Consider the following 56,544-nt stretch of genomic DNA (forward strand, 5'->3'; position numbering starts at 1 on the left):
ACAAAGACGCTTTGACCTGGGTTGGTCTTCTTTATCCACTCCATCGTTTGTTCGATGTACTCGCTCATTTTTGCTCCTTTTTCCTTTTTTTGTAGTCAAATATTAACTCGGCTAGAAAAAATTTTTATTTAAAGATATTTTAATATTTTTATTTTAGGCAATGAGTGTTACATATCGAAACTAAATTTATAAAAAGTGGTTTTTGCATCATTTGTTGGGATAAATTTATAAAAAGAGGATTTGGCTAGAGTTAGCCTAAATTTACTAAATTTGCGCCATCTCTTGCCAAAAATCAAGTGCCGCGTCGTCTGCTTGAACAAAATTTAGGATTTGCTCGGATGATGGCATGGTTTCGCCATTTAGTTTTGTTATATAGATACTAGCAAGCGCTATGAAAAATTTTTCAAAGTCACTCGCAACGCGCCTACTACAAAGCTCCTCATCTCCAAGTAGCCACGCATAGACCGCACCACTCGCGCAATCAAGCAAAAATATCCAAGGATCACCCACGGCAAAAACTATCAAATTTGCTGGCCTCTCCTTGCCACTCCACCATTTTCCACCAAACTCATCTACGCTGTTTAGGCGCACTAACTCGCTCGCGTAGTCGCCTCTAGAGCCAAAGCTGATATTGCAAATTTCAAACTCTCCAAGGTCAAATTTGTTTAAAAGCTCTGTAAATTTAGCTGGGAAATTTACGCCCAGGCTCTTTTGTGCTTGCATAAACACCGAAGCGTCCTTTTGTGGCAAAAGTCGCATGCCAGTCATACCCTCTTGCTCTAGCGGCAAGAAAATTTGATCTAGTTTTCTAGCAATCTCGTCTAGTTTTAAAAACATATCGCTCCTTAAATTTGCTAAATTTGGCAAATTTTATCAAATTTAACCCAGCGCGCTTTGAAATTTGGGTTATAATCGCCATAAATTTAAGGAGCTAGCGTGGTTAGATCATATCCTCTTGATATGCCTGGCGTGGAGTTTCGCGGGCACGGTGTAACTGGCATTTATGAGATGGGTGAGCGCATTGCATTTGTGCATTTTGCTTTTGGGGTGCCTAGCGAGTTAGAGATAGCTCAAAAGCTAACGCCAAACTACGTGCTACTAGATACATTTTCGCGCGACTTTATCGAGCATAAAAGATCAACGCTTACCTATAAACAAAGCGAAATTTTCATAGCTAGCAATGCGCGTTGCTACCCAGAAAATGGCTACTTCGTGCTAAATACTAGATACTACAAAGGCTACATAAACTCCCCAGCAAAGCTCATAAAGATAGATAACGGGCTGATGAGCGAGCTTGGCGTTGCTAAGGAGCCCATAAAAGAGATATATAACGACGCTAAAACGTATGAATTTGATGGCTTTTGCGTGCGAATGAGCTCGCCATTTATGATGGAGTGCAAAGAAATTTTGGACAGCGCAGGGTTCAAAAGCGAAGCAAAAGATGAAAATTTAAACGTGAGTGTGCCACGTAAAGAGCAGGGCGCAAGGATAGGCAAAACCATCTGGCGGCTAAAGCTTGGCGCATATCTCTACACGCCAGTTTGCCTGAATGATGGGGTGCTTTACTTTGGCACCGCTGGCAAGGGCGGAGATCTATACGCCGTGGATGCAAAAAGTGGCGAGGTGGTGTTTAAGTTTAAAACCAGCGGCACGGAGCATTTTGTTTGAATCAAAGGTCAAATTTTACTCGCAAACCGCAAAAATAAGCCAGTTTTGATAAGCGCCAAAGATGGCTTGCTATTAAAAGAGATAGAATTTGAGAAATTTAGCCTTAGCGCAGATCAGATCATGCTAGTAAGCGGTGGCAGGCTCTACGCTGTGGCAAATGACGGAGCTAAAATTTACGCAGTTTGCGCGGAAATTTAGCCTTGGCGAATTGATCGCCAAAGCCGCAATGAGATAAATTTATCTCTTCTTCTTATATCTTTTTATCGCCTCTACGATGACCTCTTCTAGGTCGTCATTTGGCTCTTTGTTCATATCATCATAGGTGTTTTCAAGGATAGTTTTTAAGTTTTTCTCAACGTAGCTAGTATCAAAAAATCCACGTCTAAACTCCTTACTTTTGCTGATCGTTAGCAAAAATGGGATGATCGTTCGCACGCCCTCGATGGTAAATTCTTCAAGTGCTCTTTCAAGCTTATTTACCGCGAGGTCGTAGTCGGTCGCTTTGACGATCAGCTTTGCGATTAATGAGTCGTAAAATGGCGGTATGGTGTAGTCTTTATAGACGTGGCTATCGACGCGCACAGATGGGCCAAGAGCTGGATAGTAGCCCTCTATAGTGCCTGGTGCTGGGATGAAATTTTCCCAGACGTTCTCAGCCGTGATCCTCGCCTCTATCGCATAGCCACGTGGTTTGATGTCGCTTTGCTCGATCTCTAAAATCTCACCCGAAGCGATCCTGATCTGTCTAACGACTAGGTCGTGGCCGGTGATCTCTTCGGTGATGCCGTGCTCTACCTGGATACGGGTGTTCATCTCCATAAAGTAAAAGTTGTTGTAGTCATCTAGCAAAAACTCGATCGTGCCGACGTTTGAGTAGTCCACAGCCTTTGCAGCTGCCACTGCGGTCACGCCCATGATCTTTCTTAAATTTTCACTGATTGAAGGGCAAGGTGCGATCTCGATGATCTTTTGGTGGCGCCTTTGGATAGAGCAGTCACGCTCGCAAAGATGGATGATGTTGCCGTAGTTATCGCCTAAAATTTGAAACTCGATGTGGCGAGGATTGACGACAAGCTTCTCCATAAAAACTTCGTCGTTGTTAAAGTATGCCTTGGCCTCTCTGGTGCATGACTCAAAGGCATCTTGCATATCTTCTTCTTGCCAAACCTCTCTAATGCCACGGCCACCACCACCACCGCTTGCTTTTAAGATGACTGGGTAGCCGATGCGTCTAGCGTGCTCTTTTATGGCGTCCATACTCTCATCATTTAGCTTTTCAGTGCCTGGCACTATTGGTATGCCGTTTTTCTTCATCAGATATCTAGCGATGTTTTTATCGCCCATTTTTTTGATGACTTCGGCCTTTGGACCGATGAAAATGAGCCCAGCATCCTCAACTGCCTTTGCAAATTCGTAGTTTTCGCTTAAAAAGCCGTATCCTGGGTGTATCGCATCAGCCCCACACTCCTTAGCGAGCTTAACGATCGCTTTGGCGTCAAGATAGCCTTTGATCGGATCTTCGCCCACTTGATAGGCCTCATCAGCGATCCTTACATGCAAGCACTCGCTGTCTGGCGCTGTGTAAATTCCTACGCTTTGGATGTGTAAATCCCTACAAGCTCTGACTATCCTAACTGCGATCTCACCACGATTTGCGATAAGAATTTTATGTATCATAGGCTATCCTTTTTGAGTTTTTCTTATCATATAACTATTCGTTTTATTTTTAGATAAATTTGTTAAGTCTGGTTTTAAAATTTGAGTGCAAAGGCTAAATTTACACTCAAATTTCTTTATTTGCTAACGATCTGTGGGAAAGGTGTGGCTAGGGCTTTTTTGCTAAAGTCTTGCGACTCGATCGTGAAATTTGTAGCAAATCTTTGAATGCCCTCTTTTTTATAAGCACGCCTTTGGATAGTAAAAAGGACTAAATTTCCGCCTTGTTTGGTGTAGCGATATATCGAGTGCTCGGCCGTTGGAGTGCCATTTAAATTTGAAAATATCGTGATATCAAGATAAATTTCATTTGCGAGCGAGCCCTTTTTATAAGCCACTTTTAGCCCTTTTGCCTTTAGCTCTTTTAGATCATTTATCTTTTGCTCGACTGCTTGCTCTGGCGTAGCGTCAAATTTAAGGGTATTTAGCGAGAGCATGTAGCTAAAACTATCTAGCTTCTCGCCAGGCAGCAAGTACTCCTGTGTGAATAAATTTGGCACAGGCTTGGCTGAGCTTGCTAGCGAGTAGAGTCTGTTGTCAAATTTTATCTGCATCGGCTCAAAATACTGAGTAGCCGCGAGCAAGAGCGCTGGCAAAGCGATAAATGCTAAAAATTTCTTCATCAAATTCCTTTAAAATGGATTTACTATCATGACCCAGATGATGATGAGCATCGCGATAGTTGGCACTTCGTTGTAAGCTCTAAAGAAGATGCCGCTTTTGGTACAGCGCTTTTCTTTAAGCTGCTTCATGTAGCGCCCAAGGTCTAGGTGATAGATGGCCATTAAGATGACAACTAAAATTTTAACGTGGATGTGACCAGTTTTTATAAGATCAGGCATCGCTATAAGTATCAAAATACCAGTGACAAATGAGCCAATGAGCGCTACCCAGCCGATGTAGTGATACATCTTGTACTCCATCACCTCAACTACTTTTACAAAGTCAGGCTTGTCCATATTTTCTACGTGATAAACGTAGAGCCTTGGCTGATAAAACAGCACTGCCATCCACGAGATGAAAAACAAATAGTGGAGGTATTTTAAGTAAAGATAATATTCTGCCATAACGTCTCCTTATCTAAAAAGTATCTCTTTTCTAGCTTCAAATTCAGCCTTGCTGATCGCACCACTCTCAAAAAGCTCGTAAAGCCTTTTTAAGTCATCCTCTTTATCTTTTAGTTTTACTCTCTCTTTTAGCTCGACCTTTTGTAAATTTTTCTCGACATAAGCGCCAACCAAAAATGCATCTATGAGCCACCAAATGCCCCAGATAGCTAAGAATGGTATGCCTATAATGAAATAAAACGTAGAGTAGCCAACGAAAAATAACCCCATCATCAAAAAGCCAGTGATAAATTTACCAAGGTAAATTCTATGCGCTCCAAGCCAGCCAGTAAGTAGCCAAAGTGCGTATGCGACGTAGATATTATTTCCCACTCTCTCTCCTTTTTCTAAAACTTTGCCAAAGTATCATCACGACGCAAAGATCGATCATCACATCAGCGAAGTTAAAGACCGCAAAGTTAAACCACTTATGCCAAAAGACGTAATCCACGACGCCGCCATGGATAAACCTATCTGTGATATTTGAGCTGCCAGCTCCTAGCAAAGCTCCAAGCCAAATGGCATGCGAGCAAAGCAGCTTTTTTTCGACAACCAGATAGACAAAAACGCCTAAAATGAGGGCGATTTGGATAAATTTCAGCCACTCATCTAAAAAGGCAAACATCGAAAATGCAACGCCCTTATTATATGTAAGAACTAGCGAGAAAAACTCGCCGTCCCACGAAAAGCCGTTTATAAATATCATTTTTATCGCTTGATCAACGACAAAAATGATAAAAAACGCGATGAAAAATTTAACCAAATTTTTACGCATTTAGGGCTTTTACAAAAAATTTCTCAACTTCATCCATGCGTTTTTCAACTAAAGTTTGATTTTTACCTTCAAGCAAAAGTCTGATCAAATTTTCAGTGCCAGAGTATCTAAAGAGCGACCTTATGCCCTCTTTTGCAAGGCTAGCCTCAAGCTCTTTTAGCCCCTCTATCTTTTCAAGCGGCTTTTTCTCTGTGATCTTTAAATTTAACAAAATTTGCGGATACGGTTTTAGCTCGCCAAAAATTTCACTAGCTTTTTTACCTTTTTTAAGCATCATTGCTACAACTTGCATCGAAGTAACAAGGCCGTCGCCAGTCTTAGCATAGTCGTTAAATATGACGTGACCGCTTTGCTCGCCACCAAAATTTATGCCATTTTCTTTCATCATCTCAAGCACGTATTTATCGCCTACGTTTGAGCGAAGTAGCTTGATCTTGTGAGCTTTTAGATAGTCATCAAGCGCGGCATTACTCATCACAGTAGCCACGATGGCACCGCCTTTTAGAGTCTTTTGCTCGTGCAAAAATGCAGCCAGTGAGCCAAGTATCGCATCTCCATGCACTACTTCTCCGTTTTCATCGACCACGACAAGTCTATCAGCATCGCCGTCAAATGCGAAGCCGATGTCAGCACGAAGCCTTTTTACTTCGCTTGCTAGATCTTCTGGGTGAAGTGCGCCACAGTTTTGGTTGATGTTGCTACCATTTGGCTCGTTGTTTATGACGATGACATCGGCTCCAAGCTCGCTAAATACAGTTGGTGCGACCTTGTAAGCAGCTCCGTTTGCCACATCTAAAACTACTCGTAAATTCTTTAAATTTAGCTCTTTTGGGAATGAATTTTTGATCTGCACGATATATCTGCCGATAACATCGTCGATCCTCTTGTTTGCACCGATCTCTGTCATCGTTTTTTGGGCGTTTGCGATGAGCTCATCGTCGTAGAAGATTTTTTCTATCTCGGCCTCTATCGTCTCATCAAGCTTGTTGCCAAAGCTGTCAAAAAATTTGATGCCGTTATCGTAGTATGGGTTGTGCGACGCGCTTATCATTATGCCAGCGTCACAGCGCATATTTTCTGTTAAAAATGCGATCGCAGGTGTTGGCATAGGGCCTATTTGAAGAACGTTGTAGCCAACTGCAGTTAGTCCTGCAACGATGGCGGTTTCTATCATATAGCCGCTTTTTCTAGTATCTTTTCCGACCAAAATAACATTTGTCGCTGAGGTCTTTCTAAAGTAAATTCCAGCAGCCATTGCAAGGCGCATAGATGTCTGAGCTGAAAGCTTTTCGCCAGCCTTACCACGAACTCCGTCTGTTCCAAAAAGTTTCATCAATTTATCCTTTTTATTATAAAATGGTGCTATTTTATCAGAAATTATCAAATTTAAAATCTAAAATTTTATTTGTTTTAAAGCAGACTTAAATTCAGTTACAATTAAATATATTTTTCATATAATCACGGACTAAAATTATCAAAAAAGGTATATTATGGCAAACCATAAATCTGCTGAAAAAAGAGCTAGACAAACTATAAAAAGAACTGAGAGAAACAGATTTTACCGCACTAGACTTAAAAACATCACAAAAGCAGTGCGCGTAGCTGTAGAAGCTAAAGATCTAAATGCTGCAAATGAAGCTTTAAAAGTTGCTAACAAAAGCATCCACAGCTTCGTAAGTAGAGGCTTTTTGAAGAAACAAACTGCTGCTCGCCGCGTTAGTCGCCTTGCTCAATTAGTAAATACTCTAAAAGCTGCTTAATCTATTAAATTTTAATGTTTGCTGATAAACTTCATCCATTTTTGGATCGCTATGATGAAATTTCTACGCTTCTAAGCGATCCAAATATAGCAAACGATATCGAAAAGATGACAAAGCTCTCAAAAGAGCAATCATCTATCGAGCCAGTCGCAACTGCTGCAAAAAAATATCTACAAATTCTAAACGACATCGAAGAGAATAAAGCCTTACTTGAGGACTCTGAGCTTGGCGAGCTTGCAAAAGATGAGCTTAAAAATTTAGAAATTTCAAGAGAGAAGCTTGAAGAAGAGATCAAAATTTTACTTCTTCCAAAAGATCCAAACGATGACAAAAATATATTTTTAGAAATTCGCGCAGGCACTGGTGGCGACGAGGCTGCACTATTCGTTGGAGACCTTTTTAATGCCTATATCAGATACGCAGAGCTTCGTGGATATAAATTTGAGATCGTTAGCCAAAGCGAGGGCAACACTGGCGGTTTTAAAGAGATCATCGTGCTTATAAAGGGCAAAGGCGCTTACTCTAGGTTAAAATTTGAAGGTGGCACACATAGGGTTCAGCGTGTGCCAGAGACTGAGAGTCAGGGCAGGGTGCATACCTCGGCTGTGACTGTGGCTATCATGCCAGAGGTCGAAGATAGCGAGATCGAGATCAATCCAAATGATATAAGAGTTGATGTTATGAGAAGCTCGGGCCACGGCGGTCAGTCAGTAAATACAACTGATAGTGCCGTTAGGATCACTCACATACCAACTGGACTTGTTGTGACAAACCAAGATGGCAAGAGCCAGCACAAAAACAAAGAAGCTGCGATGAAGGTGCTAAAAGCTAGACTTTACGAGATGCAAGAGCAAGAGAGACTTGCTAAAGAGACTAGCGAGCGCAAGAGTCAAGTTGGCACTGGAGACCGCTCTGGCAGGATAAGAACTTATAATTACCCGCAAAACCGCATAAGCGATCACCGCATAAATTTAACACTTTACCGCCTTGATGCGATCATGGCAGCGGGATTATTTGACGAGATCATCGAGCCGCTTATCACTCACTATCAAGCAGAAGCTATGCTTGAAGCTGGCATTTAAAACACTACATAATTTTGTTTATCTTCTACAATCAAATTTTAACATTTCATCTGGTCTAAATTTGCGCCGAAATTTTATAAAAAATAAGACTAAAATAATATCTAGTAATATTTATTTGATAAATTATCAAAATTAAATTTATAAATTTTAGCTCACAAATAGCGATATTTTGGCGCTTGTAAAGTTAAAAAATTTTATTTTTGATATTACGAAATTTCATATATCAAATTTAAGCTTTTATTAATAATATTACTTTAAAATACCGGTTCAATTTAAATCATAAAAAGGAAAAAACATGTGCATAAGTGCAAGAAATCAATTAAACGTTGAAATTTCAGAAGTAAGAACAGGTGCGGTAAATTCGCTAATCGCTGGTAAACTACCAGGCGGTGAGGTGCTAAAAGCAACTATAACAGTTGATAGCGAGAAGGGTCTTGATCTTAAAGTTGGCAAACAAGCTATATTTTTATTCAAAGCTTCAAGCGTTATCGTTTCAAAAAATAACCACATCAAACTAAGCGCTACAAACCAAATCAACGGCGTTGTAAGCGAGATCAAAGACGGCGCTGTAAATGCTGAGGTTATCATCGATGCAAACGGCAGCAAAATTTCAGCTGTTATCACAAAAGAGTCAGTAAATGGCATGGATCTAAAAGTTGGCGACAACGTAACTGCGATCATCAAAGCAACTCAAATCATAGTTGGTGTTAAATAATTAAATGACAAAATAGTGGTAGGCATTTGCTTGCCACTATAAATTTTTAAATCTATAAACTCCATTTTTTACTCGCTCGAAAATTTTTCTCTCTTCAAGCAGCTTAAATGTGCTTATTACGGTTGGTTTGCTCACATTTAGCTTTTCGCAAATTTCTGAAATTTTAAGCACGATAAAGCCATTTTCGTCGCTTAGCTCGCAAAGTAAATTTATGATCTCTACCTTTTTCTCACCAAGAAGCGCCTTGTAAATTTGCTCTTTCACGCTAATCTCAAAATTTATAGTATATAGCCACGCACCAAAGCGCACCGCATAAGAAATTTGCGATCATCACGGCCGCGCTTCCAGCGTCCTTTGCTGCCTTTGCTAGGGCGTGATAGTCTGGGCTCGCAAGGTCTGTTATGCGCTCTAGGCTCGAGTTTAGGCACTCGCAAACTAGCACAAATACCATGCTAAAGATCAAAAATAGGTTAAAAATAAGATCAAATTTCCAAAAAAATAGCGAGATCGTAGCTATCAAAAATATGCAAATTTCTATCCGAAAGCTCTTTTCGTTTTTAAAAATTTCAGCCAAACCCTCACTTGCGTAGCCAAAATTTTTAAAAAATTTATACTCTGGCTGGTTTCTCATAACTTTCCTTTTTGCGATTTTTGGCATAATTATAATTAAAAAAAGGATGAAATTTGAAACTTATTAGCTGGAACGTAAATGGGCTGCGCGCAGTCGTGGCAAAAGATGGTTTTGGCTGGCTTGATGAGGTTAGGCCTGATTTTTTGGGACTGCAAGAGATCAAGGTCAAAGAAGATGACGTGCCAAAAGAAATTTACAACCTTGGCTTTAAAGATATCAGCGTAAATTCAGGTGCGAGGGCTGGATATTCTGGCGTGATGAGCCTTGCTAAATTTGACGTGCAAACGCAAAAGGCGGCCTTTTTTGACGATACGGAGGGACGAGTTTTGGAGCATAGATTTGGCGATATCGTACTTTTTAATATCTACTTTCCAAACGGCCAAAAGGACGACGAGCGCTTGGCATTTAAGATGGACTTTTACGAGAAATTTCTAGCTTACTGCAATGAGCTGATAAAGGGCGGCAAAGAGGTGATATTTTGCGGCGACGTAAATACCGCTCACCGCGAGATCGACCTGAAAAACCCAAAGGCAAATGCCAAGACTTCTGGCTTTTTACCTATCGAGCGAGCGTGGATAGATGAGGTGCTAAAAAGTGGCTTTATAGATACGTTTCGTGCCATAAATGGCGACATTACGGACGCTTACTCGTGGTGGAGCTACCGCTTTAACGCAAGGGCTAAAAATGTCGGCTGGAGGATTGATTATTTCTTCATTTCGCAAGGGCTAAAAGATAGGCTAAAAGACGCCTTTATCCTGCCAGAGATCACTGGCAGCGACCACTGCCCAGTTGGCATAGAGATAGAAATTTAGAGCACTCCCTCTTCTAGCAGGTGGGTGATCAAAATTTTAAAGCCTAGAAATATAAGTATCGCTCCGCCCAAAAATAGCGCCTTTTTCTCTAAAATTTCACCCATAAATTTACCGATGTAAAAGGCAGCTAGGCTTAGCACAAAGCAGACTACGCCGATGATGAGCGCACTCTCAAAGATACTAACCGCTTCAAAGCTAAGCGTGACGCCAACGGCAAGTGCGTCGATACTCGTGGCAAATGCGCCTATAAAAATGGTCTTAATATCCATGCCTAAAGAGTCGCCAGCCTCGCTACTACAAGCATCTTTTAGCATTTTAAAGCCAAGAAAACATAGTATAAAAAATGCGATGAAGTGATCAATGGAACTTATAAATTTAGCAAAGCTAGTGCCTAGAAAATAGCCAAAAAGCGGCATGAGAAACTGAAAAAAGCCAAGCATAAAAGCGATAAATAAAATTTTGCCAAGGGCAAGACTTTTATACCTTGCGCCGTTTGACATATTTAGCGCTGCGCTATCCATACTAAGAGCGAAGCTAAGAAGTAAAAGCTGCATAAATTCCCCTCAGAAAAGGGTGAATTTTAGTGCAAAAATATTAAATTTATTTTAAGTGTTTAGATATTTTTTGTATGATTTTGCTTTAAATTTGTAAAAAGGAGAGAAGATGAAAAGATCTCTTGTTGTTCTTTGTGGCGCGCTTGCTTTAAATTTACAAGCCGCAAGCATGGATGATATGATAAATAAAGGTGTCAAAATCGCCACTCACGCATCAAGCGGCGACTACAAAAGCATGGTTAGTGAGGCGCTAAATGCTGCTGTTAGCGAGCTTTCAAAAGAGGGCTTTATAAACAATACCACAGCTAAAATCCCGCTTCCAAAAAGCCTTGAGATGGCGTCAAATTTAGCCAAAAAAGTGGGCGGCGAGAAGTGGGCGCAAGACCTTAGTAGGTCGATAAACAACGCTGCAACCACGGCCGTGCCAAAGGCTGCTGAAATTTTTAGCGAGAGCATAAAAAATATGAGCGAGGCAGACGTCAAAAAGCTCTTTAACGGCGGCAGCGACAGCGTTACGAAGTATTTGCAGCAAAGCTCCAGCCAAAAGCTAAAGGCAGCATTTACTCCGATAATTGAGAAAATGATGAGCGATAATAGCTTTGCAACTGCCTATAATGGGCTAAATTCTTTCATCGGTAACTCAGCAAAAAACAACGAAACGATAAAATCAGTAAAGAGCTTAGCTAAAAATTTAGGTGCAGGCGAATATGTGCCAGATGATGGCGAAGACCTAAACGCATATATCACGAGAAAGACGCTAGATGGGCTATTTAACGTAATGAGCGAGAAGGAAAAGGGGCTAAGAAGTGGCTTTAACCTAGATAGTGGCAAAAAGGTGTTTGACTCGATCTTTAAATGAGAAATTTAAGCGCTCAAAACAAAGCCGACATCGCTCTTATCGTAGTTTCCATCGTTTGGGGTGCTACGTTTTTACCCATGGCAAACGCACTAAAGACAAATGGCGTCTTTGTCATGCTTTTTTGCCGGTTTTTTCTCTCGGCTATCTTTATGGGCTTTGTCGCGCTTAAATTTAGTAAAAATTTCGACAAAAAGAGCGTTATATATGGCGTTATCCTTGGCGCGGTGCTGTTTTTGTCATTTGCAACGCAGACTTACGCCCTAAAGCTTACATTTAGCTCAAGCGTCGCCTTTATCACGGGGCTTGAGTGTGTGATAGTCCCTTTTATGGCGGCGGTGTTTTTTAAAAATAAGATAAGCATTTTTGCTATTTTTGGCGCACTCATCGCTATTTTTGGGCTTTGGCTCTTAAGTGGCGCCACGCTCGCACTTGGGGCTGGCGAGGCACTAGCGCTTGTTTGCGCCATATTTTACGCACTTTACACGACGCTAAATGGCCACTTTGTAAGAAAGAGCGAGCTTTATTTGCTTGTCTTTGTGGTCTTTCTCACAAATGCCATGCTCTCGCTTGTTTTTGCGCTTTTTCAGGGCAGTATCGTGCCAAATTTTGATAGGGAATTTTTCATAGCGATATTTATCACGACGGTGATTGGCACCATTTTTTGCTACTTTGTCCAAACGATCGCTCAAAGATATACGACCGCTAGCAAGGCGGCCCTATTTTTCTGCCTAGAGCCAGTCTCTGCTGGGCTGATCGGCTACTTCATAGCTGGCGAGATACTTAGTATCTGGCAAATTTTTGGAGCCATGCTTATCATCTTTGGCGTCATTTTTAGCGAATTTGGCAAGCAAATTTGCTCTAAATTTAAGCTTTAAAAGACAAAAAGCTTCATCTGTGAATCTATCTTTTCATCTATAAACTCGCCGTCAAATTTCTCTTTTAACATCGCTAAAACTGTCTTTTCATCGTAATTTTTAGCTCCGTTTATCTCAAGGTGCCAGCAGATATTTTCAGCAGCTTCTTGCACGCTTCGTCTAGCGATCCTAGTTTCGTTTAAAATTTCACTCTTATAGGCAATGCCTTGCTCGTTTAGCCACGCTTCAAGCCTATTTACAACATTTTTTTGCGAGAGCGTGCGGCCAAATTTTTCAAAAAATGGCTCAAGCAGATCGGAGCTTCTAGGCTTGTCCCAGCCAAGATAGAGCTTTTGCTTAGCGCAGTTTTGAAATCTCATAAAGTCCTCGTCACTTGCAATGGCTGGGCTCATCGTGCAAATGGCGATATCAAAGTGTTTTTTAGGCTTAAATTCTCTCCATGAGCAAACCTCGCTGCTTAAATTTGTCACGCCAAATCTCTTTGCGTCCTCATTTAAAATTTCTATCATCTTTTCAGAGCTATCTATGCCTGTTATATGTTTAGCCGTTTTTGATAAAAATATGCTCCAAACTCCTGTGCCACAGCCAATATCTAAAATTTCTTTGCCACTAAAATCAACTCCCCAAGCCAAAGCTTTGGCATAAATTTGTTGCTGGATAGCGCTGATCTTGCCATCAAATCTTTGGTAGTTTGACGCCTTTTTGTCCCATAAATTTTGCATTTTAGCTCCTTATTTTTGGTTATAATTTTAGCAAAAAAGGTCAAAAATGAGAGATTTTGTATATCACGTCACCATCCCGCCACAAGCCATAGATATGCACGGACATATGAACAATGTCTATTATTTCACGCTTATGCAAGAGGCCGCATTTGCTCACTCTGCCGCAGTTGGCGACACGGTTGAGGCGCAGTATAAAAGGGGTGAAATTTGGCTCATTAGAAAAAATGAAGCAAAATATATAAAAAGCGCAAAGCTGATGGATAAGATAGAAATTCACACCTACACACAGGCCGATGGCAAGGCCACTTCGAGCAGATATTTTGAGTTTAAAAAGGATGGCGAGCTAATAGCAACTGGCAAGACGGAGTTTGTCTATATCGATCTAAAGACAAACCGCCCAAAAGCGATCCCAGCTGAGATCATCGCGCTTTACTCATGACCACACTCGTCGCAAACGCCCTTTATCACGGCGCTTTTTATATTTTTGGCAACGTTTAGGCGGGGCATATCGATGTTTGTCACCTTGTGGCAGACGTCGCAGATGAAGTAGGCTTTGGCTTCATTTGCCAGCTCGTAGTAGCTCTTGTGGTTGTTTTCGGTTTTTATCACGAGATTTTCTTTTTCAAAAATTTCCATACTTCTGTAAAAGGTCGTCTTGTTTGCGTCAAGGCTCTCTAAAATTTCATCATAGCTTAGCGGTGCTTTGGCGTTTTGTAAAATTTCAACAAGCTTTATGCGAAGCGTCGTAGCCTTGATATTGTGCTCTTCTAAGAAATTTCTCGCGTTCATCTTTGCCCTTTTTATTTTGCGTATATTAACGCTAAAAGATTTAAACTATATTTAAAAGAAAAGGCTAAATTTAGGCTTTTGAACTTTAAGTTGCAACCAAGTTGCATTTTGCTAAACTTCGCAATTATTTTTTTAAAGGAGAGATAATGAGAAAAATTATCGTTTTATTAGCTGTTTGTGCTTTGTCTCTTTTTGCAAAGCCGGTTGTGACTACTAGCATACTGCCAACGAAATTTTTTGTCGAGCAGATCGCTGGAGATACGCTTAGCGTAAATGTGATGGTTGGCAAAGGGGCTGATCCGCACACCTACGAGCCAAAACCAAAGCAGATGAAGGAGCTTGAAAAGAGCGAACTTTACTTTGCTATCGGCATCGAGTTTGAGGACGCGTGGCTTGATCGCTTCTCAAAAACATTTAAAGATTTACGCATCGTAAAGACGCAGGAAGGCATCGAAAAGATCGCTATGAGCGAGGAGCATGAACACCACGAGCATAAGCACGATGGAGAGCATAAGCATGAGCACCATGATCATGAAGGAGAGCACCATCATCACCACCATGACGGCCTTGATCCGCACATCTGGCTTGACCCTATCTTAGTAAAAACTCAAGCTGATAACATCGCAAAGGCACTAATAGAGAAATTCCCGCAAAATGCAAAGCTTTATGAGGAGAATTTGGCTAAATTTAAAGCTAGCCTTGATGAGCTTGATAGCTTTATCAAAAACGAGCTAAAAGATGTCAAAACTCGCGAATTTATCGTATATCACCCATCTTGGGGCTACTTTGCAAAGCGCTATGACCTAGAACAGATCGCTATCGAGATAGAGGGCAAAGAGCCAAAACCAGCTGAGCTAAAAGAGCTTATAGAAGAGGCTAAAGAGCACGGTATAAAGGTCATTTTCGTAGCTCCACAGTTTCCAACAAAGGCTGCAAATTTGATCGCAAAAGAGACTGGCGCAAAGGTCGTCATGATAGATCAGTTGCCTGAAAACTGGCTAGACGAGATGAAAAAAACGGCTGAAATTTTCGCTAAAAGTCTATAAAAATGTTAGCACGCCTGATCGTCATTTGCCTACTAACCATAAATGCTTTCGGGTGTGCTCTATGCTCGCTTTACAGCCCAACTGCTCACGTTAGCGCGAAATTCGTCGCACATGAAAACAACATCACGCAAATAGCTTTTACTTGGACCTTTTCGCAAAATTTCTCAGATCTTATGAAGCAAAATTTTGACCTCAATCAAGATGAAAAGATAGATGATAAAGAGCTTAGAAAGATCCGCTTAAATTTACTAGACTACCTCGTGCCAAGGCACTATTTGACGGACATTGAGTACTATTACAAGGACGAAAACGCCACTAAAATAGAGCCAAATTTAAATGAATACAAGCTCTACTTTGACGAGGGCAGGCTTAAATTTGACGTGAGTTTTAAGACAAATTTAGTGGTAGCTGACGGACTTGTCGTGTCGGTTGATATGGAGGATAAAGAGGGCTATTTTAACTTCAAATTTACGCAAAATAACGCATTTTTGGTGGGTGAAAGCTTCTGGGCGATACCAAATTCAAACTCAAATTTGATATTTTTTACATTTTCAAGCAAAGAAGCGGCCAAAGCTCACAACGAAAAGCCAGCGCTTAAAGAGCTGCTAAAAGAGCCAGTAGCAGGCGTGAGCGATGAAAATTTAAGCCAGATAGATAAGATCGATGAGGCTAAATTTGACATCGTCTCAAAAACTAGTCTAAGCTTGCTTGATAGGCTAAAGCAAATTTTAAGAAGCGTGGATCACAAAAGTCCGCTTGCGCTGCTATTTTTAGCGTTTATCTCATTTGGCTATGGCTTCTTGCACGCTGCTGGAGCAGGCCATGGCAAGGTGCTAACAAGCTCATATTTTGCCGCAACTGGTGGCAGCTACAAAAGGGCGTTTTTATTTGCGTTAAAGATCGGTTTTATGCACGTTATAGGCGCATTTGTCTTTGTCTTTGCTAGCTTTTTGTTGCTACGAGAGGTGAGTAACGACCTTACAAAGGACACAGCTAGCATAACGACCGCATTTTCAGGGGTCGTGATCTTTTTTGTGGCTATTTTTATGCTCGTTAAAAAGATCAAATTTTATCTTTCAAACAAAAATGAGACTAAATTTTATATTTTTAGATCAAATCTAAGTCAAAATTTGAGTAAAAATACAAAATTCACAAGCGAATGCGGTTGTCAAATTTGCTCCACTAAAAAGCCAAAGAGCAAAGAGGAGTGGCTAGTAGCGGCCGCTGCGGCTCTTGTGCCCTGTCCTGGCACGATACTAGTCTTTGTGCTGGCAAATGAGATAGGTAGCTACTTTGCAGGCGTGATAAGTGGCCTGTTTATGGCGCTTGGCATGAGTGTGGTGATATGTGTAGCGGCAGTTTTTGGCTCAAAGATCAGCACGAGCATTAAGTTAAAAAAGTTTAAAATCTACGCAGAATTTGCAGCCCTTGGCATCATGCTTTGGCTTGGACTTTTCATTTTTGTCACGACATTTACGCAAAAGAGCCTGTTTTGAAAGATATTATAAAAATTAGAAATTTAAACTTTAGCTATGATAAGCAAGTCGTTTTAGAGGGTATTAACTTAGACTATAGTAGCGACGAGTTTTTAGCGATTATCGGTCCAAATGGTGGGGGAAAAAGCACGCTTTTAAAGCTCATTTTAGGGCTACTAAAACCACAAAGCGGCGAGATAAAACTCTTTGGCAAAGAGCCAAGCGAGGTAAGTAAATTTATAGGCTACGTGCCGCAAAATTTCCTCTCAAATCAAAGCTTTCCGATGATGGTTTTAGAAGTTGTTTTAATGGGGCTAATTGATAAAAAAATCTTTGGTTTTTACTCAAAAGATGAAAAAGCTCTAGCGCTAAGTGCCCTTGAAAAGGTCGGTATGAGGGAGTTTGCAAACGCGAGGATCGGCGAGCTAAGTGGCGGTCAAAGGCAGCGCGTCTATATCGCTAGAGCGCTTTGTGCAAATGCAAAAGTGCTCATCCTAGACGAGCCAACAGCCAGCATCGACACAAAAGGGCAGGCTGAAATTTATGAAATTTTAAAGGGCATAAATGCAAATGGCGTTGGTGTGGTTTTAGTTAGTCACGACCTAAATATCGTGCTAAATTACGCTACAAAGATCGCTTACGTGAGTAAAAATTTACACATTCATAAAACGCATGAAAACCTTGCAAAGAGGGAATTTATCGAGCATCTAGCTAGAACGCATAGCCATTTTTGTGATGTCGAGATCGCACTTGGCGAGTGTGGCTGCGAAAAGACAAAGAGCAATGTTTTTAAATTTTAAAGAGAGAAAATGAGTGAAATTTTAGAGTTAAATTTTATGCAAAATGCCTTTATTGCGAGCATTTTAGTAAGCATAATATGCGGCATGATAGGCTCGCTTGTCGTGATAAACAAGATGACTTTCATCGCTGGAGGCATCGCACACGGCGCGTATGGCGGCATAGGGCTTGCGTTTTTCTTCTCACTTGAGCCGCTGCTTGGAGCGAGCATATTTTCGCTGCTTCTAGCGCTCATAATAGCCACGATCACGCTAAAAGATAAGACAAACATCGACTCCGTAATAGGCGCTATTTGGGCGATTGGCATGGCGATTGGCATCATCTTCATCGACCTAACGCCTGGCTATAACGCCGATCTTATGAGCTATCTTTTTGGTTCGATCCTTGCAGTTAGCGGCACAGATATTATCTTTATGAGCGTTTTAGACCTCTTGTTTTTGGCGCTCATCTCACTTTTTTACCGCCAGTTTGTGGCGATCAGCTTTGATGCGGAGTTTGCAAAACTTCGCGGGGTAAATACCACCTTTTTTCACTATTTGCTAGTTTGCATGATGGCGCTTTGCGTGGTGGCTACTATCCGCGTGGTGGGGCTAATACTTGTCATCGCACTACTTACCATACCGCCTTATATTGCGCAAATTTTTGCCAAAAGGCTGGGGCTCATGATGCTAATCTCAACCATTTTTTCTATCATTTTTTGCTTTATCGGCCTTGTGATCAGCTTTTATTACAACCTCACAGGCGGAGCTAGCATCATCTTAGTCGCCTCACTTTGCTTTTTTGCATTTAGCTTTAAATTTAAAAGCTTGCGCTCGTAGCTCTTTTTAACCTAAAAAGCGTCCAAGCCAAAAAGCAAATCGCCGTAAAATAGACGCTAAAAAATAGCGCTAGCCACATAAATTTGATCTCAAGTCCTAGCCAAAAGACCGCTGCGTAAAAGAGTGAGCATTGAAGCACGAGCTGTCTAAAGCCATTTAACAAAAAGATCGCTACTGGGCGTTTTATCGCCTGCAAAGTGCTGCCTGAGATGTTTATCGTGCCGTAAGCCATGTAGGCAAGTGAGTTGATGCCAAGGTAGAGTTTGGCTACCTCAAGCACGGCTGGCGTGCTGTCAAAGAGCCTGATCGCGCTCTCGCCAAAAAGCCTTATAAAGATGTAGGCAAAGACGCAGTAGATGAGCAAAAAAAGAAGCGATAGTTTGTAGCACTGCAATGCTCTTTGAAAGCTCTTAGCGCCGTAGTTTCTTGAGATGATACTAAGCACTCCTGCTGCCATGCCGATGGTTGGAAGCACTAAAATTTGCTCGATCCTTAAGGCTATGCCATAACCTGCCACTGCATTGACGCCGTAAAAGCTCACAAATTTTAAAAGTACGAGCGAGCCAAGTGACATTGAGAGGTAGTTTAGACAAGCTGGCAAGGCTTGCTTTAGTATCTTTGCCCAGACGGCGAAATTTGGTACGAAGTAGCCTAAATTTCTAGGATCTATCATCTTGCTCTTTCTAACTTTAAAAAAGAGGTAGATCATACCTAAAAACTGCACGCTAGCCGTTGCTAGAGCAAGGCCCTTTACGCCAAGATCAAAGCTAAAGGCAAAAAGATAGCAAAAAAATGCATTGATAAAAAGGCCGCAAAATAGCCAGTTGCGGTAGCTTTTAGTATCGCCAAGCGCGACTAGAACGCCGTTAAGCGATTTTATAAGCAAGAAAAATGGAGCTGCAAGAAAGATGACACCAGCGTAGTCAAGTGCCTCTTTGATGTAGTGATGATCGGCGCCTAAAAGAATTAGTAAATTTGGCGCTAGCAAGTAGCCACATAGCCCCATAAATAGGGCAAAAAGAAGCACAAAGACGATGCCATTTGAGGCGTAAAGTTTAGCCAATTTTGGTTTGTTTGCGCCTAGACTATTGCCTATTAGCGCGGTGAGTGCCGAGCCAAAGCCAAGCCCGATGCCAACGATACTTAGATAGAGCAAAAAACTCATCGCCATGCCAGCAACTGCTATGGTAGAAATTTTAGCGGCGAAAAATGTGCCAGTGACGTTGTAAAGGGTGTTAAACATCATGCCCACGCCAGCTGGCAGTGAGAGTGAGATGATTAGTTTATTTAGTGGGTCTTTTAGTAAGTCCAAGCAGCCTTCTTGTTAAATTTCATATGAGCTAAGTTCTATCAAATTTCCATCAAAGTCGTAAATATATAAACTCTTCATTGCCCCAAGTGCTCCATTTCGCCTAACGACGCCAAGCTCGATCTCTACGCCTTTTGCAAGAAGCTCTGAGCGCACGTCTTCTATGTTGTCTTCAACTATTAAACATATATCAGCACTGCCCTTTGTTGGATGCTTTGCCGCAGGTAAAAACTCGCCCTCAAACCTATGTAAATTTATCTTTTGTGAGCCAAAATTTAGGCTAATGTGACCGTCTTTCTGAGCTAGTCGCATGCCTAAAATGTCGCAGTAAAATTTAAGCGCCTCTTTAACGTCGCTTACTACGATCACGATGTGATCTAAATTTTTTATCTGCATTTTGGCTCACATTTTTATTTTTGATCTCTTAAAGCCCTTTTTCTAGCGTAGATATTTAGGCATTCAACCGCTAGTGAGAAGCCCATCGCAAAGTAGATGTAGCCTTTTGGCACATGCACGCCAAAGCCATCAAGCACGAGCGCAAAGCCAACAAGCACCAAAAAGGCAAGTGCGAGCATTTTTATCGTTGGGTTGTTATCGACAAATTCTGAGATCGCCTTTGAGGCAAACATCATCACACCAACTGCGATGATGACGGCAAGTATCATGATATCGATATGTTGAGCCATACCAACTGCGGTGATAACGCTATCAAGAGAGAATACTATGTCTAAAATACCTATTTCTAGGATAGTCGCAAAAAATCCTGGATGAGATTTGCTCTCGTGAGCCTCTTCATGCTTGCCAGTGGCGTTTGCGTGGATCTCCATTGATGATTTTACTATCAAAAATAGACCGCCTATTATGAGCACTAGATCGCGCCCAGTGATGCTAAGCTCGCCTATGCTAAAGAGCGGCTTTGTAAGCTTCATGATCCAAAATAGCGAAAGTAGCAGTATGATCCTAGTGATCATCGCAAAGCCAAGCCCTAAAATGCGGCCTTTGCCCCTTTGCTCTGGTGGCAGTTTGCCTACTAAAATAGCGATAAATATGATGTTATCTATGCCTAAAACTATCTCCAAGCCAGTTAGCGTAAGTAGCGATATCCACGCCTCTGGCGAACTTATCCATTCAAACATTCGTTGTTTCCTTTGTTAAGATTTTTATTATGCTTTGGGGCAAAATTTCATGCTCTATGGCGTGAATTTTAGCCTCCCAAGTCTCCAAGCTCATGCCATCTTCACGCTCAAACGCCCTTTGCGCGATCAGTTTGCCCCCGTCAAGCTCCTCACTCACATAATGCACGCTCACACCGCCTATCATCATGTCGCTCTCAAAGCTCTCCTTTATCGCATGCGCGCCCTTAAAAAGCGGTAGGATAGAGGGATGAAGGTTTATGGCTTTGATCTGTGCCGTGAAAACCGGCGTTAGTATCCGCATAAAGCCTGCAAGCACCGTTAGATCAGCCCCACTTTTTAAAATTTGCTCCACCAAAGCGGCGTCAAATTCCTCACGATTTTTAAATTTAGCGCTTTCTATTATCGTCGTTTCAAGCCCAAATTTTTTAGCACGCTCTATGCCAAATGCACCAGGCTTGTTACAGATACAAAGGCAAACTTCGATCTTTACGCCGTTAAAAATTTGATTATGAACTTTTTTAAGTATCGCTTCTAAATTTGAGCCACTGCCGCTAAAAAGCACGGCTATCTTTTTTGTAAGCATTTTACTCCTTTGATGATGTCTGTTGGCTCTAGCGCGTAGCTGTTTTTGCCAAAATTTCTAAGGCTAAGCGCGTGAGCTAAAGTGGCTGAAATGGCAGCACCAAGAGGCTCGTAGTCCTGAGCCAAAAGTGCTAGCACAAGACCGCTTAGCACGTCGCCACTTCCGCCTTTTGCAAGCGTGTTTTTGCCATAAGGCATGACGTAAATTTGCCCCTCTTTGGCGATTATAGTGTTTGCCCCTTTTAGCACAAGAACGGCATTAAATTTCTCGCTCCAAGCCTTAGCGTAAGCGTATCTGTTTTCTTGCAAGGTTTGCACATCTATATCGGCTATTTTGCAAATTTTTAAAAGCGAGCAAAACTCCTTTGGATGAGGTGTCAAGACGCAGTTTTTGCTTAGTAGATCAAGTACTTTTGGGCTGTAAAAGATATCAGCGTCAAGCACAAGCTTTTTGCCCTTTAAATTTTGCACCTCAAGCTCTTCTACGCCATTTTTACCAAGCCCCATACCAAGGGCTCCAGCGTTCATTTTCTCGCTTATCTTGCTAGCTTGCATGATATGCGTTGGTAAATTTAAACTCTGCTCGCCTATCACGCTAACTAGCCCAGCCCCAAAGGCAAATGCCGCCTTTGCGCAAAGCTTGCTTGCTCCCAGGTGCTCGCCAGATATGATAAATGCGTGGCCAAAGTCGCCCTTATTTACGCACTGATTTTTTCTATCTGGTAGCTCAAGATCGCATTTTTCAAGCAGGTGATAGTCGCTTTTGCACTCGTAGTTTTGCGAGCTTACGCCAAGAGTGGCGACCTTTATCTTGCCAACGTAGTCCTTTGCCGCGTCGCTATAAAGCCCTAGTTTTTTAGCTCCCATCGTGATAGTAGCGCCTGCTTTTACGCAAGCGCCAAGCACCTTGCCATCGTTACTTAGCCCACTTGGCACGTCGCAAGCGATGATGTAAGCAGGGCTAGCGTTTATCTTTGAGATGAGAGTGACTAAATTTTGATCCAAAGCTCTATTTAGTCCTGAGCCAAAAAGCCCGTCTATGACGCATTTTGCACTATTTAAGCTATTTTCTACCTCTTTGCTCTCACGCACACCAGCAAATTTAGCTCGCTCGAGCTGTTTGGCGGCTAGTGGCTTTAAATTTTTACTAGCTAGGATAAATTCACACTCATACTCGCCCTCTAGCATCCTTAAAGCACAAAGCACGTCAGCGCCGTTGTTTCCGCCACCGCAAACACCAAGCACTCTCTCGCCTTTTTTAAATTTCTTACGGATAAAATTTGCTATGGCTGTGGCTGCATTTTCCATTAAAAGCTCTTCGCTAAGGCCAAATTTCTCGCTCGCTAGCTCGTCCAAAACTCTCGTGTCTAAATATAAATTTTTCATTCTATGCCCTAAAACTAAGCGCCTCTAAGATGTGCGGCTTTAAAATTTGCTCACTCTCATCAAGATCGGCGATGCTTCTAGCCACTCTAAGCGTCCTTTTTATGCCCCTTTGAGAGAGATTGTACTTCGTGGTGGCCTTTTGTAAAATTTCACTTGCCTCAGCGTCTAGCGTGCAAAATTTAGCCACCTGCGCGTCATTTAGCTTGCCATTTAGCTCCATTTGATCACGCTTTTTTTGAAATATAAAGGCTTTTAAAACCATCTCGCTCATCTGCTGCGAGCTCAAACTAGCCTTGTCGCTTGGCGAGCTCTCGTCCATCGCGACTTTCAAGTCTATACGGTCAAGCACTGGGGCAGAAATTTTGGCTTTGTAGTTTTTGATCTCATTTTCACTGCATTTGCAGTTTAGATTGCGTGAGAATAAATTTCCACAAGGGCATGGATTTTGTGCGGCGACGAAGATAAATTTAGTCTCATATGTCACTTTTGAATTTACCCTTGCAATGTGGATTTGATTATCTTCAAGTGGCTCTCTTAGGCTTTCTATCACCTGTTTAGGAAAGTGTGGGAACTCATCAAAAAATAGCACTCCGCCATTTGCAAGTGCGATCTCACCGATCTTAGCGACGTTTGAGCCACCGCCAAAGATCGAGCTTTTTGTCGAGGTGTGATGTGGTGAGCGAAAGGCTCTAGTGCTTGTAAATTCGCTATCTTGCAAATTTAGCGAGCGGTAGGCGGCCGACTTTAGCACTTCTTCTAGGCTTTGTGGCGCCATGATATAAACTAGGCGTTTTGCGCACATGCTCTTGCCGCTGCCTGGGCTGCCTTCAAATAGGATATTGTGCATGCCAACGGCTGCGATGACGCAGGCTCTTTTGGCTCTACCTTGACCCAAAACGTCCTTAAAATCAAGCTCGTAATTTAAATTTGGAACATATTTTTTGCCGCCAACTTCTATCACATTTGAAAATAGCTCGTGCGTGGCGTTAAAATGAGTGCTTTTAGCAAATTCTGCGTCGCTAAAAAACTTTATCGCCTCTTCTAGTGTGCCAACGCCGTAAATTTCTAAATTTGGGATCATAGAAGCTTTGGGCGCTATCTCACTAGGCACTAAAATTTTTGCATTTTGCACCTGCGTGCTTAAAAAAAGTAGGATCGAGAATAAATTTGCCGTGCTTTTTACGCTGCCGTCTAGCCCAAGCTCGCCAAAAACAAAAATTTTCTCTAAGCTTTTTGCCTTTTGAAGGGCGATGAGAAGGGCTATGCTTAGATCAAAGTGTGAGCCACTTTTTGGTAGGTCTGAGGGGGATAAATTTATGGTTATTTTTTGCGCTGGAAAGGCAAAGTCAAGTGCCAAAAGTGCCGCCTTTACGCGCTCTGTGCTCTCTTTGATGCTAGTGCTTGCAAGACCCACGATGCTAAAGCCAGGAAGCCCACGAGAAAAGATCGACTCAACATCAATGATCTTTAGTCCATCGCCGTATGTAGCACATTTTAAGGACTTCATGATGTCTTTTCTTTTTTTTGCTTTTTGTATTCCTTGTCGAATTTTTTGCGTTTGTTAAAGCCTATTTTTTCTATAAAAAGATGTCCGTCTAGGTGGTCATTTTCATGCTGGATAGCGATCGCTAGTAGCCCGTCAGTTTTTAAGGTCTGCTCTTTGCCAAAGCGGTCTTGAAATTTGATGCTAACGACCTCACTTCGCTTAACGTCCTCGTAGTAGCCAGGCACGCTAAGGCAGCCCTCTTGATAGACGCACTCGCCCTCACGTAGCTCAAATTTTGGGTTTATGATCTCGATTAAATTTTCTTTATCTTGCACGCCCTCTTCGTTGGCTAAATTTATGATGAAAATTCTCTTTGCAACGCCTATTTGTATGGCTGCAAGACCGATGCCCTCTTTTGCGATCATCGTCTCATACATATCATCAAGAAGTTTGTGAAGCTTCTCATCGAAAACCTCAACCTCTTTTGAAATTTCATAAAGTTTTTTATTTGGATAGGATAAAACTTCTAGGATCAAACTAATTCTCTGCTTTCTCGTCTAAAAATAGTGGCTCATTTAGGTCTTGGTTGGTCTCTAGTTTGTCAAGTGCGTGAGATAGCAGCTCTTCGGTGCTCTTTGTCTTTGAGATCATGCTTGAGACGATCTGCACATCTAGTTTGCACTCTTCGTTGTCGATCTTCCATGGCATAGATGAGAGCATGTTTAAAATTCTCGCGCACGCTTGCTTTGTGCCGTTTTCGTCAGTGTATTTCATCACCATAGCAAAGCAGCCATCGCCGTAGTGTGCGACTATATCGCTTCTACGTGAAGTCCTTAAAAGAAGCTGTGACATGCTTTTAAACATATTGTTTCGCTCTTTTAAATTTTTAACGCGATTTGCAAATTTATCTTTTATCTTAACTAGCAAAAATGAGGCATTATAGCCGTAGCGCCTAACAGACTCGATCTCGCTGCTTATGGTCGCTACTAGAAATTTCTTGTTATAGACCTCGTAGGTCGTGTCGTAGATCGACTGCTCTTCGATCGCCTTAAACATCTTGCCGACCTCTTCATAGCTCATCTTGATGACATCAAGGTGCTTATCCATGAGGTCGTTTAGCTTGATAAGGTCTTGGTTAAAGGCGCTTAAAACGTTTTGGAGCGCAAGGACATTTGTATTGTTCTTAAGCCCATCCATACGCTTTTGCACTAGGCCTCTCATAACGCCTAAATTTTTATAGATGAGCACGACAGCTTGAAGCATGCTCTTTATCTGGATAAAGCCTTGTTTTACCTCTTTTTCGATAGAGATGTTGCCATTTGTCGGCACTGAGCTTTCAGAATTTGCCACAATGATATCGCCGATCTCTTTTCTAAACTCATCTGACTGCCCATCAAGCATTTTTTCAAAATATATTGAGTAGTTTGTCGGTGTAGATGGGACGTTGTCGTCACTTAACTCGTGCAAAACGTCCTCTGAAAATTTATAGATATTTACCTTTTCTTTTTTGACAGCTGGTTTTGCTTCAGCTGCTTTTTTCTTTGGATCTGGTGCGTTATCTATCTTTATCACTTTGGGCCTTATTTAAAACTTTTCTCCAAAATTTTATCGACAAGTCCGTATTCTTTAGCCTCTGCTGAGCTCATAAAGAAGTCGCGCTCAGTATCTTTTACGATCTTGCTTAGCTTTTGGCCTGTATTTTTTGCCAAAATTCCATTTAAAATTTCTTTCAAACGTAAAATTTCACGTGCTTGTATCTCGATATCAGTCGCTTGTCCTCTTGCGCCGCCAAGTGGTTGGTGTATCATGATACGAGAATTTGGCAGTGCATATCTCTTGCCAGGTGCGCCACAGCTTAGCAAAAACGCGCCCATACTAGCAGCCTGACCGATGCAGATCGTGCAAACATCTGGCTTTATATAGTTCATCGTGTCATAGATGCTAAAGCCACTTGTTATCACTCCGCCTGGTGAGTTTATATAAAGGTAGATATCTTTGTCTGGATCTTCAGCCTCTAAAAATAGCAGCTGAGCGACGATAGAAGCAGCCATGCCGTCCTCTATCTCGCCACTTAGCATAACGATCCTGTCTTTTAAAAGACGGGAGTATATATCATAGCTTCGCTCACCTCTACTAGTTCTTTCAACTACGACAGGAACGTAATAGCTCATTACTCAGCCTTCTCTTTTTTGCTTGCTTTTTTCTCGTCTTTTTCTTTATTGAAAAGCTCGCTAAATAGCTTCTCTTCGATCATCGACATTTTTATAGCTGGAAGCATGCCTTGGTTGCGGTACATCTCAAGGTGCGCTTTTGGATCTTGGCCGCTTCTATACGCCTCAAAATAGATCGCTTGAACGACCTCTTGATCGCTCACTTTCACGCCTCTTACGCGAGCTAGCTCATCGATGATGAAAGTTAGGCGAACGCTATTTTCAGCATCTTTTCTATACTCGTCACGTTTTTTAGCTAGAGCATCTTTGTCTTCTCTAAATTTCTTCATATCGTCTGGAGTAAATGTGCTCCACGCGTTTCTAAACTGCATATCGATCTCTTGCTCGACGATATTTTTTGGCACATCAAATTTAAATTTCTCAACCGCAGCTTCAGCAAATTTTGGTTTTAGCTCTTCATTTATAAGCTTATAAATTTTCTCTTGACGAATTTGCTCTTTTATGCGCTCTTCAAGTAGCTCTTCGGTTGGTTTTTCTTCGTTTGGAAGGATAGTTTTTAGCATCTCTTCGTCTAGTTTTTCAGGGATCTTTCTCTCTTGAATTTCATGAAGTTTGATTTTAAAAGTAGCGTCTTTGCCAGCTAAATTTGCAGCGCCGTAGTTTTCTGGAAATTTAACCTCGATATCTTTTTCGCCGCCAGCTTTTATGCCTACCATGCCGTCTTCAAAGCCTGGGATGAATTGATTTGAGCCGATCTCAAGCACGTAGTTTTCAGCCTTGCCACCTTCAAATGCAACGCCATCAACAAAGCCCTCAAAGTCAAATTTAGCAAAATCGCCTACTTTTAGGCCTCTTTTGCCATCTACTTTTTCAAGCGGAGCTATCATTTTTAGAAGTTCAGTTTTCTTCTCATCGATATCTTTTTTCAAAACGCGTGGGTTTGAAAACTCAGGTATCAAGCTCTCATAGCCACTCACATCGACGCTTGGCTTAAATGAAACTGTTAGCTCAACGTCGATCTTGTCATCTTTTTTGTCAAATTTTGAAACGATAGGCTCGCCGATAAGGTCGTCATTCTTCTTGCCTGCTTTTTTGATAGCCTCTTCGACTACATCTCTTAAGACATCTTGCTCAGCGTCGTTTGTTAGCTCTTTCTCGTAGCGTTTTAGCACAACAGCGACTGGCACATGGCCTTGTCTAAAGCCGTCTACTTTCATAGTTTTTGCCGCTTTTTTTGCTAGTTTTTCTACGCTAGACTTTATAGCATCTGCACTTACAGTCGTGCTTGCTAGGGTATTTACGCTATCTAGAGCTTTGATTTTGATTTCCATCGAATTCCTTTATGAATACAAATTTTTAGCCCAAAATATAGCAGAATTTTCCTTATTTCATTGTAAATTTGTAAATTTTTATAGATATAAAAGGCGTTTTAACGTAGAATTTGGCGATAAAATTATGGAGAAAATTTATGCAAGAGAGTTTTGAAAATTCAGTTAAAAATATGCTAACTATCATCGGTGAAGATCCAAACAGAGAGGGACTTATTAAAACCCCAGAGCGCGTTTATAAAGCTTTTAAATTTCTAACTAGCGGATACGAGCAGGACCCAAAAGAGGTGCTTGGTGACGCTCTTTTTACTAGCTCAAATAACGAAATGGTTTTAATGCGAAACATCGAGTTTTACAGCCTTTGCGAACACCATTTGCTTCCAATAATTGGCCGTGTGCATGTGGCATACATCCCAAATGGCAAGGTCGTTGGCCTTAGTAAAATTCCACGCATGGTAAATATCTACGCCAGACGCTTGCAAATTCAAGAGCAGATGACCGAGCAGATCGCAAAGGCGCTTGAGGACGTTATCGCTCCAAAAGGCGTTGGCGTAGTCGTTGAGGCCAGGCATATGTGCGTCGAGATGAGAGGCGTGGAGAAGATAAACTCAACTACTACGACCTCTGCACTTAGAGGCTGCTTTATCAAAAATGCAGACACAAGGCGGGAGTTTTTCTCACTTATAAATTCGCCTAGGGAAACGCATTTTTGAGTTTAGAGCGTATAAATTCAAGGCTTAAAGAGGGCGTGAAGCTTTCAAATACCTTTGGCGTCATCACAAAGATCACAGCTACCACGATAGAGATCACCGGACTTCGCCCAAGTATCGGTGACATCGTGCGCATAGTCGCAAAAGACAAGAGCAAAAACGGCCTTGGTATGGTGACGCAGATAAAGACAGATGGCGCTTATATCAGCCCATTTGGCTTTGTCGAGGGCTTTAGGATAGGCGACTTTGTCTATGAGAGCGATCAAGGCATGAGCATACCTGTAGGGCCAAATTTGCTTGGCCGTGTGGTCGATCCATTTATGAAGCCCATTGACGGCAAAGGGGCGATTGATACAACTGAATATATGCCGATCATGAGAGCGCCGATAGATGCGATGAAAAGAGGGCTTATAAACGAGCCTTTTAGTGTTGGGATAAAGACGATAGACGGGCTGCTTACTTGTGGTAAAGGGCAAAAGCTGGGGATTTTTGCAGGTTCAGGCGTAGGCAAATCAACCCTTATGGGGATGATCGTAAAAAACACTCTTGCGCCCATAAAAGTAGTCGCGCTAATAGGCGAGCGTGGCCGTGAGGTGCCTGAATTTATCGAAAAAAACCTAGGCGGCGACCTGGAGGGCACCGTCATCATTGTAGCGACCAGTGATGATAGCTCGCTCATGCGAAAGTACGGTGCATTTTGTGCGATGAGCGTGGCTGAGTACTTCAAACAGCAGGGCAACGACGTGCTTTTCATCATGGATAGCGTCACTCGTTTTGCGATGGCGCAGCGTGAGATCGGCCTTGCACTTGGCGAGCCACCGACCTCAAAGGGCTATCCGCCAAGCTCGCTCACACTCTTGCCACAGCTAATGGAGCGTGCCGGCAAAGAGGAGGGCAAGGGCAGTATCACGGCATTTTTCACCGTGCTAGTCGAGGGCGATGATATGAGCGACCCCATAGCTGACCAAAGCCGCTCTATCCTAGACGGCCACATCGTGCTAAGCCGCGAACTAACGGACTTTGGCATCTACCCACCTATCAATATCCAAAACTCGGCCTCACGTGTCATGGGCGACGTCATCGGCAAAGAACACAAGCTAAATGCGATGAAATTTAAGCGTCTTTACTCGCTTTTAAAAGAAAATGAGGTCCTACTTCGCATCGGCGCATATCAAAAGGGCAGTGACAAGGAGCTCGACCTTGCGATCTCGAAGAAAGAATTTATGGAGAATTTCTTAAAACAAAGCTCAGAAGAGGCCTTTGCGCTTGAAGAGGTCGAAGAGCTGCTTGATAAGATCAATCAGTAAATTTTTGTATAAATTTGACTACTAAAATTTCATAGCCTTTTAAATTTTTTATTATTAAAAAGATCGATAAATTTGCTTTTTGGTGCGAAAGGCGCTGTTGTGAAAAGCATGGTAGTATAGGGTTTTGCTATGTTAAATTTCATGGAGTGGTCGGCTTTTGTGTTAGGCAAAAAACGATAAAGTGTTATAAAAAAGCAGTCACGCTAGCGCTTTAAATGGCAGATAAAATTTAGAGTTTTTGGCTTTTTTGTTAAAAATGCTTGTTCGTAAAATGCGGTAGTAAATTTTGAAGCGGTGAGCTAAATTTGCAATGGCATTTATCTTACTTGTAGCTTTTGCAAATTTGCATAGACAAAACAAAATTTAATGCAAAAGCATAGGCAACTAGAGATACGCACTTTGTGCGCTTGATGTTTAAGGCAGATTGGATAAATTTCAAAATTTTGCGGTTTTTGAGATAAAAGCTACCATTTTGCAAAGGCTGTGGTCGTGAATTTGGGGCAAGTGATCGAGTTAAATTTATACTATGTGGTTTTGGGTGGTATCCAGCCTATCTTAGTTTTTGCGAAAATTTAATTGTAAAAACAAAAAAATCACGTTTAGTTTGGCAAATACTGATATTTTAGACTTTGCCTCGTGATGCAAAGCGTATATTTAAAAAGCGTAAGAGAATTACGCCAAAGATCGAATTTGTTTCGCACTTTCTATAAAATTTTTGGTGGCAGGCTTCTTGTAAATTTAATAGACAAAAGCAAATTTGATATCCGCACTTTGGTGTTTGCAAAAGCTTTCAACATATTTTAGGAAAAGCCCAAGAATAAGCCTATCTTTTTTATCGCCAAAGCTTAAATTTAGCTCGCGTTTTGCGTGATTTTAGCGGCAAAACTCGTCTAAATTTTATTGAGTAAAGCAAATTTCTCATCATTCCAGCGGTTTTGTGTAACGCAAAGTCAAATTTATAAAATAAGATAAGGTCTAAGAGCCAAACCCCATCTTTTTATCTTCGCCAAAGCTTGAGTTTAGCTCACGCTCTATCGTGGTTTTGAAGTCCTCAAAGGTAAAAATCCCATCATCTTTTATCGCAACTTTTAAGGCGGTATTTTTTAGCGCAAGGACGATCTGTGCGCCACTTAGGTTAAACTCAGCCAGCCTTTCTACGCTAAAGCCATCTTCAAAGCTCGCATTTTCAGGCAAAATTTTACGCCAAATGGCGAGCCTGCCGTTATAATCAGGCTTTTTAAACTCGATTTTGTAGTCAAACCTTCTAGAAAACGCCACGTCAAGGCTTTGTAAGAAATTTGTTGTAGCGATCAGCACGCCTTCAAAGCGCTCTATCTGCTCTAAGAAGATATTTTGCATTTGATTATGCATCTTTTCAGCCCCACTCGAGCTCTCCACTCTCGTGCTTAAAAACTGATCGGCTTCGTTTAGTAAAAGCACCGGCTCGCTGCCACTTTTTTTGCAAATTTCTTTGTAAGTGTCAAAAATTTTCCTTACATTTTGCTCGCTCTCGCCGACATATTTGCTTAAAATTTTTGAGCAGTCAAAGCTTAAAATTTGCTTCTTTAGGCTCTTTGCAAGCCCAACGGCACTCATGGTCTTACCAGTACCAGGCTCGCCGTAAAAGATGATCTTAGCGTCTATATTTTTCCTAGTTTTTATGCCCCAGCTGCTAAGTCTAGCTAGCACTTTTTTATCGACTTGCTTTAGTATCGTGCTTAAAAGCTGCTTTGTCTTTTCGTTTAGCACGACATCTTCTAGGCTCGTTACTGGCTCTATTAGCTCAAAAATTTCTTGCTCTTTTACCAGGCTTTCGATCTTGATTTTCTTGCTGTTTTTGTCATTTTTTGGGTGCATTATGCTTTGCAAAATTTCTTCGTTTATAAAAAAGCTCTTGCTTACGTTGCCATAAGCGTTTAAAACCTCGTCATAGTCGATAAGTGCGCCCTCTATGAGCCTTGAGCCGTCCTCTAAAAGAGTGCGATTTTTGATGCGCTCAAGCTCATCTTTGCTTATTAGCCCAACAAGCGTGTTTAGGTCGCGACCATTTTCAAAGTCGCCCGCATACTCCTCTTTTAAAAGGGCTAAAAATATGATCTGTTCTTTTTCATCAAGCGAATTTTCTTTAAAAATTTGCTCTATCTTTAGGCTGATCTTGCTTAGTTTTACGCGCTCATTTATGCGCTTTGTAAGCTCAGAAATTTGCTCATTTATGCGCTTTTTAGCGTCATTTGAGCCATCGCCAAAAATAGCGGCCTTTGAGTAGAGCTCTATTTTTAAAAACTGATCTTTTAAATACTCCAAATGATCTTCATAAGCTGTTTGCTCTGGCAGGCTTATATCAGCGTTGCCATCTTCTAGGATTTTTAAAAATGTAGCTGAGAGTGAAATTTCAGAGTGAAGTAGCGAAAGTAGCCCTTGGCTAGAGCTTTTTTGCGGGCTCTCTGGCATTTTAAAAAGGCCGTAGTTTTGCACTATCCAGCCACTATCAAGCAAATTTTTTATAAATTTAAGGTATAAAAGCTGCTTGTCATTTTGCGTGCCAAAAACAGCCCCAAGCAGCTCATAAACGCTCATGCTAGCTGTTCCTTGCACGTAGGCTTTGCTTAGATATTTTAAAATTTCTCCCTCTTCATCTCCGCACTTTATCAGCTCGTAAATTTTGCTTTTTTTGAGGTCTTGGTTTAGAAAATCAAGCAGATATTTCACTAAATTTTATCCTTTATCTGCTCTTTTAGTACGCGTTTTAGCACCTTGCCAGTTGCGTTTCTAGGCAGCTCCTCGGCAAAATAAATACTTTTTGGAATTTTGAAATTTGCTAAGTTTTTCTTTAGATGCTCTCTAACCGTCTTTTCATCAAGATCCATGCCATCTTTTACCTGTATGAAAGCTACGACCTCTTCGTCTGCATGCACATCTTTTACGCCGATGACTGCTGCAGCCTCGACGGCTTCAAGTTTATAGATGACCTCTTCGATCTCGCGCGGATAGATGTTTATGCCCTTTGATATGATGAGGTCCTTTTTGCGATCAACGATGTAGATAAAGCCCTCTTCATCGATCTTACCAAGGTCTCCAGTCTTTAGCCAGCCATTTATGATGGTCTCATCTGTCACGCCTGGCATGCCGTAGTAGCCTTGCATGACGCAGTCACCTTTTACGATGATCTCGCCTATCTGCCCGACTGGTAGCTCCATCATCTCATCATCTACGATCTTGACCTCATAGCCATTTAGCGCAGGCCCCACGCTTAGAAGCTTTTGCTTGTCAAATAAATTTGCCGCTACGACTGGCGAGCATTCGCTAAGGCCGTATCCTTCAACTAGCGTTGCACGCGGGAATTTCACTCTAAAATCATCGATCGTTTGCTTAGCAAGCGGAGCAGCACCACTTACAAATAGCCTTATACGGTTAAACCATCTAAAATACCAAGGAATTTTTGCCTTGCCGATGGCTGTATAGATGGCTGGGATACCTAAAAATACAGTGACTCTTTTAAGCAGCGTCTGTTTTAGCACATTTGAAAATGGAAAGACCGATCTTACAAGCACCATCGAAGCGGCTGCATATATCGGTAAAAGCACCATAGCTGTGAGCGTAAAGCTATGAAACATCGGCAAAAATACGATAAATCTATCGCTTTTTTTAACCTTAAAACGCTCATGAGCACCGATGACGTTTGAGAAGATATTTTTATAGCTTATCATAGCACCCTTTGGCTTGCCTGTGGTGCCTGAGGTGTAGATGATGTGCATGAGATCGTCTATTTTAGGGTATTTCGTGATGCTTAGAGTGTATTTGTGATTTAGTGCTTCGCTGAAATTTACATTTTTTACAACGCCGTTATTTTCATAGCCCTTGCTCATATCCTCTTTTGAAATTTGTGGCGTAGAAGAGAGATAGGCACTCTCGCCATACTCCTCATCAACGCTTACATAGTCGTCTTTTGAGGCGCTTTGAAGTTTTTTTGGCGTTTGACCGATCCAGATGATCTTTCTTAAAATTTCAAGCTCACTAAGTGCGATTAGCTCCTTTGCAAGAGAGCTAGAGGCAAAGAGCACCCTTGCGCCGCAGTCATTTAAGATATACTCAAACTCATTTGTTTTTAAAAAGGTATTCATCGGCACCGCAACCGCACCGATAGCCGTGATAGCAAGGTATGAGATGATAAATTCTTTTGAATTTGTCACCGCCATAGCCACTTTGTCGCCAAAATTTACACCACAAAGCTGCAAATAAGCCGCCACTTTATCGACATTTTGCTTTAGTTCGTGGTATTTTAGCTTCTCTTTTTCATCAAAGATCGCTATCTGGTTTGGACTCTGCTTTGCTACTTTGGTCAAAATTTCATAAAAATTATTATAAGAGTATTGCATTTTTAGCCCTAGAAAGAGTATTTAAATGTCGTTGCAACTATCTGAATGCCACTTGTGTCAAATTCTCCAGACATTGAGCCGACGCCAGTTTTTATACCTGTTGCACGCTTTTTGTCTCGGTGCTGATAGAGATAGCCTAGCCCTAGCTCTAAATTTGGCGTAAATTTATAGTTTGCCCCAAATGAATATGCCTGAGATGTGGTGTTTGGAAGCTCTAAGCCAGTGTGCTCGCTGCTAGTGATATCTTCATCGTATGAAAAGCCAGCCATTAGCCTAAGCTTCTCATTTACGTCGTAAGCAAGACCTAACCTATATGTGTTTGTATCCTTTGCATTTTTAATGACTGGATCGTCCATAAACATTTTAAAAGCAGGGTGGTGTGAATGAATAGCCGTCTTGTCGTCATATTCAAAGTCATAGTCTTTAAATTTAGACCAGTAAGTGCGCTCGAAAGCTAGCAAGAGGGTAAAGTCGCTAAATTTATACCCAGCTGCAAGCACTAGCTGTGCAGGTAGAGGGATCTCAACTCTTGTTTTGCCATGATAGCTTATAGGTGCAAACTGGCCGTTAAAATCAGCATCAGCGCTACCTTTAAGCTCTAAATTTACCTTCGAGCGGTAAGTCACGGCAAAGCTAAGCTCCTGGGTAGGTCTATATGTAAGAGCGACGTTGTAGCCGTAGTTTATGCCATCGCCTTGTATCTCTCTGTAGCCAAAACGTCCAAAGTCGCTTGCTATCTTGCCCTTGCTATAAACGCCTCTAGCGCCCAAAGCAATGGCAAGTTTGTCATTTATGCGGTAAGCTACGGTTGGATTTAGCTCGACAACTTGTAGTTTAAACCTCTTGCCAGTAAAAGCTGTCTCTGGATCCTCCCACGAGATGCCAACAGCAGCAGGCACGGCAAGGGCTAGTCCAAATCTCCAGTTTTCATAAATTTCTGGCGTTACAAAGCTAAATGTGCCGGCTAGTGAGTCAAATTTCTTTGAGCTGTAGCTCTTGCCATCATCGCTTTTAAAGTCGATGGAATTTATATGAAACCAACCAAGCGTGCTTTCAAAATGGTGAAGCCCGTCTAAAAACATCATATTTGCAGGGTTAAAATAAGCCGCATCAGCCCCAAAACTAAAGGCTACGTTACTAGCAGCAAGCCCTAAAGAATCAGCACTTTGCTCAGGGACCTTATAACCCCCAGCATTTAATAAAGAACACGTCGCAACAATGCTTAAAAGCACTCTTTTCATAGCTTTTCCTTTTCTAGGTTTCTTAAAATTTTGATCTCATCTTCCCAAATACTCTCATCAATCGTCTCTAAAATCAAGGGAATTTCGCCTATTTTATCATCATTTATTATATTTTCAAAAGCGCTAAGCCCAAGCTCGCCCTTGCCAAGGCTCTCATGCCTATCTTTTTTTGAGCCAAGCCCAAATTTAGCGTCATTTAGGTGCATGCCAGATAGAAATTTATAGCCTATCGTCGCATCAAATTCGTCCATCGTCTTAGCGTAAGCCTCTTTGCTTCTTAGATCGTACCCAGCGGCAAATGCGTGGCAAGTATCGATGCAAACGCCAACCCTGCTTTCATCGTCTGCTCGCTCGATCAAATACGCCAGCTGCGCAAAGTCAAAGCCTAAATTTGAGCCTTGTGCGGCTGTGTTTTCGATGACAAGCTTTACGCCGCTTGTTCGTTTTAGCGCTTCGTTTATGCATCTAGCGATGTTATCTAGGCACTCTTTCACGCTTATTTGCTTTAGGTGCGAGCCTGGGTGAAAATTTAAAAGCTTTAGTCCAAGCTTGCTAGCTCGTTCTATCTCGTCTATAAAGGCTTCAAGGGATTTAGCTCTTGCCTCTTTTTCAGGATGACCTAAATTTATGAGGTAGCTTGCGTGTGGCAAGACGTGATCGGCGCTTATGCCAGAGGCTTTTAAATTTGCTTTAAACTGCTCTATCTCGCCCTTGCTTAGCTCTTTTGCGCTCCACTGACGCTGATTTTTTGTAAAAAGCGCAAAGGCATTTGCTCCTATTTTTGCAGCATTTATCGGTGCGTTAAAGACGCCTCCAGCCGCACTTACGTGAGCTCCAATGTATCTCATTTTAACTCTTTTATTATCACTTTTATTTTATTTTTGCTGTCGATAAATTTGACGTAGTTGTCGCAAACTTCGTATTTTATAAAATAAGAACTTAGATCTTGTCTAAAGCCGCACTTTGTGGTGCTTAGACCTTTGCCGTCATAAATTTTTTGCCTTTGCAAAATCTCTTCAAAAAGGCTCTCATAATGCGGCGCTAGAAAAAATTTCTCGTTAAATTCGGTCTTTTTAAAACAAGCGCTATTTACGCAAATTTTGTCCTTTATATTGATATTTGCGGTATTTACGCCAGAGCTATAAATTTGTAAATTTAGATCATTTTTATAAATGTGAAAAAATCCAACATCATTTATCTTTATCATCGGAGAAAATAAAGTGACCTGAAAGGCTTGTGAGCTTTGCGGCGTTTTAGTCGCAACACAGCCTGAAAAAATGAGAGCAGATAATAAAACAAGTGAAAATTTCTTCAACGATTTGTCCTTTTATGTAAATTTAAGTTAAAAAGTAATATAATCCCAACTTCATAACCGACCGTGGCCCATTCGTCTAGCGGTTAGGACATCGCCCTTTCACGGCGGTAACACGAGTTCGAGTCTCGTATGGGTCACCACTTCTAAAAGACAAAATCTTATCCACATAAGCTTTAAAATCTAGTTAATCCAAATCACCCGCTTTTTAAAAACAAATTCTATAATTTTTGTTTTTAAAAAAATAATCAAATTTAACATCTAGTAAAATTTAAAAGAAGAAGCTTTTTTAAGCATAATAAGTAGAAAGCAGTTAAATTTAGCCTTTCAAAAGGCTCTAAATTAACTGCAAATTTTACATCTGATGTGGCTTTCCTAGCAAAAATCCCTGCGCATACGAAATTCCAAATTTCTTTATGTACTCTAAAATTTCTTCGTTGCTCACAAACTCAGCCACGATCTTATAGCCTTGTCTTCTAGCAAAGCTCACGATAGTTTCAACCAAAACCCTTGCGTTTTCGTCAGTTGGTAGCTTTTTGATGATCGAGCCATCTATCTTGATGTTATCTATATCAAGCTCTAAAATTCGGTAGTAGTTAGAGTAGCCAGAGCCAAAGTCATCGATTGAGATTTTACATCCATATTTTTTAGCTCTTTTTATAAATTCATTTGCCATGCCGTAGTCGCTAAGCTCTTCACTCTCTAGCATCTCAAAGCAAACTCTGCTAGGATCAGGGCAGCTCTCTAGCTTTTCATCTAAAATTTCTCTCACACCAGGATCTGTTAGATCCGAGCTTGAAAGGTTGATAGAAAATGTATAGTCTGGATATTTTTTAACTAGATCAAAGGCTAGGGCGATCACTTTTTTTGTTATCTGAAGATAAAGTTGCGTTTTCATCGCGATCTCTAAAAACTCGCCTGGGTAGCGGATCTTGCCGTTTTGATCGACTATGCGCACCAAAACTTCGTAGTATTTTGCCTCTGTCTCATTTTCATGCACGTTAAAAATTCCCTGACACTCGACTATCACCTTGTCGTTTTCTAGGGCATACTCGATGAGTTCGGTTATGAGTTGGTTTTTATAGTATCTCATCTCGATCGCGTCATTTTCTAGGTAGTAGTAGATCTCGTTGCCGCTATCGCTTGCTTGTTGATTAGCTAGGATCGACTGCATTAGGCGGTTTGTTTGCGGCGTGTCATTTGACAAAGAGACGCCAAGAGTTATCTTGATGCCAGGTAGGTTTTCAAATTTACCATCTATATCGATATTCATCCTGCTAAAGTTAAAATACTCTTTTATAAAGCCGATATCTCTAACGATGTCATCGCCTTGATACCAGATGTAAAACGCATCATCTTGAAACCTAAATAGCTCAGCATTTATAGAGTAGGTATCAACGCAGAGTTTTAGCGTATTTGCCACCGCTTTTAGCATGGCTTCGATGACCTTGTTTTGGTAAAAAAATCGCAGCATCTTATAGTTTTTGATGCTTATGCTGATCAAAATTCCATCTTTTTTCGCCTCTATCATCTCAGTTAGGGCAAAGTAGTTGCCAAAGCCAGTTAGCTTGTCGATTGAGGATTGAATTTTTATCTGCTCATTTTTTTGAGTTAGCTCTTTAAGCATGCTAAGCTCTTTTGTCCTATCAAGCTTTATAGCCATGTAGCCCTCTAGCTTACCCTCAAAGAAAAATGGCGCAAAACGCACCTTTTCATAGAGCAGTTTGCCACTTTTTGTTCTGCTTATTAGCTCGTCGCTCTCCCATGAGGTGTGCTTATTTATAGCATTTCTTATCTCAGCATAAAAGCTCTCTGGATGCATATTTGATTTTAAAATTTTAGGACTTTTTCCGACAACATCTTTTAGTTTATATCCACTTTTTGCCTCAAAAGTTTTATTTACATATAAAATTTTATTGTCATTGTCGCAAAAGACTATCGAGCTGTGTCCAGCATCTACTGTTGTTTTTAGAAGTTTTATCTGTTTTAACTGCTTAGCTAGTACCCTTGCTTGGTAAAAAGTTAAAACGCAAAATAGCACAAAGCTGAAAAAACAAAGCAATTGCATTATCACTATATTTCGTATCATTATGCTGTAAGAGGCTAAGGTGTCATCTCTAAATTTTCTTAGTGTTTTTCCAAGTTTTAGATCAACAGAGTCTTTAGCTACGGCACTTAGGTTTTTTGCAAATTCAAGCGCATAAGTTGCCTTGTTTAGCACTAAGATCGCTTTTGTGTCATTTTTGTAGGTATCTTTATATTTTTCTATCTGCTCTTTTGTTTGATTTAGCGTTTCAGGACTGATTATGGCTGAGCTTTTTATCGCATGAAATATCGCATTAAGCGCATCTAGCTTCTTTTCTGATGCTATTTCAAACTCACCTGATAAGATATAAGCAGCCATTGACGAGCTAGCGTAGTTTGACCTATCTACAAGTCTTTGTTTTTTTAAAAAGTCATCGTTTATGACCTTTAAAGTTTTGGCATTTTTCTCTTGGTAAAAGACCTGTATGATGGCATTTAGCTCATCAAGCTTGGTTAAATTTTGATCAAAACTTCTTAAATTTTTATTTACATCGTCGTAGTTTAAGCGAAGTACGTTGTTCTCTAGGGTGAAGCTTAGCTCATTATCTAGTAAGATAAGACTTAAGATCGTATCGTTAAATTTACTAACAGCAGTAACTGCTTTATTTGCCATATAGATGTAAGCTGAGCTAAAGCAAAAGATGATTGCTAGGACGATTAAGATGATATTTGCTTGTCTTTTATTCATTTAGTATCCTAGGTCTGCGTCCATTTAGTGTTAGCAAAAATTTATAAATTTGTCCTATCTCTTCGCTATTTAGCGTATGGATTAGTTGATGATAGCTCACAAAGCCTATGACTTCTTTTAGATCGCTCATTTCGCCACTACTTAGATATGGAGCAGTTCTTGTTACATTTCTAAGCGAAGGCACACGCATAAGGCGCCTGCTCTCACCTGCATCCTTTAAACCCACGTTTTGCATCAAATTTCCACCTAAATTTCTACCATTATGGCAAGCCACACAGCCTACTTTATTAAAGAGCTCAAAGCCCTTTTTTGCCTCAGCGTTTATGGAGTCATCATTGCCAGCTAGATACTCATCAAATGGCGAATCTATGCTTAAAATAGCCTTTTCAAATTCTGCCAAAGCACCTACTATATTTTCATAGTTTATGCCATCATCGTATGCATCATTAAATAAAATCCCATACTCGCCTATGCTTTTTACCTTTTTTACTATCTCATCTTTGTTTGAATTTAGCTCATTTCTAGAATTTATCGACTCTTTTACCTGATCTTTTAAGCTTCTTACTCTTCCATCAGTAAAAAATAGAAAATTTAAAGCCGAATTTAGCACGCTAGGCGGGTTTATAACGCCCTTTTGACTGGTGTAAGATGAGTTTGTACCGCTTAAATTCCAGTATAGGTTGTGGCAAGTTTCGCATGAGTAGTTTTCGGTAGTGCTTAGTCTTTTGTCAAAAAAGAGCTTCTTGCCGATGTAGGCTTGTTTTTCGTTATATTTTGATGAAAGCACTGGCTCAAATGATGAATTTGCGCTCAAAATGCAAAAAGATACTACCATCCAAAATAAAACTTTTTTCATAAAATCTCCATATTCTTAAGCGTCATTATAGCGGAATTATTTTTCATAACTACCAAATCGGCTAAATTGTAAAAAATTTAGTTTTTATTTGCCTTTTGAAAAAAATGTTGTATAATCCGCCAAATTTTTAATTTTCAAGGAGGAAACCATGAAAAAAGGTTTTACAATGATCGAGTTGATCTTCGTGATCGTGATTTTAGGTATATTAGCCGCAGTCGCTATACCAAAACTAGCTGCAACAAGGGATGATGCAGAAGTTGCTAAAGCTGCTACAAACCTCTCTACTTTATTGAGTGATGTTGGCTCTTACTATACTTCACAAGGCAAATTTGCTGGAACTTTGGCTGAGATGACAAACGTGCCATTAACTGATAGCCAGTTGACAGCTGCAGGCAAAAAATGTATAAAAATTGCATTTACAGCTCCAGTAACAACCGATGGTGATACCAAAGGAAAACCAGCTGTTATAACAGTATCAAATGGCGATAATGCTGCAGATGGACTCTGCCCTATTATATTAGGTAATAAAAGTGTAGATAATTTGATAAAAAATAAATTTAAATACATTAATGCTGCTGGCGTTGAAAAAGAAAGTGGTGCTGGCGAGTACCCAGTTAGTGGTCTTAGCGTAGCTTTCTAATACTTCTAAACTCAAATTTTTGGCAAGGAGAAATTCCTTGCCACTCTTCTTTAACTTAATTTTAAAATTTATCTTTCATTTATAAAAATTCTAGCTATAATTTCCCAACTTCAAATTTCAAGGATGAAGTGATGAAAAAAGCTTTTACAATGATCGAACTAATCTTTGTAATAGTCATCATAGGTATATTAGCTGTAGTTGTCGTCACCAAAATAAGCGCCACAAGAGATGATGCGGTCTTAGTAAAGACTATGGCGGAGATTAGAACCGCTATCGAAGAGATAAATGCCTACTATATATCACAAGGCAAACTAGCTCTTGATACTACAAACAATAAAGTTAAATTTAAAGAGATGACAAATGCTGGGGTTATGGATAGCTCTGGCGATCTTGGCTTTTTTGCCAAAAATGAAAGGTGTATTTCATTAAAATTCTTTGATGCAGACCAAAGCTGCTTGGCAGTAGATATCAGCGATCAAGGCTTATGCAAAAAGCTTTGGGAAGTAAGCGCTTTAGCCAGACCATGATAAGGCCAGCACAAGGAGCATTGCCAGTTCATATCAGCTTTAGCGCTGTTCGCATCGTTTTTTAGCTAGATATATTTATCAAAAGCTTAAAGTCTGAAATTTACACTTAATTCTTGAAAATTTATAAAAATAAAGTCCAAAACTAATTTTTTCTTGACAACAATAACATTTTTAGATAGAATGCGACTTTTTAATGAGGTAGTGGCATAAACTTACAAACACGACTCAGGCGGGGTGTAGCGCAGTCTGGTTAGCGCATCTGGTTTGGGACCAGAGGGCCGAAGGTTCGAATCCTTTCACCCCGACCATGTTAAATGGTGAGTGTAGCTCAGTCGGTTAGAGCATCAGATTGTGGTCCTGAGGGTCGTGGGTTCGATTCCCATCACTCACCCCATTTTGGGCGCTCGTAGCTCAATTGGATAGAGCGACAGACTTCGGATCTGTAGGTTATGGGTTCGACTCCTATCGGGCGCGCCACTTGAAAGACTTTATGCGCTCATAGCTCAGCTGGATAGAGCAACGGCCTTCTAAGCCGTAGGCCTCAGGTTCGAATCCTGATGGGCGTACCACTTATTATTGTTGTGCGGATGTGGTGAAATTGGCAGACACGCCAGACTTAGGATCTGGTGCCCCACGGCGTGGAGGTTCAAGTCCTCTCATCCGCACCATCTTTTTTAAACTCCATTTTAAAACTTTCAGAAACTCGATTTTCATTTGAATTTATCAAATTTACTTATTCAAAATTTAGTAGAAATTTTCATTTATCAAATGATCCGCATTAAATTTATAAAATTTTATAGATCAAATTCTTAAATTTACACTTTTGGTAATAAAAATTTAGAAGCGAGTGTAGTAGCGTTGCTAGCTGTCGCTTTTAGTAACGCTTAAAGGCGCGTGTTGATCGGGTTTGATGAGCATTTTGAGCCATTTTTGACGAGTTTGATAACGCACTTTTGACTTAAGAGGATCGATCGGCGTGGGCAGAAAGATCTGTTGATATAAATGCTAGCTTGATAGTTGGCTTGTAAAATGGTGACTGGATAGATGGTTTGTTTTTTTTGGTAGTAGCGCTATTTGTGTTTTTTGTGGGATAAACCAAAGCAAATTCTTGTTTTAAAGGGCTTTTTAGCGCCTGTAATGGTGCTATTTGCGAGTTTAGTGATGCCAGTAAAAACAAATATGTCATCTTAAAGAGCCATTTTGTCCTGCGCCGTAAAATGTGAAAATGGCTATAAAAGCGGTAAATTTATTTATTAATCCAGCGCCTTTGATGTTTAAAACAAAATTTATATGGCAGTATGATTGATATTGAGCCATGAAGAAGTATTATGCATGAAAAAAGTTGTAGCACGACAATGGGCACGAGATGACTTATGAAAGGTACAAATACAAATCTTGATAAGAAAAATTTATGGCTAAATTTGGCAATTTTTATCTTTTCTAGTAATTTCATATCAAAGTTAAATTTACTACTAGGCGAGAAAGTTGCCATTGGGCTGTGAGATCCGCATGAACGTTGTGTGAATATATACGAAAGTGTTGTGGCAACTGCAGTAATGCCTTTGGGTGGGATAGCTGATGTTGGGATGCGCAACTATAAATCCCAATAAGATAAAATAACCTATAAATTTAGCCATTTCTGGTTTAAGCCTTTAATATTTAAGGCGTAAAAATGCCAAATTTAAAATCAAATTTTGAACTATTGGCAAGCATAATCTAGTGCGGCGTAATAACAATAGCAATAGTTTGGTTGCAGCCGAGGCTCTACTGCTAAATTTGAGCGCAAATTTTAAAATTCTAGGGGCTAAATCTAGTTTTTTGGGTTTAAATTTAAAAATTTGGACGCTGCGATTTCAAATAATAAAATAAGCCAAATTTGAAAGGTGGGCAGTAAATTTATCGGGTAAAGACGGCTTTTGTAGGTCGTATAATGTTAATGTTTATCAATGTAGCGAATTGGTTGCGGTTGATATGCCCACTAAATTTAACTACAAAACCAAATGAGATAGAAATTTATGGCTAAATTTGTTTGCTGTGGCTTAAATTCTAGAAGCTGTGATGTTTAAAAAGAGAGTAAATTTACAATGAAGGCGGTAAATTTAAGCTATCTGTGAAATATTTTTCTTTTGTGGATTTGTTGGCAATGCCCTAATGGCACGTGTTAATGAAAAAATGGGGGGTGTAGGAGTTACGGTTGATAAGGCTTACTAAATTTGACCATAAATAGAAATTTGCGCCTAAATTTAAACATTTTTGGAGCCAAATTCTACTAGCAAATTTGTATCTTGAGCTAAATTTAAAGAGTAAAAACAGAGTTAATTATAAATTTGGGCTGTTAGAAAAATGGTTGCCTTGAGCTGGTGGCAGTGTTTTAAGAACTAGCGATAATGGAGTTGGTTGCAGCTGATATGCTCTCGTTAAATTTAACTAAAAAACTTAGCTGCATGAAAATTTACGATGAAATTTAGTCGTATCGGACTTAAATCTAAAATTTTACTAGCAAATTTTTAGACAAATTTACACTGACTTTGAAATTTACTCAGCAATCAGCTTGATCTAAAAGCGCCTTTAGATAGCAGTTTGCCTTTTTAAAGATATAGAAATTTGTTTGCTTCGTATCTTTTAACTAGGCGATAAAGCGCGCCTAAATTTACGAAAATGTAAATTTAGTAGTGATCATTTTGATTTCATAGATAAATTCTAGCGCCAGTTGTTATTTTTGGTAAGTGATATTTAGCGCCTTAGGGCAGGTTGATTAGACTAACTATGGGTCAAATTTAAGCCACAAGATGATTTTGATTAAAAACAGTAAATGATCAAATTTAGCCCCCAAACGAGGGCTAAATTAGAAATTTACAGCGATTGCAAAATTTTTGGTTTAGAAAATGCAGTGATCGGCTTGATCTCGCCTTTATATTTTTCTAAATTTGCAAGGATCGTGTGTCCGCAGTTGCTTTGAGCGATGCTAGATGTGCCTTTGTCGCGAGTTAGGACATTGACGCAGCCGTGCTTGCAAAGGCTCTTCTCACCTAGCACTTCAGGGTCGTACCACGCACCCTCGCAGATAGCGATGACATGCTCTGGGATGATGTCAGTGACAAGCGCACCGACTAAAATTTCGCCCCTGTCGTTAAATACTCTCACCACGTCGCCAGTTGCTATGCCTTTTGCTTTGGCGTCATTTACGTTTATTAGCATTGGCTCGCGCGCGCATACTTCAGCGTAGTTTCTGATTATTGAGTTATTTAGTTGTGAGTGTAGGCGATATCTTGAGTGTGGGGTTGTGACGCTAAATGGATACTTTTTAGCCTTTTCGCTGCCAAGCCACTCAAACGGCTCGATCCAAGCAACGTGAGGAGCAAAGTCTTTGTAGCCAAATTTAGCGATAGTTGGAGAGTATAGCTCTATCTTGCCAGATGGCGTACCTAGGCGGTTTTTGTGAGGATTTTCTCTAAAAGCGCTAAGCCTTGTGTAGTATCTGCTCGCTTCGTCATCTTGCTCAAATCTAACATATCCCTCTTTCCAAAATTCATCAAAGCTTGGCATCTTGACATTTATGCCCTTGGCTTGCTCAGCTGCATCTGCGTAAAATTCTTTCGCCCAGCCAAGCTCATCTTTGCCCTCGGTAAAGACCTCTTCTCTGCCCCAGCGTTTGCAAATTTGTGAGCAGATCCAATAATCACTTCTACTCTCGCCCATAGGCTCTACGACAGGCTTGTAAGCTACGATATACTCGTTTGTAGGCACGCTTTGGTTGATGTCATTTCTCTCGACCTCAAGCGCCACTGGCAAGACGATGTCGCTTAGTTTTGCTGTGCTTGTCCAAAATGGCTCAGCAGTTATTACAGTGTCAAATTTGCGCCACGCTTTTACAGCGTTATTTACGTCCTGATGTCTTGTAAACATCGAACCAGACGCCATATAAGCTACTCTCATGTGTGGTAGCTTGATCTTTGAGCCGTCATAGTCTATCTCTTTGCCAGGGTTTTGCAAAGCCTCGATCGATCTTGAAGATGGGATGGTGACGTTTTTAAATTTCTTCCAAGGAGCGCCATCTACGTTGTCGTATTTCTCGCTTATGCTAGTGCTGATGCCTTTTAGTGACGGAGCGATCTTGTCTGTAGCGCCATTTGAGTAGTAGAGGTTAAACTCAAAGCCAAGACCCTCTTTGCCGATCTGACCTAGCATCGCGCTAAGTGTTACGATACCCCAAAAGCTCATCTCGCCGTGATCTTGTCTTTGAAGTGATCTGCCTGCGATGATGACACTTGGCTCTTTTGCAAGCGCTGTTGCAAATTTAGCGATATCCTCGGCTTTTACGCCACAAATTTTGCTCGCCCAGTTGATATCTTTGACCACTTTGTCGGTTGTGCCAAGTAGGTAGTCTTTAAATTTATTAAAGCCAACTGTGTATTTTTTGATAAATTCCTCGTCATAAAGCTTGTTTTCATATAGATAGTGGCACATGCCAAGCATCATTGCTACGTCGGTATTTGGACGAACGATGATAGCTTCAGAGTCAAGGTATCTTGTGGTGTCGTTTTTAAAGACGCAAACGCTATAAGTTTTTATGCCTGCCTCTTTTATCTTTTTGATGCCAAGATAGCCATCATGTGTTGGTGGCTGCCATGAAATTTGATCAGTTACAAGTGGGTCAGTGCCCCAAAATACAACATTTTTAGCGTTTTTAGCGATAGCCTCCCACTTTGTCGGAGCATCATAAACGGCGCTGTTGCCTAGGACGTGAAGCATGATAACAAGGCCAGCACCCGTTGAGTAGTCGCCGCTCTCTTCTACATATCCGCCAAGCACTTTTAGCATCCTGTGACCAACAGTCCTACCCCAGCTGATCTTGCCGCTACCGCCCCACCAGTAGCACTCGCCGTAGATGCTCTCAGGGCCATACTTATCAAAATTTTCTTTTAAGGCTTTTGCTGCTAGATCAAGGGCAGTATCCCAGCTAACGCGCACAAATTCCTCTTTGCCACGAAGCTCGCTCTTTGCTGCGCCTTTTGCTTTTAGATAGCTCTTTCTCACGTATGGATAGAGCACGCGGCTCTCGTTTTGGATGAGGTCTGGCAAGCTGTTGTTCATGGTATTTGGAAATTTATCGCCCTCAAATGGATCGACGGAGACGATTTGGTTTGAGTTGGTATTTGCCCAAAATAGACCAAATCTATTTGCGCCAAAGGTCTTGCTTTGATCAAAGATGGTCTTTGTCACGCCCTCTATCTTGTTTGCCTGCGCCGCTGTGGCAGCAAGTGCAGAAAATTTTATAAAATCTCGCCTTTTCATATTTTCTCCCTTATGAAAATTTATTTTACTTTTTTGGCATTGTGTTGTAGGTATTTAAGCACTAAATTTAGGTCAGTTTCATCAAGTGCGACAAATTTCGCATCGACCATACCAGATAAATTTGCTGGCCACTGAGCGGCTGTGAAGCTGTTTGGTTCGTGCAATCTGTGACATGCTGAGCAGGTCTCTTCGTAAATTTTCTTTGCCTTTGCGTAAAGCTCTTTTTGGTTGCCACCAAGCGCGTCATTTGGCACTTCATAAACGCCATCAGCTTGGTACCAAACCTCTCCGTAGTCATCTTCAAGATCTTTTACTTTTTTGAAATTTGTCTCGCTCTCGTTATCAAAAGCTACAAAGACTTCAGGATCTTCTACGCTTCTTTGAAGCTGAGCCAAGTAGTTTGCCGACACTACACCACTAACCTTGATCTTGCTCGTTTTATCGCCTTTTTCTAAGACTTCAACTGGCGTTAAAACCTCGATCTTACCGATCATCTTGCCATCAAGTGTTATGTTTGCGTCTTTTGCGATCACATCAGCACCAAAGGCAAGACTACATGCTAGCACTGGGGCTAAAAATAGTATTTTCATTTGACAATCCTTAAAAAAAGAAATTAAATGAATTTTATAACCAGCACGCTTAAAATTATATTGCTATATTTAGAGAAAAGTGAGTATTTTAGGGGATTTGAAAGGGCTAAAGTAAATTTAAAGTTATAAAAATAGGGCGATTGCTCGCCCAAATTTACTTTAAGGATTATTTCTTCATCTGGATAGCAGTTTGTATCATTTCATCACTTGTCGTGATGCTTTTTGCGCTCGCTTCGTAGGCCTTTTGCGTGACGATTACCTCGCTTAGTGCTTGACCAAGATCGACGTTACTCATCTCAAGCTTATTTGCTAAAATTTGCGCTCCATAAATGGTCTCGCCAGCTTTGTTTTTGTAAAAAAATGGCTCGCCAGAGTTGGCTGTGGCTTCATAAAGGTTGTCGCCTACTTTTGCCACGCCTTGCTCGTTTACAAAGTGAAAAAGTGCCACTTTAGCCACCGCAAATGCGCGTGAGTTGTCAAAATTTGCCATGATATTGCCACGATCATCGACGCTATATTTTGATAAAAGCCCCTCAGCGTAGCCATCTCTTTTTATGTTAAAGTCTTTTCTGGCGTTTGCTGAGCTTGTCATGCCATTATAAACGTCCGCATCGCCGTCGCCCTCGAAGTTTAAATTTACGCCGCCAACGCTCGTTAGTGTATTTGCGACAAGCCTGCCACTACCATTAAATGTAAGCGAGCCCATCGCCGTATTTTGCACGGCTCCGCTAGCATCAGTTATAGTTGCCACCGCGTCCCAGATAGTCTGGTCGCCAGTTTGAGGGATCTGCTTGGTTAAATTTATAGTGACCAAGCTCTTTGTGCCATCTGCGTTGTAGATATCAGAGGTTAGTTTCTCTTTGTTTGGCACTTCAACGAGTGAGGTGACTTCAGCATTCACCTCTAAATTTGTAAAATCCATAAATTTAAGGCTCTTGTCGTTTATCTGCCAAGTGCCGTCACCCTCAAGCGTGGTTGAAAACTCGCTAAATTTACCATCGCCATCTTTTACTTTTACGACCACGCTGTCGCCAGCTTTTGCGCCAAGAGATGTGGTGCTTAGCGGGATCTGTCCGTTTAGTGAGATCGTCTTGTTTGTATTATCAAGCGTGTAGGTGTATTGGCTAGCATCAAGCGCTGTCGTTTTTTTATCTGTTATGCGGGTTGAGTTTAGGTTGCCTTTTAGGCTGATGTTTGTAGTAGCCTCAGCTGGCATAAATAAAAAATGAGGCAGTGTTATGCCCTTTTGTGAGCCAGGATCGCCCAGACTTAGCTCCTCTTGCGAGACCGTGTAAGCTTGTGGGGCGCTTGAGGTTTGACCATATTTTTTAAGAGCGGTTGCACTTGGCGTGGTTGGAGTGAAATTTGCAAGCGTGCCAAGGAGTAAATTTCCCCTAGTATCTACTAAATTTCCAGCCGCATCTATGTCAAAAGTGCCTGTTCTTGTGTAGTAGTTTTTGCCTGTTTTATCGACAACGCCAAAGAAGCCATCTCCGCCTATGGCAAGGTCAAAGTTGTTATCAGTGCTTTGAAAGCTGCCATTTGACATGTCAAGTGCAGTCGTTTGTTTAGTAGCTCCAAGCCCAACTTGATCGCTAGTTGGGCCACTTCCTGCTGAGACTAGGTTTTGGTTTATTAAATTTTTAAACTCAGGGATTGAAGCTTTGAAACCGACATTGTTTATGTTTGAGATGTTGTTTGACCAAACATCCATGCCAAAGCTTTGCGTCTTGATGCCGCTAACCCCGTTGTAAAAACCTCTCATCATGGCTTTTAGCCCTCGTAATATTCAGATACTTTATCCATTGAAACGTATTCGCCAGCTACCTTCATCATAGCCTTGCCATCTACAAATTTCACCGCCTCGACTGGGTAGTTGCCTACTTGCGTTTTATACTCTTTGCCATCTTTGCCAGTGTAAGTCGCTGAAATGGTGTATGAGCCATTTGGCACTTGGTTGCCAGACGCGTCTTTGCCGTCCCAAGCTAGGTTATGAACGCCTGCATTTGTCTCGCTTAGATCGGTTGTCCTTACGACTTGACCATTTGCGTTTTTGATCTCAATTCTGCCAATTGCAGGATCTGTCTTAAAGTAAAGCGCAAATTTTGCATCTTTTTTCTCATCTGTTAGTGTGACTGTATTTGAGCCAGTTGAAACCATCTTGCCAAGGGCTGAGATAGCGTAGGCATTTGCGTTTGATTTTAGCTGATTTACTAGCTCTTTCATCGCTTTGTTTGTATTTTCTTGCATCTCGACTGATGCTAGCTGGCTAGTTTGCGTTAGCATCTTTTCAGTATCCATAGGGCTTGTTGGGTCTTGGTGCTGAAGCTCGGTTAAAAGTAGCTTCATAAATGCATCTTTATCTAGCTGTCCATTTGGATTAGTCCCTGTGCTAGCTGCAGCGTCTTGTCTTGCTTTTGCCTTTTTCTCGGCATTTTTTTGTTGCGTTGTTTGTGTAGTTATATCTGAAACTGAAGCCATAATCTCTCCTAAATATATCTTGGTATTACTAGCTCAAGCAAGCTTTGTTCCGCTTGGGCGTTTTCGCTCTCGTCGCTTTGATTTGAGCTATATTTGTTTTTTGCTTGTTCTCTTTTTTCTTGTCTTTGGTTTTGGTCTGAGAAATTCATCTCAAGCTCGGTAAATCCCATATTTACAAGGCTGTTTTTAAACTCAGCTTGGTTTTGTAAAAAGAGGTTCATCGTAGCCGTTGTAGAGTTAAAATTTACATGCAAATTATTGCCGCGATTAACCATCGTGATCTCGACCTCGCCTAAATTTAGCGGGTTAAGCGTGATGTTAAAGCGAGTGATCGGCGCTTTGTAGTTTTGCACCTGCTCTTTTAGCGTAGAAGAGAAGTTACTAAGCGTCTCTTTTATCTCGGCTTTTGTTTGAAGCTGGTGTTTAGCGCTATTTGCGATGTCTTTTACCATTTGATTTAGCTCTGATTTATTATCGCTGCTAAAGGTCTCCTCGCTTGGCTCAGCCTCGCTCATCTGCTCTCTTTCTGGAAAGAGTAGCGACTCAAGAGTTGGGGCTTTTTGCGCCTTTTGCTCGTGTAAATTTACCTTTACTTTTGGCTCTTTTGGCTGCTCCTCTGGCTCAACATCCGTTATCTCATCATCAAGCTTTACTTCATTATCATCTAGTTTTTTAGGCTCTTCTTTGACTAAATTTTTAACTTCATTTGTTGGATTTGCCACGACCTCTTTTAGCAAAGTATCAAGCTTTACGACCTCTTTTGGCTCGTTTTTGATGATAGTTTGCTCGACCTCGTTTTTTAGCTCTTTTAGGTAAAAAGGCTTCTCTTCGGTCTTTATCGGCGTGAAAAATTCCTGCTTGCCTAAATTTTTAAACATATCGTTTAGTTTTGGCACATCTTCGTTTGAAATTTCTATATTTTCAAGGCCAAGGTCAAATTTCTTAGCAAGGTCGATAAGATCGCTAACACTTTTAACGTTGCTAAGCTCTTCAACGTTTTGTGGCACACTTAAGAAATTTGCTATTTTGTCGCTGAAATTTGGGAATTTACTTACTTTTTCGTTGCCATTTAGAATTTCTAAAACTTGCAAAAGCTGCATGAAATTTGCATTTTCATAAAGCTCATTTTTTGTATCTTCGTCCAAATTTTCTTCAAGTGCGGCTGAAATTTTTGCCACGCTTTCGTTTTGCGCTTTCTCTATCGTCTCTTTTTGGATATCAACAGTTTTTACTATCTCTTTGACATCCTTTTCGGTGATCTTTTGACCGCTATTTGCCTTACTCGCAGCTGCATCTAAAACCATCGACAAAAACTCGCCGTTGTTTTGAGACTTCTTCGCAGCCGCAGGCTTTTTAGTAGCCGCAGGAGCTAACAAATCTACGTTGTTTTTCGCTGTGTAAGCTTGCATTTAATCCCTTTAAATTTAAAAACTTAACGCTTACATGCAAAATCTATTCCAAAAATTAATTTCTTGATATCAGCTTAAAATTTATAAAAATTTGGCTATAATCTGCCCCTATTTTAAAACTGATAAAGCGAAAAATATCAAACTAATAAACGGAGAAACATTTGGAAAAGATACGAAATATAGCCGTTATCGCGCACGTCGACCACGGTAAAACAACAATGGTTGATGAGCTTTTGAAGCAGTCAGGAACATTTAACGAGCATCAAAACCTTGGCGAGCGTGTAATGGATAGCAACGACATCGAAAGAGAGCGTGGTATCACGATCCTTTCTAAAAACACCGCCATTCGCTACAAAGATACAAAGATCAACATTATAGACACTCCAGGCCACGCCGACTTTGGTGGCGAGGTAGAGCGTGTTCTTAAGATGGTTGATGGCGTTTTACTACTTGTTGATGCGCAGGAAGGTGTTATGCCACAAACTAAATTCGTCGTCAAAAAGGCGCTATCTCTTGGACTTCGCCCAATCGTCGTCGTAAATAAGATAGATAAACCAGCCGGCGATCCAGACCGCGTTATAAATGAAATTTTTGACCTTTTTGTCGCACTTGACGCAAATGACGAGCAACTAGAATTTCCAGTGGTTTATGCAGCTGCTAAAAATGGCTACGCAAAGCTAAAACTAAGCGATGAAAACAAAGATATGCAGCCACTTTTTGAGACTATCTTAGCTCACGTACCAGCTCCAAGCGGCAGTGACGAAAATCCTTTGCAACTTCAAGTTTTCACGCTTGATTATGACAACTACGTCGGCAAGATCGGCATCGCGAGGATTTTTAACGGTAAGATAGCTAAAAACCAAAACGTTATGCTTGCAAAGGCTGATGGCACAAAGACAACTGGTAGAATTTCAAAACTCATAGGCTTTATGGGACTTGACAGGATCGATATAAACGAAGCTGGCACTGGCGACATCGTAGCGATCGCTGGCTTTGACGCGCTTGACGTTGGCGATAGCGTCGTTGACCCAAATAACCCACATCCGCTTGATCCTCTTCACATCGAAGAGCCGACACTTAGTGTTGTATTTTCTGTAAATGACGGCCCTTTAGCAGGCACTGAGGGCAAGCACGTCACGTCAAATAAGATCGACGAGAGACTATCTGGCGAGATGAAGACAAATATCGCGATGAAGTATGAAAACATCGGCGAGGGCAAATTTAAAGTAAGCGGTCGTGGTGAGCTTCAGATCACCATTTTGGCTGAAAATATGCGCCGTGAGGGATATGAGTTTTTACTTGGCAGACCTGAGGTCATCGTAAAAGAGATAAACGGCGTAAAATGCGAGCCATACGAGCTTTTAGTGATCGACGCGCCTGATGATACGACAGGCACAGTCATCGAAAAACTTGGCAAAAGAAAAGCTGAAATGGTCTCTATGAACCCAACAGGCGACGGACAAACAAGGATAGAATTTGAGATCCCAGCGCGCGGACTTATCGGCTTTAGAAGCCAGTTTTTGACTGATACAAAGGGCGAGGGCGTTATGAACCACAGCTTTTTGGAGTTTAGACCACTTAGTGGCACCGTCGAGCACAGAACAAACGGCGCTTTAGTTTCTATGGAAAACGGCGTAACGCTTGCTTATTCGCTATTTAACTTGCAAGATCGTGGTGTGCTCTTTCTTGATCCGCAGGCAAAAGTCTATGTGGGTATGATCATCGGCGAGCACAGCCGTCCAAACGACCTTGATGTAAATCCAATAAAAGGCAAAAACTTAACAAACGTGCGTGCTAGCGGTAGTGACGATGCGATCAAACTAGTACCGCCTAGAAAGCTAAGCTTAGAGCGCGCACTAGAGTGGATAGAAGATGACGAGCTAGTCGAGGTTACGCCTATAAATATCCGTGTTCGTAAGCGCTATCTAGACCCAACAGAGCGCAAAAGAAAAGCAAAACTATAATCCAAATTTGCTAGCAAAATCCCTTTGGTGCCAGCCAAAGGGGCTAGCAAGTGAAATTTAATCCAAAAACCAAATTTAATAATCTAGTTTGTAAATTTATCTATTTATGTCAAGTAACGCTGGCTAAATTTAGTCAAATTTGGGTTTTGGTGCCCTAAATTTATAAAGGCTATTTTTGGTTTTTTTGGTTCTGGCGCTTCAAATTTGTAAATTTGTGCTTGATTAGTAAAATTGTCTGATCTGATGCCGTCACGAGAAATTTATAGAGTAGTTTGTGTTTTACAAAGACTATTTTTGCACGTGAAAAAGCAATTAGCTGTGGTGACTGAATTTGCTTATTTGAATTTGCAAAAGGGCTAAATTTTGGTTTTGAGGGCTGTTAAATTTACTTATTTGATTATCTCTGCATCCAAATTTTGATAGTGGCTAAAATTTTAAATTTGTGGCTTGACTGATTTTACTTGCGTGGTTGTAGTAGTGTTGCGATGAATAGCTACTTTATCCGCACAAATGAGCTAAATTTAATGAAATTTAGTCCTTTCTTGCTCTAAATTTGTAAATTTATGTGAGTTGGAAGAGTCTGAATGACTTAAATTTGGTCTTAGTGGGCAACTTTAGATATTGGCGCAAATTTATATCAGTCAGTGCTTAGCTAAAGTTGGTGACCTTAAATTTTAAAAAAAGATAGTCTGGAGCGAGGTTTATAGCAAGTGAAGGGCTAAATTTAGTTTGGAGATTTGTAAATTTATCTAATTAGTAGATTAAATTTAGACCTTGTCTAAAAACTAGCTTTTAAAATCGCTCTTGCAAGCTGTGAAATTTAGCAAATTTATCACCTCAAACCACAACAAAGCTACCTAAATTTATAAAAAATGCAGGGCGTAAATTTAACTAGCGGAGCTTTTTTAGTTTGCTTTTTGAAATTTTATAAATTTTTGACGGCCTATCTTCAAAAAATCGTTCATCAATAATTTCATCAGCCACGCTTCTAGCCCAAGCTTCGTCAAATTTCATACCATTTTTGTTTGCGCTACTTGAGTAAAGCCAGTCAAATTTGCTTAAGAATTTCTCATGTTCGCACTCTTTTACGACCCTGATCGCCTTTAAATTTGGATATAAAAATGTCGTCTTTCTCGAGCGACGGATGAAATTTTTATACTTTTTTGGCACTCTTGCAAGCCCGTTTAAAACGCTAAATTTAGCCGTCGTGATGAGGCAGGGTTTGCCTTCACTTCGCATTTTAGCGTGGTTTATCTCCTTGTAGTCCTTGCTTAAAAAGCCAGCTGTCGTGTCAGTTTGCGCTAGATATATCATCTCTCTTCTTTGAAAGTAAAAATATGCATGATATGATGAGGGCAAAGCCTAAAAAGTCCCAAAAGACAAATTTCGTCCCAAGCCAAAAGTAGCCAAAAAAGGCCGCGCTTAGTGGCTCTATGCAGGCTATCATGCTGGCCTTTGAGGCGCCTATGAGCTTAACTCCAGTCATATAAAAGCTAAATGCAAATATCGTGCCAAGCGTGATGACGGCGAGAAATGCTAGCCACTGCGCCGTGCCACTAAGCCCCGCAAACTCCCACACTCTCATATAAAGGCAAAGCACCACGCCACCTATCACCATGCCCCAGCCAAGCGTGAGCGCGACTGAGTATTTGGCATTTAGCCTTGCGGGGGCGAGGTTATAAACGCAGACGCAAACGGCACTTACCAAGCACCAAAATAGCGCTTCTGGCGAGATAACAAGGGCTGAAATTTGCGCGTGCGTAGCAAGAAAAAAGACGCCAAGCATCGCGCATAGTAGTGCCAAAATTTCAAGCGGTCTTGGCGCTCGCCTCTCTTTTAGGCAGATGACGGCTAGGATGAGGACTGGCGCGGTGTATTGGATAACTGTCGCAACTGCGGCGTTTGAGAGCTCGATCGAGTAAAAGTAGGCATACTGCGTCATCATAAGTCCAAGTAGGGCATACGTGAGAAGCTCAGCCATCAGTTTAACGTCAGTAACTGGCGCAAAAACGGCTTTTTTAGCCTTAAAAGCGTAGTAGAGCACGATAAAAGCTCCAGCTAGCAAGAGCCTATAAGGCACTAGAAAATCAGCGCTAGTGCCCTGCAAGAAGAGATACTGCCCGCAAACTCCGCTAAATCCCCAAAGAACGCCACCAACTAGCGTAAGAAGCACTCCAAGTTGATGGCTGGACATTAAATTTATCTATCTTTATGTAGCTGGGCGTCTTTGCCATAATACGGCGAGTACGGCCCATAAAGTATGCAGTTGTGGCAGTTTCTAGAAAAGAGATAGGCATCGGCCATTGCCGCTAGGTCATATGATCTATCTGAGATGGTGTTTGCCACCTGAGATATGACGGCTGAGACTAGCATGCCAAGCAGGCTACTTTGACCACTGCTGCTATCTTCTATGGCCGTTGCGGTTCCTTCCCAGAGTTTAGCACCGCTTTTTATATCGATTAACTTTGCTTCAAGGACAACCTTTGTCGAGCTTGAAATAACGGCATAGCTTGTACCATACTCTTTTATGTTGATGTAAAGCACGCTATCGGCATGAAAAATTTTATCAAGCTTATTTAGAGGCACGGCTGCGATCTCGCTTGGCTCGGTTATGCCATTTTGTTTAAATGTATCATTTACAAGAGCCACTGGAAATACATAGTATCCAGCCTCGCTAAGTGGGGCTACTGAGTTAGCCAAAACCGCTGCTGAGCCGCTTACTTCGGTGCTATCGTTTGTTGGCATGAGCACTAGGATGGAGCGTGGTTTTTTTTGCAAAAAGGCTGAGTAGTCGTATGGCTCAGGCTCTTTGAAAGAACAACCCGCAAAAAATATCACAAGAAGCGTCACAGCTATAAATTTCAGGCTATTTTTCATCTTTTGCTCCCTCTTTTTTGCTCTGCTTTTTTGGGGTTAAATTTTTAGAGCCTTTGATGAAATTTATAAATTCTTTTGACTCTGGGAAATTTTGCACCTCTTTGTCAAAATTTGCATTTGCAGCGCCTAAATTTCCGTTATTTAAGTATAAAAGTCCAAGGTGCGCATAAAGCCCTGGCGCAACCTTGTAGCCTCTTTGGGTTGAGTTTTGCACTAAATTTTCTAAGCGTGAAATTTGCTCGGTTGCGTCGCCATCTTCGTTTAGATAGCTATATAGCGAGCTGCTATATGTGCCGTCCCAGTAATAAAGCGACCTTGGGCCACTTGTGTTGCTGCACCCTACTAGCACGAGCGCAAGAGCGCCAAGGCAGGCAAGCTTTATTTTACTTGCCATGCTCCGCTTTCTATGCCATTTACTAGGTTATTTACCGCTTCAACTATCGCTAGGCTTAGCACCTTGCCATTTAGCGTAGAGTCGTATCCTGCGGTGCCGCCAAAGCCGATGATCTCTCTGTTTGAAAGGGTATATTCGCCAGCGCCACTAACCGAATAGACGACCTCAGCCGTTTTGGTATCGACAACGTTTA

Annotated in this window: 59 protein-coding genes, 6 tRNA genes and 1 pseudogene (2 of these 66 running past the window's edge); 24 read left to right on the forward strand and 42 right to left on the reverse strand. The window is 41.1% G+C overall.

Going from position 1 to position 56,544, the window contains the following annotated elements; all coding sequences use genetic code 11:
- On the reverse strand, positions 1-68 hold the 5' portion of the coding sequence (gene gdhA / locus G6W42_RS00525) for an NADP-specific glutamate dehydrogenase (RefSeq protein WP_194172532.1). 1,291 nt of this gene lie to the left of the window's left edge; only the first 68 of its 1,359 coding nucleotides appear in the window; its start codon is at positions 66-68; its stop codon lies beyond the left edge, outside the window.
- 196 nt (positions 69-264) lie between these two features.
- Positions 265-837, reverse strand: coding sequence for an SMI1/KNR4 family protein (locus tag G6W42_RS00530; RefSeq protein ID WP_194172533.1), 573 nt, complete (start codon positions 835-837; stop codon positions 265-267).
- 99 nt (positions 838-936) lie between these two features.
- Between G6W42_RS00530 and G6W42_RS10705 the strand changes: the two genes are divergently transcribed.
- Together G6W42_RS10705 and G6W42_RS10405 are read left to right on the forward strand one after the other, a co-directional pair.
- Entirely contained in the window at positions 937-1,668 is a 732-nt protein-coding gene (locus G6W42_RS10705) for a PQQ-binding-like beta-propeller repeat protein (protein ID WP_346010453.1), read from the forward strand.
- Between the two features lie 45 nt (positions 1,669-1,713).
- The gene (locus G6W42_RS10405) at positions 1,714-1,866 is read left to right on the forward strand and encodes a hypothetical protein (RefSeq protein WP_242042349.1); all 153 of its coding nucleotides are present in this window, start codon (positions 1,714-1,716) and stop codon (positions 1,864-1,866) included.
- A 39-nt stretch (positions 1,867-1,905) separates the two neighbouring features.
- On the opposite strand, the gene G6W42_RS00540 is transcribed toward G6W42_RS10405, so the two are convergent.
- The 6 genes from G6W42_RS00540 to glmM form a co-directional block, all read right to left on the reverse strand.
- The gene (locus G6W42_RS00540) at positions 1,906-3,345 is read right to left on the reverse strand and encodes an acetyl-CoA carboxylase subunit A (protein ID WP_194172534.1); all 1,440 of its coding nucleotides are present in this window, start codon (positions 3,343-3,345) and stop codon (positions 1,906-1,908) included.
- 116 nt (positions 3,346-3,461) lie between these two features.
- A complete protein-coding gene (locus G6W42_RS00545) occupies positions 3,462-4,007 on the reverse strand; it encodes a hypothetical protein (protein ID WP_103580671.1) in 546 nt (181 codons plus the stop codon).
- Positions 4,008-4,016: 9 nt separating this feature from the next.
- A complete protein-coding gene (locus tag G6W42_RS00550; RefSeq protein ID WP_194172535.1) occupies positions 4,017-4,451 on the reverse strand; it encodes a CopD family protein in 435 nt (144 codons plus the stop codon).
- A gap of 9 nt (positions 4,452-4,460) precedes the next feature.
- On the reverse strand, positions 4,461-4,823 hold the full coding sequence (locus G6W42_RS10710) for an NINE protein (protein ID WP_194172536.1): 363 nt from the start codon (positions 4,821-4,823) through the stop codon (positions 4,461-4,463).
- The gene (gene lspA, locus G6W42_RS00560; protein ID WP_194172537.1) at positions 4,813-5,265 is read right to left on the reverse strand and encodes a signal peptidase II; all 453 of its coding nucleotides are present in this window, start codon (positions 5,263-5,265) and stop codon (positions 4,813-4,815) included. The genes G6W42_RS10710 and lspA overlap by 11 nt, the downstream gene beginning before the upstream one ends.
- Positions 5,258-6,598, reverse strand: a complete 1,341-nt coding sequence (glmM, locus tag G6W42_RS00565) for a phosphoglucosamine mutase (protein WP_194172538.1) — start codon at positions 6,596-6,598, stop codon at positions 5,258-5,260. The genes lspA and glmM overlap by 8 nt, the downstream gene beginning before the upstream one ends.
- A 157-nt stretch (positions 6,599-6,755) precedes the next feature.
- Here glmM and rpsT point away from each other — a divergent pair, with 157 nt between their 5' ends.
- From rpsT to G6W42_RS00580, 3 genes are all read left to right on the forward strand, one after another.
- Positions 6,756-7,025, forward strand: a complete 270-nt coding sequence (gene rpsT / locus G6W42_RS00570) for a 30S ribosomal protein S20 (protein WP_004317319.1) — start codon at positions 6,756-6,758, stop codon at positions 7,023-7,025.
- 14 nt (positions 7,026-7,039) lie between these two features.
- Complete coding sequence (prfA, locus tag G6W42_RS00575) at positions 7,040-8,107, forward strand: peptide chain release factor 1 (protein ID WP_004317452.1); 1,068 nt, start codon at positions 7,040-7,042, stop codon at positions 8,105-8,107.
- Between the two features lie 295 nt (positions 8,108-8,402).
- Positions 8,403-8,822 (forward strand): TOBE domain-containing protein, encoded by a 420-nt coding sequence (locus tag G6W42_RS00580; RefSeq protein ID WP_194172539.1) that lies wholly within the window; start codon positions 8,403-8,405, stop codon positions 8,820-8,822.
- 36 nt (positions 8,823-8,858) lie between these two features.
- Here the strand turns inward: G6W42_RS00580 and G6W42_RS00585 are convergent, their stop codons facing one another.
- Together G6W42_RS00585 and G6W42_RS00590 are read right to left on the reverse strand one after the other, a co-directional pair.
- Entirely contained in the window at positions 8,859-9,086 is a 228-nt protein-coding gene (locus G6W42_RS00585; protein ID WP_346010454.1) for a replication/maintenance protein RepL, read from the reverse strand.
- Positions 9,087-9,093: 7 nt separating this feature from the next.
- A complete protein-coding gene (locus G6W42_RS00590) occupies positions 9,094-9,453 on the reverse strand; it encodes a diacylglycerol kinase (protein ID WP_194172540.1) in 360 nt (119 codons plus the stop codon).
- 53 nt (positions 9,454-9,506) lie between these two features.
- Here G6W42_RS00590 and G6W42_RS00595 point away from each other — a divergent pair, with 53 nt between their 5' ends.
- Positions 9,507-10,265 (forward strand): exodeoxyribonuclease III, encoded by a 759-nt coding sequence (locus tag G6W42_RS00595; RefSeq protein ID WP_194172541.1) that lies wholly within the window; start codon positions 9,507-9,509, stop codon positions 10,263-10,265.
- On the opposite strand, the gene G6W42_RS00600 is transcribed toward G6W42_RS00595, so the two are convergent.
- Entirely contained in the window at positions 10,262-10,819 is a 558-nt protein-coding gene (locus G6W42_RS00600; RefSeq protein WP_194172542.1) for a manganese efflux pump MntP, read from the reverse strand. The two genes, G6W42_RS00595 and G6W42_RS00600, sit on opposite strands and share 4 nt — an antisense overlap.
- A gap of 109 nt (positions 10,820-10,928) precedes the next feature.
- Here G6W42_RS00600 and G6W42_RS00605 point away from each other — a divergent pair, with 109 nt between their 5' ends.
- Entirely contained in the window at positions 10,929-11,678 is a 750-nt protein-coding gene (locus tag G6W42_RS00605) for a DUF4197 domain-containing protein (protein ID WP_194172543.1), read from the forward strand.
- Positions 11,675-12,553, forward strand: a complete 879-nt coding sequence (locus G6W42_RS00610) for a DMT family transporter (protein WP_194172544.1) — start codon at positions 11,675-11,677, stop codon at positions 12,551-12,553. The genes G6W42_RS00605 and G6W42_RS00610 overlap by 4 nt, the downstream gene beginning before the upstream one ends.
- Here G6W42_RS00610 and G6W42_RS00615 read toward each other — a convergent pair.
- On the reverse strand, positions 12,550-13,275 hold the full coding sequence (locus G6W42_RS00615; protein ID WP_194172545.1) for a class I SAM-dependent methyltransferase: 726 nt from the start codon (positions 13,273-13,275) through the stop codon (positions 12,550-12,552). The two genes, G6W42_RS00610 and G6W42_RS00615, sit on opposite strands and share 4 nt — an antisense overlap.
- A gap of 46 nt (positions 13,276-13,321) precedes the next feature.
- On the opposite strand from G6W42_RS00615, the gene G6W42_RS00620 reads away from it, so the two are divergent.
- Positions 13,322-13,714 carry an acyl-CoA thioesterase gene (locus tag G6W42_RS00620; protein ID WP_194172546.1) on the forward strand — a complete coding sequence of 131 codons (393 nt, stop codon included), beginning with the start codon at positions 13,322-13,324 and terminating at the stop codon, positions 13,712-13,714.
- Here the strand turns inward: G6W42_RS00620 and G6W42_RS00625 are convergent.
- Positions 13,705-14,064, reverse strand: a complete 360-nt coding sequence (locus tag G6W42_RS00625; RefSeq protein WP_148787381.1) for a Fur family transcriptional regulator — start codon at positions 14,062-14,064, stop codon at positions 13,705-13,707. The genes G6W42_RS00620 and G6W42_RS00625 overlap by 10 nt on opposite strands.
- Before the next feature lie 146 nt (positions 14,065-14,210).
- Here G6W42_RS00625 and G6W42_RS00630 point away from each other — a divergent pair, with 146 nt between their 5' ends.
- From G6W42_RS00630 to G6W42_RS00645, 4 genes are read left to right on the forward strand one after another with little or no spacing between them, the layout of a single operon-like run.
- Complete coding sequence (locus G6W42_RS00630; RefSeq protein WP_194172547.1) at positions 14,211-15,110, forward strand: metal ABC transporter solute-binding protein, Zn/Mn family; 900 nt, start codon at positions 14,211-14,213, stop codon at positions 15,108-15,110.
- 2 nt (positions 15,111-15,112) lie between these two features.
- Complete coding sequence (locus G6W42_RS00635; protein ID WP_194172548.1) at positions 15,113-16,606, forward strand: nickel/cobalt transporter; 1,494 nt, start codon at positions 15,113-15,115, stop codon at positions 16,604-16,606.
- The gene (locus G6W42_RS00640) at positions 16,603-17,385 is read left to right on the forward strand and encodes a metal ABC transporter ATP-binding protein (protein ID WP_103620814.1); all 783 of its coding nucleotides are present in this window, start codon (positions 16,603-16,605) and stop codon (positions 17,383-17,385) included. Before G6W42_RS00635 ends, G6W42_RS00640 begins: the two co-directional genes overlap by 4 nt.
- Before the next feature lie 9 nt (positions 17,386-17,394).
- Positions 17,395-18,201 (forward strand): metal ABC transporter permease, encoded by an 807-nt coding sequence (locus G6W42_RS00645; RefSeq protein ID WP_194172549.1) that lies wholly within the window; start codon positions 17,395-17,397, stop codon positions 18,199-18,201.
- Here G6W42_RS00645 and G6W42_RS00650 read toward each other — a convergent pair.
- Genes G6W42_RS00650 through tig form a run of 10 tightly spaced genes read right to left on the reverse strand, consistent with a single transcriptional unit; the run spans position 18,182 to position 27,602 of the window.
- A complete protein-coding gene (locus G6W42_RS00650) occupies positions 18,182-19,513 on the reverse strand; it encodes an MATE family efflux transporter (protein WP_194172550.1) in 1,332 nt (443 codons plus the stop codon). The genes G6W42_RS00645 and G6W42_RS00650 overlap by 20 nt on opposite strands.
- Positions 19,514-19,525: 12 nt before the next feature.
- Positions 19,526-19,906, reverse strand: a complete 381-nt coding sequence (locus G6W42_RS00655; protein WP_194172551.1) for a VOC family protein — start codon at positions 19,904-19,906, stop codon at positions 19,526-19,528.
- Between the two features lie 14 nt (positions 19,907-19,920).
- Positions 19,921-20,646: a TerC family protein gene (locus G6W42_RS00660; protein ID WP_103630010.1), complete on the reverse strand. Its 726-nt coding sequence runs from the start codon at positions 20,644-20,646 to the stop codon at positions 19,921-19,923.
- A complete protein-coding gene (gene purN, locus G6W42_RS00665; RefSeq protein ID WP_194172552.1) occupies positions 20,639-21,229 on the reverse strand; it encodes a phosphoribosylglycinamide formyltransferase in 591 nt (196 codons plus the stop codon). Before purN ends, G6W42_RS00660 begins: the two co-directional genes overlap by 8 nt.
- Entirely contained in the window at positions 21,211-22,614 is a 1,404-nt protein-coding gene (locus G6W42_RS00670) for an NAD(P)H-hydrate dehydratase (RefSeq protein ID WP_194172553.1), read from the reverse strand. The genes purN and G6W42_RS00670 overlap by 19 nt, the downstream gene beginning before the upstream one ends.
- A 1-nt stretch (position 22,615) precedes the next feature.
- Positions 22,616-24,121: a YifB family Mg chelatase-like AAA ATPase gene (locus G6W42_RS00675; protein WP_194172554.1), complete on the reverse strand. Its 1,506-nt coding sequence runs from the start codon at positions 24,119-24,121 to the stop codon at positions 22,616-22,618.
- Complete coding sequence (gene def / locus G6W42_RS00680) at positions 24,118-24,636, reverse strand: peptide deformylase (RefSeq protein ID WP_103568718.1); 519 nt, start codon at positions 24,634-24,636, stop codon at positions 24,118-24,120. Before def ends, G6W42_RS00675 begins: the two co-directional genes overlap by 4 nt.
- Before the next feature lies 1 nt (position 24,637).
- Positions 24,638-25,672: a GGDEF domain-containing protein gene (locus G6W42_RS10715; protein ID WP_103558308.1), complete on the reverse strand. Its 1,035-nt coding sequence runs from the start codon at positions 25,670-25,672 to the stop codon at positions 24,638-24,640.
- Positions 25,673-25,680: 8 nt separating this feature from the next.
- Positions 25,681-26,271 carry an ATP-dependent Clp endopeptidase proteolytic subunit ClpP gene (gene clpP / locus G6W42_RS00690; RefSeq protein ID WP_004317374.1) on the reverse strand — a complete coding sequence of 197 codons (591 nt, stop codon included), beginning with the start codon at positions 26,269-26,271 and terminating at the stop codon, positions 25,681-25,683.
- A complete protein-coding gene (gene tig, locus G6W42_RS00695; protein ID WP_194172555.1) occupies positions 26,271-27,602 on the reverse strand; it encodes a trigger factor in 1,332 nt (443 codons plus the stop codon). Before tig ends, clpP begins: the two co-directional genes overlap by 1 nt.
- A gap of 137 nt (positions 27,603-27,739) precedes the next feature.
- On the opposite strand from tig, the gene folE reads away from it, so the two are divergent.
- Entirely contained in the window at positions 27,740-28,312 is a 573-nt protein-coding gene (folE, locus tag G6W42_RS00700; RefSeq protein WP_012001018.1) for a GTP cyclohydrolase I FolE, read from the forward strand.
- Positions 28,309-29,616 (forward strand): flagellar protein export ATPase FliI, encoded by a 1,308-nt coding sequence (fliI, locus tag G6W42_RS00705; RefSeq protein ID WP_103567868.1) that lies wholly within the window; start codon positions 28,309-28,311, stop codon positions 29,614-29,616. Before folE ends, fliI begins: the two co-directional genes overlap by 4 nt.
- Before the next feature lie 198 nt (positions 29,617-29,814).
- On the opposite strand, the gene G6W42_RS00710 is transcribed toward fliI, so the two are convergent.
- The 6 genes from G6W42_RS00710 to G6W42_RS00735 form a co-directional block, all read right to left on the reverse strand.
- On the reverse strand, positions 29,815-29,976 hold the full coding sequence (locus tag G6W42_RS00710; protein WP_194172556.1) for a hypothetical protein: 162 nt from the start codon (positions 29,974-29,976) through the stop codon (positions 29,815-29,817).
- 615 nt (positions 29,977-30,591) lie between these two features.
- Positions 30,592-32,325 (reverse strand): AAA family ATPase, encoded by a 1,734-nt coding sequence (locus G6W42_RS00715; RefSeq protein WP_194172557.1) that lies wholly within the window; start codon positions 32,323-32,325, stop codon positions 30,592-30,594.
- A complete protein-coding gene (locus G6W42_RS00720) occupies positions 32,325-33,992 on the reverse strand; it encodes a fatty acid--CoA ligase (protein WP_194172558.1) in 1,668 nt (555 codons plus the stop codon). Before G6W42_RS00720 ends, G6W42_RS00715 begins: the two co-directional genes overlap by 1 nt.
- An 8-nt stretch (positions 33,993-34,000) precedes the next feature.
- Complete coding sequence (locus G6W42_RS00725; protein ID WP_194172559.1) at positions 34,001-35,233, reverse strand: OmpP1/FadL family transporter; 1,233 nt, start codon at positions 35,231-35,233, stop codon at positions 34,001-34,003.
- A complete protein-coding gene (gene nfo, locus G6W42_RS00730; protein WP_194172560.1) occupies positions 35,230-36,081 on the reverse strand; it encodes a deoxyribonuclease IV in 852 nt (283 codons plus the stop codon). The genes G6W42_RS00725 and nfo overlap by 4 nt, the downstream gene beginning before the upstream one ends.
- Entirely contained in the window at positions 36,078-36,548 is a 471-nt protein-coding gene (locus tag G6W42_RS00735) for a hypothetical protein (RefSeq protein ID WP_194172561.1), read from the reverse strand. The genes nfo and G6W42_RS00735 overlap by 4 nt, the downstream gene beginning before the upstream one ends.
- Before the next feature lie 65 nt (positions 36,549-36,613).
- On the opposite strand from G6W42_RS00735, the gene G6W42_RS00740 reads away from it, so the two are divergent.
- Positions 36,614-36,688, forward strand: a tRNA-Glu gene (locus G6W42_RS00740).
- 212 nt (positions 36,689-36,900) lie between these two features.
- On the opposite strand, the gene G6W42_RS00745 is transcribed toward G6W42_RS00740, so the two are convergent.
- On the reverse strand, positions 36,901-39,318 hold the full coding sequence (locus tag G6W42_RS00745) for a bifunctional diguanylate cyclase/phosphodiesterase (protein WP_194172562.1): 2,418 nt from the start codon (positions 39,316-39,318) through the stop codon (positions 36,901-36,903).
- A complete protein-coding gene (locus G6W42_RS00750; RefSeq protein ID WP_194172563.1) occupies positions 39,311-40,174 on the reverse strand; it encodes a cytochrome-c peroxidase in 864 nt (287 codons plus the stop codon). Before G6W42_RS00750 ends, G6W42_RS00745 begins: the two co-directional genes overlap by 8 nt.
- 148 nt (positions 40,175-40,322) lie before the next feature.
- Here G6W42_RS00750 and G6W42_RS00755 point away from each other — a divergent pair, with 148 nt between their 5' ends.
- The 7 genes from G6W42_RS00755 (at position 40,323) to G6W42_RS00785 (ending at position 42,009) form a co-directional block, all read left to right on the forward strand.
- Positions 40,323-40,814, forward strand: a complete 492-nt coding sequence (locus tag G6W42_RS00755; RefSeq protein ID WP_194172564.1) for a type II secretion system protein — start codon at positions 40,323-40,325, stop codon at positions 40,812-40,814.
- Between the two features lie 131 nt (positions 40,815-40,945).
- Entirely contained in the window at positions 40,946-41,341 is a 396-nt protein-coding gene (locus tag G6W42_RS00760; RefSeq protein ID WP_194172565.1) for a type II secretion system protein, read from the forward strand.
- A 230-nt stretch (positions 41,342-41,571) separates the two neighbouring features.
- Positions 41,572-41,649 (forward strand) — tRNA-Pro (locus G6W42_RS00765).
- Positions 41,650-41,658: 9 nt separating this feature from the next.
- Positions 41,659-41,735, forward strand: a tRNA-His gene (locus G6W42_RS00770).
- Positions 41,736-41,741: 6 nt separating this feature from the next.
- Positions 41,742-41,818 (forward strand) — tRNA-Arg (locus tag G6W42_RS00775).
- Between the two features lie 15 nt (positions 41,819-41,833).
- Positions 41,834-41,910 (forward strand) — tRNA-Arg (locus G6W42_RS00780).
- 14 nt (positions 41,911-41,924) lie between these two features.
- Positions 41,925-42,009, forward strand: a tRNA-Leu gene (locus G6W42_RS00785).
- Between the two features lie 514 nt (positions 42,010-42,523).
- On the opposite strand, the gene G6W42_RS10630 is transcribed toward G6W42_RS00785, so the two are convergent.
- From G6W42_RS10630 to G6W42_RS10780, 6 genes and pseudogenes are all read right to left on the reverse strand, one after another.
- Positions 42,524-42,658: a hypothetical protein gene (locus tag G6W42_RS10630; RefSeq protein WP_257639705.1), complete on the reverse strand. Its 135-nt coding sequence runs from the start codon at positions 42,656-42,658 to the stop codon at positions 42,524-42,526.
- 1,536 nt (positions 42,659-44,194) lie between these two features.
- Positions 44,195-46,636: a molybdopterin-dependent oxidoreductase gene (locus G6W42_RS00790; protein ID WP_103609355.1), complete on the reverse strand. Its 2,442-nt coding sequence runs from the start codon at positions 46,634-46,636 to the stop codon at positions 44,195-44,197.
- Between the two features lie 20 nt (positions 46,637-46,656).
- Positions 46,657-47,226 carry a hypothetical protein gene (locus G6W42_RS00795; protein ID WP_194172566.1) on the reverse strand — a complete coding sequence of 190 codons (570 nt, stop codon included), beginning with the start codon at positions 47,224-47,226 and terminating at the stop codon, positions 46,657-46,659.
- 166 nt (positions 47,227-47,392) lie between these two features.
- A complete protein-coding gene (locus tag G6W42_RS00800) occupies positions 47,393-48,994 on the reverse strand; it encodes a flagellar hook-basal body complex protein (protein ID WP_194172567.1) in 1,602 nt (533 codons plus the stop codon).
- A gap of 5 nt (positions 48,995-48,999) precedes the next feature.
- The gene (locus tag G6W42_RS00805; protein ID WP_194172568.1) at positions 49,000-49,707 is read right to left on the reverse strand and encodes a flagellar basal body rod modification protein; all 708 of its coding nucleotides are present in this window, start codon (positions 49,705-49,707) and stop codon (positions 49,000-49,002) included.
- Positions 49,708-49,828: 121 nt separating this feature from the next.
- A pseudogene (locus G6W42_RS10780) lies at positions 49,829-50,102 on the reverse strand (flagellar hook-length control protein FliK); the annotation flags it as partial.
- Positions 50,103-51,277: 1,175 nt separating this feature from the next.
- Between G6W42_RS10780 and typA the strand changes: the two are divergent.
- Complete coding sequence (gene typA, locus G6W42_RS00815; protein WP_103594439.1) at positions 51,278-53,080, forward strand: translational GTPase TypA; 1,803 nt, start codon at positions 51,278-51,280, stop codon at positions 53,078-53,080.
- 891 nt (positions 53,081-53,971) lie between these two features.
- On the opposite strand, the gene G6W42_RS00820 is transcribed toward typA, so the two are convergent.
- The 5 genes in view from G6W42_RS00820 to G6W42_RS00840 are tightly spaced (at most 5 nt apart) and all read right to left on the reverse strand, a layout consistent with a single transcriptional unit that may run on beyond the window.
- On the reverse strand, positions 53,972-54,394 hold the full coding sequence (locus G6W42_RS00820) for a Sua5 YciO YrdC YwlC family protein (RefSeq protein ID WP_148815601.1): 423 nt from the start codon (positions 54,392-54,394) through the stop codon (positions 53,972-53,974).
- Complete coding sequence (locus tag G6W42_RS00825; protein ID WP_194172570.1) at positions 54,372-55,274, reverse strand: DMT family transporter; 903 nt, start codon at positions 55,272-55,274, stop codon at positions 54,372-54,374. The genes G6W42_RS00820 and G6W42_RS00825 overlap by 23 nt, the downstream gene beginning before the upstream one ends.
- Before the next feature lie 5 nt (positions 55,275-55,279).
- Positions 55,280-55,957, reverse strand: coding sequence for a DUF799 domain-containing protein (locus G6W42_RS00830; protein WP_194172571.1), 678 nt, complete (start codon positions 55,955-55,957; stop codon positions 55,280-55,282).
- Positions 55,947-56,351 (reverse strand): DUF4810 domain-containing protein, encoded by a 405-nt coding sequence (locus G6W42_RS00835; RefSeq protein ID WP_194172572.1) that lies wholly within the window; start codon positions 56,349-56,351, stop codon positions 55,947-55,949. Before G6W42_RS00835 ends, G6W42_RS00830 begins: the two co-directional genes overlap by 11 nt.
- Positions 56,336-56,544, reverse strand: partial view of a CsgG/HfaB family protein gene (locus G6W42_RS00840; RefSeq protein ID WP_194172573.1) — the end only. Its footprint extends 460 nt past the window's final position; 209 of the gene's 669 nt are visible here — the last part of the coding sequence; its start codon lies off the right edge, out of view; it ends in the stop codon at positions 56,336-56,338. The genes G6W42_RS00835 and G6W42_RS00840 overlap by 16 nt, the downstream gene beginning before the upstream one ends.

Origin of the sequence: Campylobacter concisus (assembly GCF_015230015.1) — a bacterium.
Lineage (GTDB): Bacteria > Campylobacterota > Campylobacteria > Campylobacterales > Campylobacteraceae > Campylobacter_A > Campylobacter_A concisus_AF.

Excerpts from the sequence above, each read along its gene's own strand:
- G6W42_RS00590 (WP_194172540.1), bottom strand. The coding sequence starts at position 9,453 with ATGAGAAACCAGCCAGAGTATAAATTTTTTAAAAATTTTGGCTACGCA.
- tig (WP_194172555.1), bottom strand. The coding sequence starts at position 27,602 with ATGGAAATCAAAATCAAAGCTCTAGATAGCGTAAATACCCTAGCAAGC.
- G6W42_RS00655 (WP_194172551.1), bottom strand. The coding sequence starts at position 19,906 with ATGCAGATAAAAAATTTAGATCACATCGTGATCGTAGTAAGCGACGTT.
- G6W42_RS00675 (WP_194172554.1), bottom strand. The coding sequence starts at position 24,121 with ATGAAGTCCTTAAAATGTGCTACATACGGCGATGGACTAAAGATCATT.
- G6W42_RS00545 (WP_103580671.1), bottom strand. The coding sequence starts at position 4,007 with ATGAAGAAATTTTTAGCATTTATCGCTTTGCCAGCGCTCTTGCTCGCG.
- G6W42_RS00795 (WP_194172566.1), bottom strand. The coding sequence starts at position 47,226 with ATGAAAATACTATTTTTAGCCCCAGTGCTAGCATGTAGTCTTGCCTTT.
- clpP (WP_004317374.1), bottom strand. The coding sequence starts at position 26,271 with ATGAGCTATTACGTTCCTGTCGTAGTTGAAAGAACTAGTAGAGGTGAG.
- glmM (WP_194172538.1), bottom strand. The coding sequence starts at position 6,598 with ATGAAACTTTTTGGAACAGACGGAGTTCGTGGTAAGGCTGGCGAAAAG.
- G6W42_RS00750 (WP_194172563.1), bottom strand. The coding sequence starts at position 40,174 with ATGAAAAAAGTTTTATTTTGGATGGTAGTATCTTTTTGCATTTTGAGC.
- G6W42_RS00760 (WP_194172565.1), top strand. The coding sequence starts at position 40,946 with ATGAAAAAAGCTTTTACAATGATCGAACTAATCTTTGTAATAGTCATC.
- G6W42_RS00625 (WP_148787381.1), bottom strand. The coding sequence starts at position 14,064 with ATGAACGCGAGAAATTTCTTAGAAGAGCACAATATCAAGGCTACGACG.
- G6W42_RS00720 (WP_194172558.1), bottom strand. The coding sequence starts at position 33,992 with ATGCAATACTCTTATAATAATTTTTATGAAATTTTGACCAAAGTAGCA.
- G6W42_RS00755 (WP_194172564.1), top strand. The coding sequence starts at position 40,323 with ATGAAAAAAGGTTTTACAATGATCGAGTTGATCTTCGTGATCGTGATT.
- G6W42_RS00630 (WP_194172547.1), top strand. The coding sequence starts at position 14,211 with ATGAGAAAAATTATCGTTTTATTAGCTGTTTGTGCTTTGTCTCTTTTT.
- prfA (WP_004317452.1), top strand. The coding sequence starts at position 7,040 with ATGTTTGCTGATAAACTTCATCCATTTTTGGATCGCTATGATGAAATT.
- G6W42_RS00530 (WP_194172533.1), bottom strand. The coding sequence starts at position 837 with ATGTTTTTAAAACTAGACGAGATTGCTAGAAAACTAGATCAAATTTTC.
- G6W42_RS00605 (WP_194172543.1), top strand. The coding sequence starts at position 10,929 with ATGAAAAGATCTCTTGTTGTTCTTTGTGGCGCGCTTGCTTTAAATTTA.
- G6W42_RS00830 (WP_194172571.1), bottom strand. The coding sequence starts at position 55,957 with ATGAAAAATAGCCTGAAATTTATAGCTGTGACGCTTCTTGTGATATTT.
- G6W42_RS00800 (WP_194172567.1), bottom strand. The coding sequence starts at position 48,994 with ATGATGAGAGGTTTTTACAACGGGGTTAGCGGCATCAAGACGCAAAGC.
- nfo (WP_194172560.1), bottom strand. The coding sequence starts at position 36,081 with ATGAGATACATTGGAGCTCACGTAAGTGCGGCTGGAGGCGTCTTTAAC.
- G6W42_RS10630 (WP_257639705.1), bottom strand. The coding sequence starts at position 42,658 with ATGGCTCAATATCAATCATACTGCCATATAAATTTTGTTTTAAACATC.
- G6W42_RS00540 (WP_194172534.1), bottom strand. The coding sequence starts at position 3,345 with ATGATACATAAAATTCTTATCGCAAATCGTGGTGAGATCGCAGTTAGG.
- G6W42_RS00550 (WP_194172535.1), bottom strand. The coding sequence starts at position 4,451 with ATGGCAGAATATTATCTTTACTTAAAATACCTCCACTATTTGTTTTTC.
- G6W42_RS00645 (WP_194172549.1), top strand. The coding sequence starts at position 17,395 with ATGAGTGAAATTTTAGAGTTAAATTTTATGCAAAATGCCTTTATTGCG.
- purN (WP_194172552.1), bottom strand. The coding sequence starts at position 21,229 with ATGCTTACAAAAAAGATAGCCGTGCTTTTTAGCGGCAGTGGCTCAAAT.
- G6W42_RS00660 (WP_103630010.1), bottom strand. The coding sequence starts at position 20,646 with ATGTTTGAATGGATAAGTTCGCCAGAGGCGTGGATATCGCTACTTACG.
- G6W42_RS00725 (WP_194172559.1), bottom strand. The coding sequence starts at position 35,233 with ATGAAAAGAGTGCTTTTAAGCATTGTTGCGACGTGTTCTTTATTAAAT.
- G6W42_RS00635 (WP_194172548.1), top strand. The coding sequence starts at position 15,113 with ATGTTAGCACGCCTGATCGTCATTTGCCTACTAACCATAAATGCTTTC.
- G6W42_RS00805 (WP_194172568.1), bottom strand. The coding sequence starts at position 49,707 with ATGGCTTCAGTTTCAGATATAACTACACAAACAACGCAACAAAAAAAT.
- G6W42_RS00745 (WP_194172562.1), bottom strand. The coding sequence starts at position 39,318 with ATGAATAAAAGACAAGCAAATATCATCTTAATCGTCCTAGCAATCATC.
- G6W42_RS00820 (WP_148815601.1), bottom strand. The coding sequence starts at position 54,394 with ATGATATATCTAGCGCAAACTGACACGACAGCTGGCTTTTTAAGCAAG.
- G6W42_RS00825 (WP_194172570.1), bottom strand. The coding sequence starts at position 55,274 with ATGTCCAGCCATCAACTTGGAGTGCTTCTTACGCTAGTTGGTGGCGTT.
- folE (WP_012001018.1), top strand. The coding sequence starts at position 27,740 with ATGCAAGAGAGTTTTGAAAATTCAGTTAAAAATATGCTAACTATCATC.
- G6W42_RS00615 (WP_194172545.1), bottom strand. The coding sequence starts at position 13,275 with ATGCAAAATTTATGGGACAAAAAGGCGTCAAACTACCAAAGATTTGAT.
- lspA (WP_194172537.1), bottom strand. The coding sequence starts at position 5,265 with ATGCGTAAAAATTTGGTTAAATTTTTCATCGCGTTTTTTATCATTTTT.
- G6W42_RS00600 (WP_194172542.1), bottom strand. The coding sequence starts at position 10,819 with ATGCAGCTTTTACTTCTTAGCTTCGCTCTTAGTATGGATAGCGCAGCG.
- G6W42_RS00670 (WP_194172553.1), bottom strand. The coding sequence starts at position 22,614 with ATGAAAAATTTATATTTAGACACGAGAGTTTTGGACGAGCTAGCGAGC.
- G6W42_RS00610 (WP_194172544.1), top strand. The coding sequence starts at position 11,675 with ATGAGAAATTTAAGCGCTCAAAACAAAGCCGACATCGCTCTTATCGTA.
- G6W42_RS00835 (WP_194172572.1), bottom strand. The coding sequence starts at position 56,351 with ATGGCAAGTAAAATAAAGCTTGCCTGCCTTGGCGCTCTTGCGCTCGTG.
- G6W42_RS00620 (WP_194172546.1), top strand. The coding sequence starts at position 13,322 with ATGAGAGATTTTGTATATCACGTCACCATCCCGCCACAAGCCATAGAT.
- G6W42_RS00790 (WP_103609355.1), bottom strand. The coding sequence starts at position 46,636 with ATGAAAAGGCGAGATTTTATAAAATTTTCTGCACTTGCTGCCACAGCG.
- rpsT (WP_004317319.1), top strand. The coding sequence starts at position 6,756 with ATGGCAAACCATAAATCTGCTGAAAAAAGAGCTAGACAAACTATAAAA.
- G6W42_RS00580 (WP_194172539.1), top strand. The coding sequence starts at position 8,403 with ATGTGCATAAGTGCAAGAAATCAATTAAACGTTGAAATTTCAGAAGTA.